This window comes from Streptomyces sp. NPDC000348, from assembly GCF_042898795.1.
Taxonomy (GTDB): Bacteria; Actinomycetota; Actinomycetes; order Streptomycetales; family Streptomycetaceae; genus Streptomyces.
Map to the genome: position 1 here is coordinate 56271 of NZ_JBIAZD010000003.1, position 55148 is coordinate 111418.

Here is a 55148-nt window from a genome sequence, read left to right on the forward strand (position 1 = left end):
GTCCGTTGCAGTTCGGTCCAGCAGCGGCGGGCCGTGTCGGCCAGGCGGACGCGGCGGGCGAAACGGTCCCAGGGGAGCGCCTCGGGGCCGAGGAACGAGGCCGAGGTGCCCTGCGCGCGGTGCCGTTCGACCTCGAGCTGCCAGGCCCGGTCGAGGGCGGTGACCCGGCCCTGGGCGTACGCGAGCCCGTTCGCGCTCTCCGCGCGCAGATGGGGGATGCCCCAGGGATCCCGGAAGATCTCACCGCCCACTGTGCCCTCATTTCCCATTAGGTTAGGCTCCCCTAAGTAAAACGTGGTGAAATCGTACGCGAAGGGTGAAGGCGCGACGGGACGGGGGCGGCGCTGCTCGAACGGGTCCGGGCCGACCTGCCCGAACTGCTGCGGTCCGCCCCCGACCCGTACGTGTGGATCGCCTGCGACACCGTGACCACCCGCGCGCTCTCGGGGTTCGCGCGCAAGGAACCGGGCGTGCCGAGGCAGCGGGTGCACGCGCTGGGGTACTGGCGCGCGAGCCGATCCGGGAGGCGGTCGCCGGGGCGCGGGCGTCACCCCTTCCCCCTTCACCCGGGTCCCGACGCCGGCGCGCCGCCGCACCCCGCCCGGCGCGGGCGATGACGATCCGGACCCGCACGAGAGCGCGGCGCACGACGACGGTGGCGCCGGGGCCGTCCGGCGGGGCGTCGCCGACCGCGGGGGCCCGGGGCCGCCGGCCGAGGTCCGGGCGCGCGCGGGAGGCGAGGGCCGCGAAGGATCACACGAAGCGGACGGAGGCGTTCTCAGGAGGGCGGGAGAGCGTCCGGGCGCCTCGGAAACGGCGGCCGACGGCCCGGCCCCATGATCGGTCATATCGGATCACCATTCCGTTTCGCCCCGCATTCGGGTGTCTTTTCCGGCGTCGCACTGCGTCGCCATGGCTGCGCCCGGAACGCGTTGGCCGGTAGGCTTTCCGTGTGATCTTCAAGCGCATCGGAAACGGCCGGCCGTACCCCGACCACGGCCGGGAAAGCACCCGGCAGTGGGCGGACGTCGCGCCGCGCCCGGTCCGCCTCGATCAGCTCGTGACGACCAAGCAGCAGCTCGACCTCGAGACCCTCCTCGCCGAGGACTCGACCTTCTACGGCGACCTCTTCGCGCACGTCGTGAAGTGGCAGGGCGATCTGTACCTGGAGGACGGGCTGCACCGCGCGGTGCGGGCCGCGCTCCAGCAGCGCCAGGTGCTGCACGCCCGCGTGCTCGAACTGGACTGACGCCCGTCCGGCGTCCTCCCGCACGGCCCGGTGTGGCCCTTTCGGGTGGGACTACGCCCAGTCGGATGATCATCTGGTATGCATTGCCGCCCGCGCGCACTACGCTGCGCCCATGAGCATGCTCACTCCACCCGGCATGGGCGGCCAGTACCGGATCACGGGTGACAAGTACCCGCGGATGCGCCGGCCCAGGCGGCGCGGCAGGCTCGTCGTCCTGACCGTTGCCTCCGCGGCCGTGCTCGGCGTGGGCGGCTGGGGCACGCTCCAGCTCATCGACGTGTTCACCGGCGGCGGCGACTCCGCTTCGGCGACCGGCACCAAGGCGGCCTGTGCCGACACGGCGAGCCGCACGGCCGCCCCGAAGCCGCTGCCCGAGCCCGGGACGATCACGGTCAACGTCCTCAACGCCACGACCCGCGGCGGACTCGCCCGGAAGGTCTCCGACGAGCTGAAGAACCGCGGCTTCAGGATCGGCGAGGTCGGCAACGCGACCAAGGAGTACGACAAGAAGGTCAAGGGCACCGGCGTGCTCCTCGGACCCGCCGCCGCCCTCGACACCTCGCTGCCGGTGCTCGGCACCCAGCTCGCCGGCGCCGAACGCCGCACCGACCCCGCCCGCAAGGGCGTCGAGGTCGACCTGATCATCGGCGACGGCTTCAAGGACCTGACCACGAAGGCGGACGCCGCCCGGGCCCTGACCGCACTGGCCGAGCCCGAGCCGACGCCCGCCCCGAAGAAGAACTGCTGAGCCGCGGGGGCTACTCCGCCGCCCCGTACATCCGGTCCCCCGCGTCGCCGAGGCCCGGCACGATGTAGCCGTGCTCGTTGAGCCGCTCGTCGACCGACGCCGTCACCACCGTCACCGGGGTACCGGCCAGCTCGCGCTCCATGACCTCGACGCCCTCGGGCGCGGCCAGCAGCACCACGGCGGTCACGTCGTCCGCGCCGCGCCTGATCAGCTCCTGGATCGCCGCGACCAGCGTGCCGCCGGTGGCGAGCATCGGGTCCAGGACGTAGACCTGGCGCCCGGAGAGGTCCTCCGGCATCCGGGTGGCGTACGTCGAGGCCTGCAGCGTCTCCTCGTTGCGGATCATGCCGAGGAAGCCCACCTCGGCGGTCGGCAGCAGCCGGACCATGCCGTCCAGCATGCCGAGACCGGCCCGCAGGATCGGCACCACCAGCGGGCGCGGATGGGAGAGCTTGACACCCGTGGTCCGCTCGACCGGCGTCTGGATGTCGACCTGTTCGGTGCGCACGTCGCGCGTGGCCTCGTAGGCGAGCAGGGTGACCAGCTCGTCGGCGAGACGGCGGAAGGTCGCGGAGTCGGTGCGCCGGTCGCGCAGCGTGGTGAGCTTGTGGGCGACCAGAGGGTGGTCGACGACGTGGAGACGCATGGCGTCAACATTAACCGGGCCCGGTGGGCCCGGCGTCCCCGCACGGGGCGAGCCCCTCCGCGGACGCCCTTCGCTCCCTCCCTGGCGTCAAACCGTCCGTCCGGGGGAAGGTGGGAGGGACGGACTGGGGTGGTGAACCGATGCCTGAGCAGGACAACCGAGATGATCCGTCGCCGCGCGGGGCGCCCGATCCGGCGGAGACGGAGGCCGAGCGGCGGCGGCGGCGCGCCCGGTTCCTGCGCGAACTCGCCGAGGCCCGGGCCCTGCGCGACCGGGTCCAGCCGCGCCGCGCCAAGGCCGCCCGGCTGCGCCACGCGATGCGCATGCGCACCTTCCGCTGGTAGGCGGCGGCGGAGAAAATCCCCCCCGGCCGCGGGAAGATCGCGGCACGCGCACGTGTTTGCCGAAGTGCCCGTGCGGGGAAGGCCCGTGAGTCCGCGTACGATCCGCACGTGGCGACAAGGAGTGCGCTGGTGAGTCCCTCGTGGGCGCACCCGGCGCACTGCGGTCAAAATGCCGGACACAGGGAGCCGAAGACGTCCCCTGACGGCCTTGTTTCTGCCACGATTCCGAGTGGGTGGGGCTCGAAGCACCGTCTCCCGCCCGCAACACCTCCGCCGGGGGGACCCCCAACCGGCACGCCTATGACCAGTGGGAGAGTCACGGTGTACTTCGCCGCACTGCTCGCGCGCACCGAAGACGGGTGGGAAGCGAGCGACACGGAACTCGACGATGTGGAGACCCTGTCGGATCTGGCCGACCTGGCCCGGGAGGCCTCTCCCGACGAGGACACGGTGCTCGTGCTGATCGAGCAGGAGGGCGGCTGGTTCGGCGTCGTCCGCGTGGACGGCGAGGAGGATCCCCGGGTCTACGTGTCCGACGCCGCCGCCGCCGCCCGCAGCAGCTACGGCGAGATCCTGCTCACCGACGAGCTGCTCGGCCGGGAGCCCGGGAACGACGGCACCGACCTGGACGCCCTCGACCTCGACGGCACGGAGGACGGTGAACCGGACGACGAGGACGCCGGCGCCGACGCCGGCGCCGCGTCCGCCGGGGGCACCGACGCCGTGCCGCACGGGCCGGTCGGTGACGCGCAGGTCCTGGAGGACCTGGGCGTGAGCGAGAAGGAGTTGCGGTCGATGACCGAGGACGCCGTCACCGAGATCGCCGACGCCCTGGGCGCCGCGGAGGTCCTGGAGACCGTCCGCTGACCGTGCGGAACACACCGGGGCCGCCGGACCCGGTGCGCGATCCCTGGCGGCCCGCGATGCGACTCGCCCTGGACGAGGCCGAACGGGCCGTCCGGGGCGGGGACGTCCCCGTCGGCGCCGTCGTGCTGGCCCCGGACGGCACCGCCGTGCTGGCCGCCGCCCACAACGAGCGCGAGGCCGCCGGCGACCCCACGGCCCACGCGGAGGTCCTCGCCGTCCGGCGGGCCGCCGCGCGGCTCGGGGAGTGGCGGCTGGCCGGCTGCACCCTGGTGGTGACGCTGGAGCCGTGCACGATGTGCGCGGGCGCGATCCAGCAGTCCCGGGTGGACCGGGTGGTCTACGGCGCCCGGGACGAGAAGGCGGGCGCGGTCGGCTCCCTGTGGGACCTGGTCCGCGACCGGCGGCTCAACCACCGCCCCGAGGTGATCGAGGGCGTGCTCGCCGACGAGTGCTCCCGGCTGCTCACGGAGTTCTTCCGGAACCGGTGAATACCGATTTCAAACCATGCCCCACCGTGCTGTAGGGTCTCCCTCGGTAGCGTGTCCGAGCGGCCGAAGGAGCTCGCCTCGAAAGCGAGTGTGGCGCAAGTCACCGAGGGTTCAAATCCCTCCGCTACCGCTGTGAAGGGCCCCGTCGTCAGACGGGGCCCTTCGTGCGATCATGGGCCCGCTCGATGCTCGTGTGACACCGGTGACAGGGGAGGGCCGCGATGGCGGTGAACGCGAAGAAGGCCGCCGTCTACGTCCTTGTGGTCTTCGTGCTGTATCTGATCATCACGGACCCGGAGACGGCGGCCGACTACGTCCAGATAGGGTTCGAGGGCATATCGGAGGCCGCGAAGGCCGTCGGCGACTTCATGACCTGGCTGGCCAACGGAGGAAAGTGATGATCCGCCATCTGGTGCTCTTCAGGCTGAACGAGGGCGTCGAGCGCGACGACCCGCGGGTGGTGGAGGGCGTGGAGGCCTTCCGTTCGCTGGACGGCAAGATCCCGGAGATCCGCTTCTGGGAGTGCGCCTGGAACATCAGCGACCGCCCCATCGCCTACGACTTCGCCATCAACTCGGCGTTCGAGGACGCGGAGGCGCTGCGCCGGTACGTGGAGCACCCCGAGCACCAGGCGGGTGTCGGACTGTGGCGCGAGTTCGCCACGTGGGTGATCGCCGACTACGACTTCTGACACCCCGCCCCCGGAGCCCCTCGCCATGACGGCGGGGGGTTTAGTTGTTCCGTACGCCCATACTTGGCCCTCAACACGGAATATGCGGTGCTTGCACACAGTGAGTCAGTCTTGTGATGCTATGACCGCTTTTGAGGGATGAGTCGGCGGACGATGTGAGCGATGAAGAGGTGGCGTTGACCGTGTCGGCCAGTACTGCGCCGCCCCAGGACGAGGTGTCCCCCGACGCGGTCCAGGCCCCGGCCTCCGCCCGCTCCTCCCCCGACCCCTCCGCCCCCGGCCCCTCCACGCCCGCCGAACCGCCGCCGAGCCCCGCCAAGCGGCGCGGCGCCGACACCCGGGCCCTGACCCAGCTGCTCTTCGGCCAGCTCAAGGAGCTGCAGCCGGGCACGCCGGAGCACACCCGCGTGCGCGCCGCGCTCATCGAGGCCAACCTGCCCCTGGTGCGCTACGCCGCCGCCCGCTTCCGCTCCCGCAACGAGCCGATGGAGGACGTCGTCCAGGTCGGCACCATCGGGCTGATCAACGCCATCGACCGCTTCGACCCGGACCGGGGCGTGCAGTTCCCGACGTTCGCGATGCCGACGGTGGTCGGCGAGATCAAGCGGTACTTCCGGGACAACGTCCGCACCGTCCACGTACCGCGCCGGCTGCACGAGCTGTGGGTGCAGGTCAACAGCGCGACCGAGGACCTGACGACCGCCCACGGGCGCTCCCCGTCGACCGCCGAGATCGCCCAGCGGCTGCGCATCACCGAGGAGGAGGTGCTGTCCTGCATCGAGGCCGGGCGGTCGTACCACGCCACCTCGCTGGAGGCCGCGCAGGAGGGCGACGGGATGCCCGGACTGCTGGACCGGCTGGGGTACGAGGATCCCGCCCTGGACGGCGTCGAGCACCGCGACCTCGTCCGGCACCTGCTCGTCCAGCTGCCCGAGCGGGAGCAGCGCATCCTGCTGCTGCGTTACTACAGCAATCTCACCCAGTCGCAGATCAGCGCGGAACTCGGCGTCTCGCAGATGCACGTGTCCCGGCTGCTGGCGCGCAGCTTCCAGCGGCTGCGGTCCGCAAACAAGATCGAGGCGTAACCGGAAAGAGCGAATCGCCCAGCGGTGCCGTTCTGTGCGTTTCTGGTCCGAAAGCCCGTCAGACCCCTTGTTTCCAGGGCTGATTCACATCTCAGATGTCGACATGTCACTACAGCGCGTTGCCGACATGTGACATTCTGCGGGAAGCGCGTTTGCCGGAGCCCCGGCGCCGGTATTCCAGGTGATGGCTGCGTTCCTCGATCGGGGAGCGTCCGCCGCGACCGTCCCGCGACCCAAAGGGGGTGGCATGTCCGCAGAACAGGGCAGCTCGAAGGTGCTCACGCTCGCGGAGAGCGAGACAGCTCCCCATGCTCTCGACGCACTCGGCCCCATCGACGAGGGCCCGGCCCTCCCGGCCACGCCCGCTCCGGAGCTCCCGGACACGGCGGCACTCGACACCCGCACCCTGTCCCGCTCCCTGTTCCTGCGGCTCGCCGCGCTGGACGAGGACAGCCCGGAACGCGCCTACGTCCGGGACACCCTGATCGAGCTCAACCTGCCGCTGGTGCGGTACGCGGCGGCGCGGTTCCGCTCGCGCAACGAGCCGATGGAGGACATCGTCCAGGTCGGCACCATCGGGCTGATCAAGGCGATCGACCGCTTCGACTGCGAACGGGGCGTGGAGTTCCCGACGTTCGCGATGCCGACGGTGGTCGGCGAGATCAAGCGGTTCTTCCGCGACACGTCGTGGTCGGTGCGGGTGCCGCGCCGGCTGCAGGAGCTGCGCCTGGCGCTGACGAAGGCCGGCGACGAGCTCTCCCAGAAGCTGGACCGCTCCCCGACGGTCACCGAACTCGCCGCCGTGCTGGGCGTGTCGGAGGAGGACGTCGTCGACGGCCTCGCGGTCGGCAACGCGTACACGGCGTCCTCGCTGGACTCCCCCGCCCCCGAGGACGACGGCGGCGAGGGCTCGCTCGCGGACCGCCTCGGCTACGAGGACACGGCGCTGGAGGGCGTGGAGTACCGGGAGTCGCTGAAGCCGCTGCTGGCCAAGCTGCCGCCCCGGGAGCGGCGGATCATCATGCTGCGCTTCTTCGCCAACATGACCCAGTCGCAGATCGGCGAGGAGGTCGGCATCTCCCAGATGCACGTCTCGCGGCTGCTCACCCGGACGCTCGCCCAGCTGCGGGAGGGCCTCATCTCGGACTGAGGCACCGCAGGGGGCGGAGCGTCCAAAGGACGCTCCGCGCGTGACATCGGTTCCGTGGCCGCCGGGGCGCCTCGTACGGGCGCAACGGCGGCCGCCGCGTTCCCGGCTACTTCAGCGCGAGCCAGGCCACCGCGGCGACGACCGCCACGGCGACGACGACGCCGACGATCAGACCGATCCGCGGCCCGCCGCCGGTCGCGGCGGCCTGTCGGCCCTGGGGTTCCTCGTCGACGAACGCGCGGAACATCTGGGTGCTGCCGGCGGGGTCGTGGTTGCCCTGCGGGCCCTGGGTGTTAGCCATGCCCCGAGACCCTAGCGAATGCCCGGCGGGGTGCCCAAGCGGGGGCGTCGCCAGGGCCGGGCGGGCGACGCCGGACGGGCGGACGGGCCCCGAGCTGCGGGTTTACTTTCGCGATTACTTGCCTTTGCCAAGTTTTTTGGCCGGAAACCCCGTTTTTGCTTGCCTGCAGCAACCATCGATTCTTATCGTTGCCCTAAGCAATCAAAGCGGGAGGTGTCATGGCCGGGCAGGCGCAGTACGAGGAACTGGTGCGACAGTTCAGCGCCTTCGGCGCCGTCAAGCGGGAGATGAACCGGATCATGCCGGCCGACTGTCCCAGCGGCTCCGCCGCCGTGCTGACGCTGCTCGGCCGCCACGGCGACATGCGCATGGGCAGGCTCGCCGAGCTGCTGTCCGTGGACATGTCGGTCACCAGCCGGCACGTCGCCCACCTGGCCGAGCGCGGCTGGCTCGAACGCTCCCCCGACCCCGCCGACAAGCGGTCCCGCATCCTCCACCTCACCCCCGCCGGCCGGACGCAGCTCGACGAGCTGTTCCGGCGGACCACCCAGCTCCTCGCGGAGCGCCTGGACGACTGGTCCGACGACGAGATCGGCCGGCTCACCCAGCTGATGACCCGGCTCAGGGCCAGCTTCGGCGACTGCCGGACGGCGCCCCGCCCGGCGTCTCCCGCTCCCGAACCCACCACCCGTACACCCGCAAGCGCATAAGAGAAGGAAGTCCATGGCAACGACCACACCAGCCGGTGTGCGGGCTCATGCCAAGCACGGGGGAGGCTCCTCCGCAGACGCTCCGATGACGCACCGGCAGATCATGGAGGCGCTCTCCGGGCTGCTGCTCGGCATGTTCGCCGCCATCCTGTCCTCGACCATCGTCACCAACGCCCTGCCCGAGATCGTGGGCGATCTCGGCGGCGGCCAGAGCGCCTACACCTGGGTCGTCACCGCCTCGCTGCTGGCGATGACCGCCTCCACCCCCCTGTGGGGCAAGCTCGCGGACCTGGTCAGCAAGAAGGCCCTGGTCCAGATAGGCCTGATCGTCTACGTCATCGGCTCCGTCGTCGCGGGCCTGGCGCAGAACCCGGCGATGCTGATCACCGCCCGCGCCATCCAGGGCCTGGGCGCCGGCGGTCTGTCCGCCCTGGCGCAGATCATCATGGCCGCGATGATCTCCCCGCGTGAGCGCGGGCGCTACTCCGGCTACCTGGGCGCGACCTTCGCCGTCGCGACCGTCGGCGGCCCGCTGCTCGGCGGCGTGATCACCGACACCAGTTGGCTCGGCTGGCGCTGGTGCCTCTACGTCGGCGTGCCCTTCGCGCTCGTCGCGCTGATCGTGCTGCAGAAGACGCTGCACCTGCCCGTGGTCAAGCGGAAGGTCAAGGTCGACTGGGCCGGCGCCTTCTTCGTCACCGCGGCCGTCTGCCTGCTGCTCGTCTGGGTCACCTTCGCCGACGACAAGTACGACTGGATGTCCTGGCAGACGGGCGTCATGGTCGGCGGCGCGATCGTGCTGACGCTGATCTTCCTCTTCGTCGAGACGAAGGCCGCCGAGCCGATCATCCCGCTGCGGCTGTTCCGCAACCGCACCATCACCCTGGCCTCGCTGGCCTCGCTGTTCGTCGGCATCGCGATGTTCGCGGGCACCGTCTACTTCAGCCAGTACTTCCAGCTGGCCCGGGACAAGTCCCCGACCATGTCGGGCGTCATGACCATCCCGATGATCGGCGGCCTGTTCGTGTCGTCCACGGTCTCCGGCCAGATCATCACCAGGACCGGCAGGTGGAAGGGCTGGCTGCTGGCCGGCGGCGTGCTGCTGACGGCGGGCCTCGGCCTCCTCGGCACCATGCGCTACGACACCCCGTACTGGCACCTCGCCCTCTACATGGCGCTGATGGGCCTCGGCGTCGGCATGATGATGCAGAACCTGGTGCTCTGCACGCAGAACCAGGTGGCCCCCGGCGACCTGGGCGCGGCCTCCTCCGTCGTGACCTTCTTCCGGTCCCTCGGCGGCGCGGTGGGCGTCTCCGTGCTCGGCTCGGTCATGTCGACCCGGATCAGCGGCTACGCCTCGGACACCATCGGCTCGCTGAGCCCGCAGGAGCAGGCGGCGGCCGCCAAGGCCTCCGGCAGCGGCGCCATCCCCGACATGGACCTGCTGCCCGAACACATCCGCACCTGGCTCGAGAGCGCCTACGGGCACGGCATCGCCGACATCTTCCTGTACGTCGCGCCGGTCGCCCTGCTCGCCTTCGTGGTGACGCTGTTCATCAAGGAGGTCCCGCTGCGGACCTCGGGCGCGCTGGCCCAGGCCGCCGAGGCCCCGGCCGGGACCGCGCCGACGGCGGCCGCGCCGGCCGTCCCGGTCACCCCGAACGCCTCGGTCACCCCGAACGCCTCGGTCACCCCGAACGCCTCGGCCGTCCCGAACGCCTCGGACGCCTCGGCCACCGACCCCGGTGCCGGTCCGGTGGCCGCGCAGCGGCTCGCCGCCGTCGCCACGGCGACCGGCTCCGGTGAGCCGGGGACGCCCGAGCCCGGCGGCATCGCGGTCCGCGGCTTCGTCCGCGGGGCCGAGTCCGTCCCGGTCCCGCAGGCCGCCGTCACGCTGATCTCGCTGGGAGGCCGGCAGCTGGGCCGGTCGGTCGCCCGGGCCGACGGCTCCTACGCCCTGAACGCGCCGGGCGCGGGGTCGTACGTCCTGATCGCCGCCGCCGACGGCCACCAGCCGCAGGCGTCCACGGTCGTGGTGGACGGCGAGCCGGTCGCCTACGACATCCTGCTCAGCGGCACCAGCGGCCTGAACGGGCTGGTCCGCGCGGCGGGCAGCGGACTGCCGGTGCCGGACGCGATGGTGATCGTCACCGATGTGCGCGGGGATCTGCTGGCCACCGGGAGCACCGGTGAGCAGGGCGAGTTCTCGTTCACCGAACTGGTGCCGGGCGCGGTGACGGTGGCGGTGAACGCCGCCGGGTACCGGCCGCGCGCGCTGCCCGTCGAGGTCGGCGGCACCGGGGTCACCCGGGTCGAGGTCGACCTGGAGACCGGTGCCCGGGTGCGGGGTGTGGTCCGCGCCCCGCACGGGCCGCTGGCCGACGCCCGGGTCACCCTGGTCGACGCGGCCGGCAACGTGGCCGGCACGGCGACGACCGGTCCGGACGGGGCGTACGCCTTCGCCGATCTGGACGGCGGCGAGTACACCGTCATCGCCACGGGCTACCCGCCGGTGGCCACGGCGCTGACCGTCTCCGGCGCCGGTGTCGACGACCACGACATCGAGCTCGCCCACCCGGGCGAGTAGCCAAACCCCGGCCCGTGGCGGGCGGACGCGTTCCGTGGCGGAGACGCGTCCCCGCCGCGGGCCGGCCTCATCCGACCATTTCGTACGTGTTCGCAGGGAGAAGAACGGGATGCCACTGACCGCGAGGATCCGCACCCGGGACGGATGGGCCGTGTCGCACGCGGTCGTCACGGTGACCGACGGGACCGGTACGCAGGTGCTGCGCGCCGGGGCGGACGCCGAGGGCGCCGTCCGGGACGCCACCGCGCTGGCGCCGGGGGCGTACACCGTCGTCGTCACCGCGGTCGGGTACGCGCCCGCCGCCGCGAGCGCGATCGTCACCGCGAGCGGTCGGGCCGAGGTCGGGACGGTGACGCTGGCCCGGCAGGGCGGCACCGAGCTGCCGCCGCCGGGGCCGTGGACCGTGGACCCGGCGCATTCGAGCGTGGCGGCCGTCGCCCGGCACCTGGGCATCTCCAGCGTGCGGGGCCGGTTCACCGAGTTCGCGGCCCTGGTGGAGGTCGCGCCGGACGACGTCGCCAAGTCCCGCGTGGAGGCGGTGATCCGGGCGGCGTCCATCGACACCGGCAACGGGACGCGCGACGCCCATCTGCGGTCCGCGGACTTCCTGGACGTCGAGCGGTACCCCGAGATCACCTACCGGTCCACCGGTCTGACCGAGGCGGGTTCCGACCGCTGGACGGTCCACGGCGAGCTGGCCATGCGGGGGGTCGTCCGGCCCGTCGACCTCGACCTGGCCTACCTCGGCACCGGGGCGGACCCCTGGGGCGGCACCCGGGCGGCCTTCCGCGCCACGGCCGAACTGCGGCGCGAGGACTTCGCGATGAACTACAACCAGGTCGTCCAGGCCGGCATCGCGGCCATCGGCACGACCCTCCGGGTGGAGCTGGACGTCCAGGCCGTCCAGGGGGAGTCGCTCCCGGCCGTGTGAGGCCCCGTCAGGGGGTGCTGTGCGGGTCGACGATGCGGCGGGCGAGGTCGCGCAGTTTGACGTTCTCCCGCTGCGAGGCCCGGACCAGGCTGTCGAAGGCGCCGGCCGCGTCGATGTCCAGGCGCTCCATGAGGATGCCGGTGGCCTGGCCGATCAGGTCCCGGGTGCGCATGGCCTCGGTGAGCTGCTCGCGCACGGTGGCGGAGTCGAGGGCGATGCCGACGTGCGCGGTGAACAGCCGGCCCACCCGCAGTGCGGTCTCGTCGAAGGCGCGCGGCTTGCGGGCGTAGGCGGTCAGCACGGTCAGCCGGCGGCGGTCGGCCCGCAGCCGCAGCGACAGCACGGAGCGCAGGCCGAGTCGGGACAGCGTGTCGTCGCCCTCGCCGTTCTCGCTGTCCTCGACCCCGGCCACCGGGGCGGCCCACAGACGGTGCCAGTACGGCTGGTGCCCCGCCCCGGCGGCGCCGCCCTCCTCGGCGGCGCGCACGACGTCGTCGGTCCAGGCGAGCGTGGAGCGCCGGTTGTCCCGCTCGATGACGGAGATGCCCGCGTGGTCGGCACCGGGCACGAGGTCGACGGCGAGGCGGACGGCGGTGTCCAGGGTGCTGTCCGGGGTGGACGTCTCATGCAGTCGCTGCGCTGCCGCCGTGAGTGCATCCGCCAGCTCCAACCCGGCCGGGAAACGGGGCAAATCAGAAAACTCGGACGTAGCCACCACGAACCTCTTCGGCATGCACGGCCTCACGGCCGTGCGCAGGAGAGCTCCGCAGCACATTCCCGACTGCGAGCACAGGACGCACAGAACTCTATCTGTTCGGTTGCGTCGGGGTGACGTCCGGACCTGCGGTATCGGCGCCCGGGCCGATCACCTCCCCGGCCCGCTTCCGCCGGTGCCCTCCGGCGTGGTGCAATGGACGGGCGGGTCAGGAAGTGGCCTCACCGGAATCCCGGACGACGCATGTCTGCCAGGTGAGCACCGTGACCTTCCTGCCGAACCCCTCCGAGCACGAGCTGCTCCGGTTCCCGCCGGAGATCGACTTCTCCAACGCCGGGGACCTCCTCGACGTCATCGTCTCCAGGACACGTCCCGGCGACGGCCCGCGGCCCCGGGTCCTGGTCCTCGATTTCACCGCGACCCTGTTCATGGACTCCCAGGGCGTCCGCCTCATCAACGAGGTGCGCCGGCTGCTGCGCCCCGGCACCCGCGTGCACGTGGTGGCCCGCCCGGACAGCGTGGCGAGCCGCGTGCTGGAGCTGACGGGCCTGCGCCGCGACGTCCCCGTGTACGACAACCTCCCGGAAGCCCTGGCCGCCTAGGCTGGCGCCATGGCACCCAACATCGCGACGAACACCCGCGTCTCCCTCGACGAGCTGCTGGACTTCGTACGGCCCCGGCACCGGGCGATCCTGCTGACCCGGCGGGCCGACGGCGGTCCCCAGGGATCGCCGCTGACCTGCGGGGTCGACGACTCGGGCCGGATCGTGGTCTCCACGTACCCCGAGCGCGCCAAGACCCGCAACGCCAAGCGGGACACCCGGGTGAGCCTGATCGTCCTCAGCGACGACTGGAACGGGCCGTGGGTCCAGATCGACGGCACCGCCGAGGTGGTGGACTCGCCCGAGTCCGTGGAGCCGCTGGTGGAGTACTACCGGAACATCGCCGGCGAGCACCCGGACTGGGACGAATACCGCGCCGCCATGGTCAAGCAGGGCAAGTCGATCATCCGGATCACTCCGGAGCGCTGGGGCCCGGTGGCGACCGGCGGTTTCCCGGCACGGCTGGCCGAGGGGGAGTGAGCAGGTGAGGGCGGTGACATGGGATGTCACCGCCCTCGTCCCTCATCGGGGGACCGTCAGCCGTCGGTCGTCTTCTGCGTGAGGTCGTAGAAGGTGGCCGAGCCGGCCGTCACCTCCTTGAAGTTCTCCTGCACCCAGGTGGAGATCTGCGAGGAGCTTCCGGAGTCTCCGCCCATTCCGCCACCCATGCCGCCGCCGGCGACGAAGTAGTGGATCTCTCCGTCCGCCACGTACTTCTTGAACTGGGCGAGCGTCGGGGACGGGTCGGTGCCGTTGAAGCCGCCGATCGCCATCACGGGTTCACCGGTGGAGAGCTGGTAGCTGGCGGCGTTCTGGGCGCCGATGGCCGCGGCGACCCAGGTGTAGTCGCCGGCGTCGGCCTCCAGCAGTTCCTTCGCCTCGGAATCGACGTCCGCGCCGCCGAGCAGGCCGCCCATGCCGCCGCCACCCATGCCGCCCTCGGCACTGTTGCCGGTGCCGTTCTGCGGGGCGCCCTGGCCGTTCTGGCCGCCCTGGCCGTTCTGGCCGCCCTGGCCGTTCTGGCCACCCTGGCCGTTCTGGCCCATGGGGCCGCCGCCGGGGAAGCCGCCGGTGCCGTTGCCGCCCGCGCCGGGCGGGGTCTGGCCCTGGCCGCCCTGCCGGCTCTGCCCGCCGGGCCCGCCCCCGCCGGGGAAGCCGCCGCCCCCGCCGGGACCGCCGCCCATGCTCGCCCCCGCCGGCCCGGCGGTGACGATCGAACCGGTGTGCCCCTCCTGCACGGTGCTCAGCGTGTACGCCGTCGGACCGGCCAGCGCGGTCACCAGGCCCAGCCCCGCCGCCGCGAGCGCCACCCGGCGCCCCACCCGGCCCGCGAAGAGCAGCCCGAGGGCGGCGACCAGCCCGCCGACCAGGACCAGCCACTTCAGCCACGGCAGGTAGTCGGACGTGCGGTTGAGCAGCACGTACCCCCAGGCGGCCGTGGCCGTGACGGCGGCCGCGAGGCCGAGCGACGCCCACGGCGCCCGCCGCTTCTCCCACAGGGCCGCCGCGCCCATGCCGGTCACGGCCGCGAGGTACGGCGCGAGGGCCACCGTGTAGTACTGGTGGAAGATGCCGGCCATGTAGCTGAAGACCACCATGGTCATCAGCAGCGAGCCGCCCCACACCAGGAACGAGGCGCGGGCCAGGTCGGTCCGCGCGGCCCTCCGGGTGAGGACCAGGCCGGCGACGAGCAGGATCAGCGCGGCGGGCAGCAGCCAGGAGATCTGGCCGCCGATCTCGGAGTTGAACATCCGGTCCCAGCCGGTCTCGCCCCACTGTCCGCCGCCGCCCATACCGCCACCGCCGCCGACGCTGCCGGTCTCCTCGCCGCTGAGCCGGCCGAGACCGTTGTAGCCGAAGGTCAGCTCCAGGAAGCTGTTGTTCTGCGAGCCGCCGACGTACGGGCGCGACGACGCCGGCCACAGCTCGACGACCGCGACCCACCAGCCGCCGGAGACGACCAGCGCGAGGGTCGCCAGGGCCAGTTGCCCCAGCCGCTTCCTCAGCCGCACCGGCGCGCAGACGCCGTAGACCAGCGCGAGGGCCGGGAGGATCAGGAAGGCCTGGAGGGTCTTGGCGAGGAAGGCGAAGCCGATCGCGGCCCCGGCCCACACCAGCCACTTCGTACGGCCGTCCTCCAGGGCGCGGACGACGAGGTAGCAGGCGAGGGACATCAGCAGCGCCAGCATCGCGTCCGGGTTGTTGAACCGGAACATCAGCGCCGCGACCGGGGTGAGCGCGAGGACCGCGCCCGCGATCAGACCGGCCGCCGGGCTGAAGCGGCGGCGCACGGCCGCGTACACGACGGCGACCGTGCCGACACCCATGAGCACCTCGGGCACCAGGATCGCCCAGGAGTTCAGGCCGAAGATCCTGACCGACAGCTCCATCGGCCACAGTGAGGCCGGGGGCTTGTCCACGGTGATGGCGTTCGCCGCGTCCAGCGAGCCGAAGAAGAACGCCTTCCAGGACTCGCTGCCCGCCTGGACGGCCGCCGAGTAGAAGGAGTTGGCGTATCCGGAGGCGCTCAGGTTGTACAGGTAGAGCAGCCCGGTCGCCAGCAGCAGGCCGAGGAGGGCGGGGCGCACCCAGCGGGGGTCCTCGGGCCGGCCGCGCCATGCTCTGCGGGCGAGGGGCCCGCGGGGTTCGCCCGTCCCGGGGGCGGCGGGGCCGTCGGCCACCGGGGACGGCGGTCCCCAGGTGGCGGGGTCCGCCGGGGGACTCGTCTGGTCGTACTGCGTGGTCATCGGAAGTCCCTCGGTTCGTGGTCGGAAGGCCGGGACGGACGGGTGGGGAGCGGCGAGCGGACCGGCTGGAGCGGCAGGGTCGCGTCCTGCCAGGCGGGGGCTGCGGGGGCGTGCTGCCAGTCGGGGACGACGGAGGGGGCGGCGGTCCCGGGGGACCGGCCGCGGTCCGGGAACACCCACGCGCGGAAGAGCAGGAACCGCAGCACGGTCGCCGCGAGGTTGGCCGCGACGAGCACCGCCAGCTCGGTGGAGTGGGCGGGGTCGCTGCTGGCGGCGTTCAGCGCGGCGAGCGAACCGCTGGTCAGGGCGAGACCGATGCCGAAGACGACCAGGCCCTGCGCCTGGTGCCGTACGGCCCCGCCGCGCCCCCGCACGCCGAAGGTGAGCCGCCGGTTGGCGGCGGTGTTGGCGACCGCCGAGACCAGCAGGGCCAGGCCGTTGGCGGTCTGGGAGCCGGTGAAGGTCCGGAAGCCGCTGTAGAGCAGCAGGTAGAAGAGGGTGGACAGGACGCCGACCACGCAGAAGCCGACCAGCTGGCGGGCCAGCCCCTGCGGTACGTCCTCGATGTCCCGGTCGCGCGGGTCGTCGCCGAAGGGCCGGGCGAGCCGGTCCAGCGGCAGCGAGCCGGTGGCCAGCGCCCTGCCGACCCGCCAGACGCCCTTGAGGTCGTCGGTCGCCGTCTTCACGATGTGCACGGTGGAGTCGGGGTCGTCGACCCAGTCGACCGGCACCTCGTGGATCCGCAGCCCCGCGCGCTCGGAGAGGACCAGCAGCTCGGTGTCGAAGAACCAGCCGCTGTCCTCCACCAGGGGCAGCAGCACCTGGGCCACGTCACGGCGGATCGCCTTGAACCCGCACTGCGCGTCGGAGAAGCGGGCCTGCAGCGAACCGCGCAGGATCAGGTTGTACGAGCGGCTGATGAACTCCCGCTTGGCTCCCCGCACCACGCGTGAACTGCGGCTCAGCCGGGAGCCGATGGCGAGGTCGGAGTGGCCGGAGATCAGCGGGGCGACCAGCGGCAGCAGCGCGTTGAGGTCGGTGGACAGGTCCACGTCCATGTAGGCGAGGACGGGGGCGTCCGAGGCGGACCAGACGGTCCGCAGCGCCCGGCCGCGTCCCTTCTGCTCCAGGCGCACGGACCGCACCTCCGGGAACCGTTCCGCCAGCCGGCCGGCCACGTGCGGGGTGCTGTCCGTGGAGGCGTTGTCGGCGATCGTGATGCGGAAGGCGTAGGGGAAGGTGCGGGTCAGGTGCTCGTGCAGTCTGCGGACGCACGGCTTGAGGTCCTTCTCCTCGTTGTAGACGGGGATCACTACGTCCAGGACCGGCGTGCCCGCTCCGGCGGCCGGGAGGTGCTCCCGCGCCGGCAGGGTGCCGGGAGAAGAATCGGTTCGCATGCCACCGACTCTGCTCAGACGCCCTGTCGTGCCCATGTGGCGAGGCTGTGCTGTGCCTGTGAGTACGGATCGGACGCCAACTTCGGTTCCACAGCGGGGAGATGGAGCGTGAACGCGGTGTGTCCGGGCACGCTGTCGACGGTCACGGCACCGCCGTGCGCGGTCGCCACGGCCTGCACGATGGCCAGGCCCAGACCGGTCGAACCGGTGACACGGGTGCGCGCCGAGTCGCCGCGCGCGAACCGTTCGAAGACGCGCGGGAGCAGCCCGGGCGGGATGCCCGGCCCGTTGTCGACCACGTCCACGCAGAGCCAGGGGCCGTTGCGGCGCACCCGGGCGGTGACGGTGGTGCCCGGCGGGGTGTGGTTGCGGGCGTTGCCCAGCAGGTTGACGAGGACCTGCTGGAGCCGGGCGGCGTCGGCGCACACCGGCGCGGGCTCGTCGGGCAGTTCGAGCCGCCAGACGTGGTCCTGGCCCGCGGCGCGGGCGTCGCTGACGGTGTCCACGACGAGCGGGACGAGGTCGGTCTCCTCGAACTGCAGGGGCCGGCCGGCGTCCAGCCGGGCGAGCAGCAGCAGGTCCTCGACGAGCAGGGTCATCCGGCTCGCCTCGGACTCGATCCGTCCGAGCGCGTGCCGGGTGTCGGGGCCGACCTGTTCCCGGCCGCGCCGGGTGAGTTCGGCGTAGCCCCGGATGGAGGCCAGCGGCGTGCGCAGCTCGTGGCTGGCGTCCGCGACGAACTGCCGCACCCGGGTCTCGCTCTCCTGCCGGGCGTGCAGCGCTCCGTGGATGTGGTCGAGCATCCGGTTCAGCGCGGCGCCGACCCGGCCGACCTCGCTGTGCGGATCGCACTCGGACTCGGGGACCCGCTCCTCGAGATTCACCTCACCGGTGTGCAGGGGCAGTTCGGAGACCCGGGTGGCGGTGGCGGCGACCTTGCGGAGGGGGCGGGTGGCGACGCCGACCAGGACGTACCCGGCGATCCCGGCGGCGACCAGTCCGGCGCCGGTGACGCTGATCTCGACCAGGATGAGGGTGTTGATCGTGTCGTTGGTGTCCTCGGTCGGCAGCGCGACGTAGAACGCGCCGTTCCGGCCGCTCTCGTACTGCACCCGGTACTCGCCCAGGCCCGGGATGTCCACGGTGTGCTGGTGCAGGTCGCGCGGGACGGTGGCGACGGCCGCGAGCTGGGCCGCGGAGAGCTGGGTCGCCTCGGACGTCGTGAAGCCGTTCTCCTTCTTGGGCTTGCTGACGATCCCGTCGGTCACCCGGCCGTCCTCGACGGTGACGCCGATGGTGCCGATGCCCTGCGGGCCCTTGGTGACGAAGTCGAGGGGGTCCTCGGCCCCCAGGAGCTGGGGAGGCGGCTCGCCCTTGTCCGGGCCGCCCGCCGCGCGCTTGGCGACCTCGCTCAGCTGCCCGTCGAGCTGCTCGTACAGATGGGACCGCAGCGCCAGCGTGGTCACCGTACCGATCACCGCGCACACCACCGCGATCAGCACCACGGACGCGACGACGAGCCGCGTCCGCAGGGTGCGCGGGGTGCGTGCCCGCCGCTGCGGACGCGGCCGCCGTCGTCCGCTCACGAGACCGCGGGCTTGATCATGTAGCCGGCGCCGCGCCGGGTGTGGATCATCGGCTCCCGGCCCGCGTCGATCTTCCTGCGCAGGTACGAGATGTACAGCTCGACGACGTTCGCCTGCCCGCCGAAGTCGTACGACCAGACCCGGTCGAGGATCTGGGCCTTGCTGAGCACGCGCCGCGGATTGCGCATGAGGAAGCGCAGCAGCTCGAACTCGGTGGCGGTGAGGTGGATGTTGTCGCCGCCGCGGGTGACCTCGTGGCTGTCCTCGTCGAGGGTGAGGTCGCCGACGACCAGCATCGACTCGGAGCGGCGGTCGGCCGCGCCGGAGCGGCGGATCAGCCCGCGCAGCCGGGCGACGACCTCCTCCAGGCTGAACGGCTTGGTGACGTAGTCGTCCCCGCCGGCGGTCAGTCCGGCGATACGGTCCTCGACGGCGTCCTTGGCGGTGAGGAACAGCACGGGCACGTCCGGCAGCTCGCGGCGCAGCCGGCCGAGGATGGCCAGCCCGTCCATGTCCGGGAGCATCATGTCCAGGACGACGGCGTCGGGCCGGAACTCGCGTGCGGTCCGGAGGGCCCCCTGGCCGTCCCCCGCGCTGCGGATCTGCCAGCCTTCGTACCGCAGGGCCATGGACAGCAGTTCGGTGATCGACTGCTCGTCGTCCACCACAAGCACGCGGACGGGGCTCCCGTCCGGCCTCAGCAGTTCGGTGCGCCCCTGGGGCGAGATCGTGGTCATACCGCACACGATGTCCGGGGCCTCTGAGAGCACCCTTTCGGCAACCTGTGTTTTACCTGAGAAACTCACAGGCGGCTCTCAGCCGGGGCGGCCCGAGCCCCTCCCCGAAGCGCCGTACGCCGTCGGCCTCGGTACGGATGGCGGGGTGAGCGGTCATGCCGCCCACGACCGCCCGCGACCGCGCCCCCGGGCCGGGAGGTGCCGGTCCCCGGGCCGGGAGGTGCCGGTCCCCGGGTCAGAACAGCCCGTCCTGCGCCGTCGCCCGGTCCTTGATCCCCCTCACCGGCAGCGTGGACTCCCGTCCCCGGACCGGGAGCAGTTCCCATCCGGTCAGCAGCCGGGTGTCCAGCACCACGACCCCCTTCCCCGTCGCCAGATGCAGATCGGGACCGGCGGCGGCCACCAGCTCCCCGCTCACCGCGCCCCCGGCGACCAGTTCGCTCACCTCCCCCACGGCGGCCGGCACCCCCGACAGCCCGAACACCCCGACGTGATCGACCGGGCGGAACGGCTCGGGGGCGAGCGATTCCGGCCACCCCGCCAGGGCGACCGCCCGCGCGTGCAACCCGGCGATCTCGGCCGCCCGGTCCCCTTCCCCGTCCGGGAGGGCCGCCCGCGCCGCCCGCTTGCCGGCGTAGGGGATGCGGTCGGGCACGCGGAGCGCGGCGCGCAGCAGCTCCTCGGTGCGCCGGGCCGCCATCAGCGGCCCGGTTCCCAGCCAGCTGAAGCAGACCGCCCCCTGCTCCAGCAGCCGGGCCGGCCCGCGCCGCACGGCGGTGATCCCGACCTTGGTCATCCCGGGCCCGAACCACGCCAGGTAGACGCGGTAGGGCCGCGAATCGTCCGCGAGGGTGTCGGCGGCCACCGAGTGTGCCCGGTCCAGCCGGGCGCACTCCTCGCAGCGCGCCCCCGTGCTCCGCCCCGGAACGGCCGCCCCGAGCGGACACGTGTGTCCCCGCGCCCCCACACATGTCCGCACTCCCCCTTCCCCGACCCCGAAGGCCACCCGTTTCCCCCGGGTCAGCACGGAGCGCCGGCCGCCCTCCCACGCCAGCACGGGACCGTCCGCCGACCACCGCAGCCCCGAGCACCTCCATGCCTGTGCCATCTTCGACGACACTAGGGGGCGCCACTGACAACGGCCCCGCGCCGGCGAGATCCACGCGTCCCCTCCGCCCGCACCACCGCATTCTTCGCCGGCCGCACCCCGGAGGGGACCTCCGTGCTCCCCGACGGGGACGGCGCACCCGCCGAGGTGCCGAGTGCGGACCGGGGTGCGAGCCTGGTGGAAGGCAGTGCTCGGGGACAACCGAAAGGTCGGACACATGGCGAGCAATGTCAGCGGCACGCGTCACCACCGGGCCGGGTGGGAGGCCGGGAGCCCTTGGGCGACGAGCTGGACGGCGGCAGCGGCGGTCCTGATGACCTTCGGCGGCATCATGGCGATCTTCCAGGGCATCGCCGCCATCGCCGAGGACGACGTCTTCGTCGCCACCCAGAACTTCACCTACGAGTTCAGCCTGACCGGCTGGGGCTGGATCCACCTGATCCTCGGCGCCCTGGTGACCGCCGCCGGTCTCGCCCTGTTCACCGGGGCCACCTGGGCCCGCGCGGTGGGCATCACGCTGGCCGGACTCAGCATGGTCGCCAACTTCGTGTGGCTGCCCCATGCACCGGTCTGGTCGATCGCCCTCATCGTCATCGACGGCTTCATCATCTGGGCCCTGTGCGCACCACGTCGCGAGTACCAGGCCTAGAACGCGCGTTCGCGACCTGGAGGACCTTCTGGCCAGGGCTGGCCGGGGTGGCGGGTGTGGTGGCGATGGTCGCCGCCTACTTCCTCCTCCCCGTGGACGACCTGGGCCCGCGCCGGCCGGCCCTGAGCTGGACCCTCTTCATCCTCGCCCTGGTGCTCGTGGCCGTCCTCCTGCTGAGGCAGGTGGTCCACGTCCTGCTCGGGATCCCGAACACACGTCCGGGGCTGGTCATCCCCCTGCTGACGAGCCTGTCCATCCTGGTCTTCGCGACCACCTACCTGGCCCTGGCCCAGCGCCCCGGCGAACTCGTCGGCCTCGACACCCGCCTCGACGCCCTGTACTTCACGCTGATCACCCTCGCCACCGTCGGCTACGGCGACATCACCCCGCGCGGCCAGACGGCCCGCCTGGTCACCATCCTGCAGATCCTCTACACCTTCGTCTTCCTCACGGCGGCGGCCACCGCCCTGACCCACTACCTCCGCACCACGCTCCTGCGCCGCGGAAACCACGGCCCCCCGGACTGACTTCCCCACATCGCACAGAGCTGTGACGTACATCACACTGGAGAAAGTGGGGATTCGATCCCCGGCCCCGGACGAACGTCGGCCGATCCGCCGGTTCCGTCCGCCGCGGCCATCCGTTTCCGCAATCTCTCCCAAGGGGTGTCCGCTCATGAGCGGCATGGACGCGACTGCTCTCGACAACTTCCGCGCGGCCCTGCGAGGACGGGTCGTCACACCGCAGGACGCGGATTACGACGAGGCCCGCAGCATCTACAACGCCATGATCGACCGGCGTCCGGCCGTCATCGCACGGTGCACGGGCACGGCGGACGTCCGGGCCACCATCGCCTTCGCCCAGGAGAGGGGGATCGACCTCGCGGTGCGCAGTGGCGGGCACAGCGGGCCGGGGCTGTGCCTGGTCGATGACGCGCTCACCCTCGACCTGTCCCCGATGCGCTGGGTGCGTGTCGACCCGGAGACCGAGACCGCGCAGGTGGGCGGGGGCAGCCAACTGGGAGACCTGGACCACGAGACCCACGCCTTCGGCCTCGGCGTGCCGAGCGGGATCAACTCGACCACGGGGGTCGGCGGTCTCACGCTGGGCGGCGGGCACGGCCACCTGACCCGCGCCTACGGGCTGACGGTCGACAGCCTGATCGCCGCGGACGTCGTCCTGGCCGACGGCAGCGTCGTCACCGCCTCCGAGAAGGAGCACCCGGACCTGCTGTGGGCGCTGCGGGGCGGCGGCGGCAACTTCGGCGTGGTCACGTCGTTCACCTACCGGCTGCACCCGGTGGACACGGTCGGGGTCGCGGCGACCGTGTGGCCGATCGAGCGCACGGCCGAGGTGCTGCGCTGGTACCGGGAGTTCCTGCCCGCCGCGCCGGAGGACCTCAACGGGTTCTTCGCGGTCATGACGGTCCCGCCCGGGCCGCCCTTCCCGGAACCGCTCCACGGCCAGAAGATGTGCGCCGTGATCTGGTGCTGCACCGGCGACCTGGCGGACGGCCGCCTGGAGGACGTGCTGTCCGTGGTCAACGACCCGGCCCCGCCCGCCTTCCACTTCGCCACACCGATGCCCTACCCCGCCCTGCAGACCATGTTCGACGAGCTGGTCCCCAAGGGGCTCCAGTGGTACTGGCGCGGCGACTTCTTCGACAGCGTCCCCGACGACGCCGTCGCGGTGCACGAGAGGTACGGCCGGGCCCTCCCCACCGGCCTGTCGACGATGCACCTGTACCCCGTGGACGGAGCGGCCCACCGGGTCGCCCCCGGCGAAACGGCCTGGGCGTACCGGGACGCGGTGTGGTCCGGCGTCATCGCGGGAATCGACCCCGACCCGGCCAACGCCGACCTGGTCCGGCAGTGGTGCGTCGACTACTGGACCGACCTGCACCCGCACTCCATGGGAGGCTCGTACGTCAACTTCATCGGCGAGTCGGAGGGCCCCGAGCGCGTCCGCTCCACCTACCGCGACCACTACGACCGGCTGACCGCGGTCAAACGCGCCTACGACCCGGACAACTTCTTCCGCGCCAACCAGAACATCCCGCCGTCCGCGGCCTGAGCCGGACGACGGCCGCGGGGCCGGCTCTTCGACCGCCACCGGTTGCCACTGACCGCCGGAAACGCCAGAGGCCCCGGATCTCTCCGGGGCCTCTGCTCTGTGTGCACTCGGCAGGATTCGAACCTGCAACCTTCTGATCCGTAGTCAGATGCTCTATCCGTTAAGCTACGAGTGCCTGTCTCTTCAGTTTTCTCGCCGCTCCCCGGTCCTTTCGGCCCGCTCGCGGCGACAGGAAGAACATTACATGACTGCCGCCCTCATGTGAAATCCGTTTGGCCCACCCCTTGTGACCTGCGCGAACACGGAATCGACGGGCGACAACGACGAAGCCCCGACCGCAATGGCCGGGGCTTCGTGATCGGTGCGGAGGCGGAGGGATTTGAACCCTCGATGGGCTTTAAGACCCAAACCGCATTAGCAGTGCGGCGCCATAGACCGGACTAGGCGACGCCTCCATGCACAGAACCTTCCGCGCGTGAGCGCGAGCGGATTCGGTGCGTGCCGATGATGACACACCCGCGTGGGGTGTCACCAATCGCCACCCACGGTACTAGGCGGAGAGCCCGCAGGGCAAAGCACTTCCGGCCGTCGCGCCGCCGCGGCGCAACGTCTCGCGCGGTGGCGCGTTGGTCAGGTCATGCTGAAGGTCATCCCCCGGGTTCCCGGCGCCGCTCGTCCCCGGCTGCGGCGGCTCGCCGTCGGCGCCGCCGCCTCCGTCGCGGTCCTCGCCCCGCTGTCCACCGCGCCCCCGGCGGCGTCCGCGCAGGACGCGCCCGCGCGCGGGGACCGCCTCACCGTCACCGTGCGCGACGCGGGCGGCGGGGCGGACGGGACGTACGAGGTGCGGTGCCGGCCCAGCGGCGGCAGCCATCCCGACCCCGCCGGGGCCTGCGCGGCCGCCGAGCGGAACACGCGGTGGGGGAGCGACGCCTTCGCCCCGGCGCCGCGGGACGCCGTCTGCACCCTGCAGTACGGCGGACCCGCCACCGCCCGCGTCACCGGCACCTGGGCCGGCCGTCCGGTCGACGCGACCTACGACCGTACGAACGGATGCGAGATCGCCCGCTGGGACCGGCTGGTGCCGCTGCTGCCCGAAGCGGGCGCCGCGGGGCGCGCGTGAGGGCGACCGGGAGCGGCCGAGGGCGCGCGGTGGCGAGTCGGGGCACAGGGGGCGTAAAGGTCCCGCGAAGGTTCGTGGCGCGTCGGCGCAGGCAGTCACGGGTTCCGGGCGCACCGGGCGTCACCCCGCCGTCACGTCCTGATGCGATGTCCGTCCCATCCGGCGTCGCGAGCGCAATCCCAGCCCTTAGACTCCCTCGCGTGACACGCTGCGGGCAGGTTGGCAAGATGGCCCGAGCGGTCGGCACGTCGCGGTAACAGGGAGGAAGCGTCTCGTGAGCAGCAGGCCATCCCGGGGCACTGCTCGCCTCGCAGCCATACTCGACGCGCTTCCGGACGCCCTGGTGCTGGTCAACGCCAACGGCACGGTCGTCAACGCCAACGCCATCGCCCTGGAGGCCTTCGAGACCCCGGGCACGGCGCTGGTGGGGCGGGGGCTGCTGGACCTGCTGCCGCAGTTCGACTCCAGGCTCATCCCCGGCTCCATGCGGCGGCCCGACCACATCGACCCCCGGGCGCGCACCAAGCCGACGCGGATGGTCGCCCGGCGGACCGACGGGACCGAGTTCCCGGTCGAGGTCACCAGTGCGAATCTGGAGAACGGCCAGCAGGCGTACGACAATTCCGGCTACACCGGCGACGAGCTGCTGATGCTCGTCGTCCGCGACCTCTCCGGCACCGTCGACACCGAGGCCGAGCTCGCGCGTTCGCAGCGGCAGACCGAGATGATCCTGCGCGCCGCCTCCGAGGGCGTCGTCGGGACCGACACCGACGGGCGGATCGTCCTCGTCAACCCGGCCGCCGCCCAGATACTGGGCTACCGGGCCGGCGAACTCGGCGGGCGCGAACTGCACACGCTGGTCCTCCACTCGCGCGCCGACGGCGCCCCCTTCCCGTACGACGAGTCCCCGCTCGCCGACACCCTGCGCTCCGGGCGCAAGCACCGGGTGCGCGGTCAGGTGCTGTACGCCAAGAACGGCGACAAGCTGCCGGTCGACCTGACGACCGCGCCGGTGCGCGACGGCGACCAGCTCGTCGGCGCCGTCATGACGTTCCTCGACCGCCGTCCCTACGACGCGCTCGTCGAGGAGAAGGAGAAGGCCGAGCGGGAGCACGCCGAGGAGCTGGAGCGGCTCGCCGAGGAACACGGCTCCGAACTCACCGCCCTGCGCCAGGGCCACGTCACCGAGCTGGAGGAGCTGCGCGAGCAGCACGCGGAGGAACTCGCCGCGAACGAGGAGCGGTACGCCGCGCTCGGCGAGCGGGAGAAGGACCGCTACGAGGCCCTCGCCGCGCGGCACGACCAGCTGCTCACCCTGCTCGGACGGTCCCTGCGGGGACCGCTGGACGAACTGCGCCGGGAGCTGTCCGCGCTGGCCGCCGACGACGCCGGGCAGCTGTGGCCCGAGGCCAACCAGGTGCTCCACCACCTGTCGGCCGGCTACGCCCGGATCACCACCCTCATCGACAACGTCCTCGGCTACCAGCGGCTCGACGCCGGCAGCGAGCAGGTCACCCGTACCAGGGCGATGCTCGACGCCGTCGTCGCCGCCGGAGTCGACGGTGCCGTGGAGCTCATCGGCCCCGGACGGGTGCAGTTCGCCGTGCACGCGCCGCCCATCGAGGCCGAGGTCGACCCGCGGCTGCTCGCGACCGCCCTCGCGCATCTCGTCGCGGACGTCGCGGGTGTCGACGCGACCGGCAACACGCCCGTGGCGGCGGGCGGCTACCTGGACAACACGGTCGTGGTCGCGGCGGCGCAGCGCGGCGAGGTCGTACGCATCGAGGTGCGCGGACCGTACGGCGGCGGCGACCCGGTGCACGAGCCGATCGTGCGCGGGATCGTCCGGGCGCACGGCGGTGTGCTGCAGACGCACGAGGTGCCCGGGATGAGCGGCAGCGCGTTCGTCCTCGAGGTGCCGATCGGGGACGGGGCGGGGTCCGTGGCGGCCGCCGGGACGGCGGTGCCGGCCGAGGAGACCGCTCCTGCCGAGCCGGCCTCCGGTGGCGGGCGGCGCCGGGCGCGGCGGGCGTCCACGGACGCCTTCCTGGAGAGCGAGCTGCCGGGCGCGGACGACGGCTCCGACACGGAGTCCACGCCCACCGGCCGGCGCAGGCGCCGGGCGGCGACCGCCGCAGCCGACGACGAGCCCGCGCCGACACAGCTTCCGGCGCAGCCGGCGTCCGGCGGCACCGGGCGCCGGCGCGGCCGGCCGGCCGAGGACGCGCCGACCGTGGTGGGTGCCGAGGTCGACGTCGTCGGGGCGGCCGGGGTGCCCGGGGTGTCCGAGGGGGCCGTCGTCACCGCCGCCGAGCACGCGGCGGGGGCCGCCGCGTCGAACACGGGGCTGGGCGGGACCGTACCGCCGCAGGGGGTGCCGACGCCTTCCGGGCAGCGCGCCCGGCACGAATCCGGCGAACAGCACGCGCTGCCGCCGGCGCTGCCCGCGCCGTCCGGCGGTGACGGGACGGCCGACGCGCCCCCGGCCGGGACAGCGGTGCACGTTCCGGCTCAGGCTTCGGGGGAGTCGCAGCCGACGGGGCGGCGTCGGCGGGCGCTGGCCGCCGCCACCGAGCGGGCGGCGGCGCAGGAGGCCGCGCCCCGTACGGTGTTCGCGCTGCCACCGGCCGAGGCGGACCAGGAGCAGCAGGCCGGTCGGACGGCACAGGCCGAGGCGATCGGGCAGACCGGGACGGCCGGGGTCGACGACGGCCGCCATGACGCCGTTCCGCACGACCAGGCCGACGACCACACCCCGCCGCAGCCGCATCCCACCACCGCGCCGACGGGCCGTCGGCGCCGGGCCGCCGCCCAGCAGGCGGAGCCCGCCGGCACACCCGCCGAGGCTCCCGCTCCGGCCGCGCAGGCGGCGGTCGCCCAGGCTCCGGCGGCTCCGGCGCAGTGGGGGACGGCACCGGCCCAGGGGGCGCCTGCCGCGCCGCAGGGCACTCCGGTTCCGCCGCAGGGGGCTCCCGTGCCCGCACAAGGTGCGCCTGTTCCCCCGCAGGGTGCTTCCGTGCCCGCACAGGGTGCGCCTGTTCCCCCGCAGGGTGCTTCCGTGCCCGCGCAGGGTGTTGCGGTCTCGCCGCAGGGCACTTCCCCTGCACCCCAGGTCGCTCCCGTACCCGCCCAGGGCGCGGCCGTTTCCCCGCAAGGGGTGGCCTCCGTCCCGGCACACGGCGCTCCCGTCCCGGCGCAGGGGGCTGCGGTTCCGGGCGCCCCCGTACCCGCGCAGGGGGCGGCCGCTCCTCCGCAGGGCGCTCCGGCAACCGTTCCCCCGCAAGGGGTGGCCCCCGTCCCGGCACACGGCGCTGCCATCCCGCCGCAAGCCGCCACGCCCCCGGCACACAGCACTCCCGTACCCGCGCAGGGTGCGGCGGTCCCGCCGCAGGGCGCTCCCGTACCCGCGCAGGGCGCGGCCGTTCCCCCGCAAGGAGCGGCCCCCGTCCCGGCACACGGCACTCCCGCGGTCGTTCCCCCGCAAGGGGCTCCCGTACCGGCACAGGGCGCCGTCATTCCGCCGCGAGCCGCCACGCCCCCGGCGCACGGGGCTCCCGTGGCCGCCCGGGGAGAGGCCGCGCAGCCGCTTCCCCTCGCGCAGCCGCTTCCCGCGGAAGCCGCGCCCGCGCCCGGCGCCGCGGCCGAGGGTGCCCCCGCCACGCAGCAGTGGCCCGTCGCCGGTGACGCCTCCGGTGCCGGCACGGCGGTCCCGGCGGCCGTGAGCCCGTCGCAGCCGACCCCCTCCGCCGGCACCCCGTTGCCGCCCGAGGGCGCGCCGGTTCAGCGGGCCGCCCAGCCGTTGCCCGCGGAGGCCGCGGCGCCGGTCGACCCGGACTCCACGCAGGGGCGGGCGATCAGCGTGCGGACGCTGGGGCAGGGCGTGCCGTTCAACCGGCAGGCCGCCCAGGTGCAGCAGCCGCTGCCGTCGGCCACGCCTCCCCCGCACCAGCCGGGCGGCTCCGGGCGCCGCCGCAAGCTCGGCACGCGCCCCGACGCGGACGCGGGCACCGAGCAGAACGCGCGCCCGCACCCGTCGGCCGAGCCCGTGCCCGCCCACGCGCCGGCGCAGTCCCGGCTCGCGCCGGCGACCGAGGGCACCGGACGGTCGTACGCCATAGGGGCGCCCGACGCGGACGCCGCCGAGGGGCCCGAGCCGCTGGACGGTCCGGGCGGGGCCGTCGAGGTGGCGGATCCGCCGCGTCCGCAGCCGATGGACGACGAGCTGCCGCCGGAGCCGCTGGACAACCCGCGCCGGCTGCTGGTGTGGCCCGCGCCGGACGTCACCACGCAGCAGGCGCTGAGCGACCGCGGCTACCGGCCGGTGATCGTGAACTCGCGCGAGGAGGTCGACGCGCAGATCGCGGCGTTCCCCGCCGCGCTGTTCGTGGACCCGCTGACCGGGCCGATCACCCGCACGGCCCTGCAGTCGCTGCGGCAGGCGGCGGTGGCCGCCGAGGTGCCGGTGCTCGTCACGGCCGGGCTGGGACAGGCCTCGCGCGACGCCGCGTACGGCGCCGACCCCGCCGTCCTGCTGAAGGCGCTCGCGCCGCGCGACAGCGATCAGCACCCCCCGCGCGTGCTGCTGATCGAGGAGCACGCGGAGATCGCGCTGGCGCTGACCGGGACGCTGGAGCGGCGCGGGATGCAGGTCGCGCGGGCCGCGAGCGACGCCGACGCGGTGGCGCTGGCGGGGCAGTTCCGGCCGAACCTGGTGGTGATGGACCTGATGCGGGTGCACCGGCGGCAGGCCGGTTCCGCCGGGATCGTCGACTGGCTGCGGGCGAACGGGCAGCTCAACCGCACCCCGCTCGTCGTCTACACGGCCGCCGTCGACCAGGCGGACCTGCCGCGACTGGCCTCCGGCGAGACGGTGCTCTTCCTGGCGGAGCGGTCCACCAGTGAAGAGGTGCAGGACCGGATCGTCGACCTGCTGTCGCGGATCGGGACCAACTGACGGCCGGCCGGCGAAGGCCCGTCAGCGGGCGACCAGGCGGCGGGCCGCCTCCTTCACGGACGCGCGCAGCCGGGCGCGGTCCCCGTCCTGTTCGCCGACCAGGATGCGCCGCATCTGCGGGACGACGGCCGTCCAGTTGGCCAGCGCGGTCAGCAGGAACAGCAGGTCGCCGGCCGGGATGGCGTCGGTGACGACTCCGCGCTCCTGGCCGTCCCGGAGCAGGGCGATCTTGCGGACGTAGTGCTCCTGGCGTTCGCCCTCGTGGGGCAGTTCGTCGGTGCCGTACTCCAGGCCCTCCCAGAAGAGCAGGCGCAGCAGTTCGGGATGGGCGGCGTGGTAGTCCATCAGCCGGTCGACCCAGCTCTCGATGTCGTCCGGGTCGACGGGGACGGACTCGGCGAGGTCCAGCATCTTCCGCTCGAGGACGATCGCGAACAGCTCCGCCTTGTTGCCGAAGTAGGCGTAGATGAGCTGCTTGTTGGCCTTCGCCTCGGCCGCGATGCGGTCGATGCGGGCACCGGCGATGCCGTGGCGGGCGAACTCGGTGACCGCCGCCTCGAAGATCCGGGCCTTGGTGGCCTCGGGGTCCCTGACTCCCATGGGGACAGGGTAGCGCGGCAAGTAACCAACCGTTTGGTTGACGGGGAATCCGGCGAGGGCGCAGACTGTTCCCCATCAGACAACCAACCAGTTAGTTGCTAGAGCAGGCTCGAAGGGGTATCCCGCTCATGTCCTCAGCGCCCAGCGCCACCAGCACCGGCCGGCCGGCCCGCAGGCCTCCGCTCGCCGCTCCCGGCCGGGGTCCGGGCCCGTCCCGCGGCTCCGGCGCGTTCCTCACGCTCATCGCCGTCTGCACCGCGGTCACGGCCGCCAACATCTATCTCGCCGCGCCCCTGCTCTCCCTGATCGCCCGCGACTTCGGTTCCACGCCGTCGGCCGTGGCCTGGATCGCCTCGGTCGCCCAGCTCGGATACGCCGTCGGGCTGCTCTTCTTCGCCCCGCTCGGCGACACCGCCGACCGGCGCCGGCTGGTCACCGTCCTCACCCTGGTCACCACCGGCGCACTGATCGCCAGTGCCGTCGCCCCGGGCACGGGCGCGCTGGCCGCCGCCGTGTTCGTCGCCTCGGCCGGGACCGTCGTACCGCAGCTGCTCGTCCCGCTGGTCGCCGAGCGCGCCCCCGCCGCACGCCGCGCCCGCCATGTCGCCGCCGTGATCGCCGGCCTGTTCACCGGCATCGTCGCGGCCCGGGTCCTCGGCGGGCTCGCCGGGCAGGCCTTCGGCTGGCGGTGGGTGTTCGCGGGCGCGGCCGTCCTCACTCTCGCCCTGGGCGTCGCCACCGCCCTCGTCCTGCCGTCCGGGCGGCGCCGCCGCGACGGCTCGCTGTTCGGCGGCCTCGCCGCGCTGCCCGGACTGCTGCGCCGCTCGCCCGACCTGTGGCGCGCCTCGGTGCGCCAGGCGGGGATGTTCGGCGCGTGGAGCGCGCTGTGGACCTCGCTCGCGCTGCTGCTGACCGGCCCGGCCTACGGCCTGTCCACCGCCACCGCCGGACTGTTCGGCCTCTTCGGGCTCGCGGCGAGCGCGGTGGCGCCGCTGGCGGGCGGGCTGGTCGACCGTTTCGGCGCCGCCCGGGTCGTACGGGGGGCGTATCTGCTGGCGGCCGTCTCCGTGCCGCTGTTCTGGCTGGGCGGGCAGGTCGTCTGGGCCCTGTTCGTCGCCGCGGTCGCGATCCACGCGGCCCTGGTCGCCTCCCACGTCGCCAACCAGACCCTCGCCCTGACCACCACCTCCAGCCCGGCCGTCGCCAACACCGCCTACGTCGTCTCCGGCTTCGCCGGCGGCGCCACCGCCTCGGCCCTCGCGGGCACCGCCTTCACCCACTTCGGCTGGGGCGGGGTGTCGGCGGTGGCGGCGGTCTGGCTGGCGCTGGGCTGGGGGAGCACGGCGGTACGGCGGTGAGCGGTGCCGCCGGGCGGTGGGACGCTCCCGAGGTCCCGGGCGGTGAGGTGACGCCCCACCGCCCGGCGCGTCCGGCGTACGCCGGTGTCAGAGCCGGGTGACGTCCAGCTCCCCCTCGGCGTACCGCCTGCGCAGCACCTTCTTGTCGAACTTGCCGACGCTGGTCTTCGGCACCGACTCGATCACCGTCCAGCGCTCCGGGAGCTGCCACTTGGCGATCCTGCCCTCCTCCTGGAGGAAGGCGCGCAGGGTGGTGAAGTCGGCGGTGGAACCCTCCTCGAGGACGACCGTGGCCAGCGGGCGCTCGCCCCACTTGTCGTCCGGGACGGCGACGACGGCGGCCTCGGCGACGTCCGGATGGGCCATCAGCGCGTTCTCCAGCTCGACCGAGGAGATCCACTCGCCGCCGGACTTGATGACGTCCTTGGCGCGGTCGGTGAGGGTGAGGAAGCCGTCGGGGGAGATCGTCCCGACGTCGCCCGTCTTCAGCCAGCCGTCCTCGCTGAACTTGTCGGCCGGGCGCAGGGGCTCGGCGTCGGGGCCGTTGTAGTAGGCGCCCGCGATCCACGTACCGCGCACCTCGAGCTCGCCCGCCGACTCGCCGTCCCAGGGGAGGCGTTCGCCGCCGGGGCCGGTGAGGCGGGCCTCGACGCCGGCCGGGAAGCGGCCCTGGGTCAGCCGGTAGGCGAACTCCTCCTCGGTGCCCACGGCGTGGGCCGGCGGGCGGGCGATGGTGCCGAGCGGGGAGGTCTCCGTCATGCCCCAGGCATGGCAGACCCGCATGCCCAGCCGGTCGAACGCCTCCATCAGGGAGGGCGGACAGGCGGAGCCGCCGATGGTCACCTGGGTGAGGGAGGAGACGTCCCGGGGCTTGGCGGTCAGCTCGGCGAGCAGGCCCTGCCAGATGGTGGGGACGGCGGCTGCGTGGGTCGGCCTCTCGCCCTCGATCATCTCGGCGAGCGGGGCGGGCTGCAGGAAGCGGTCCGGCATCAGCATGTTGACGCCGGTCATGAAGGTGGCGTGCGGCAGGCCCCAGGCGTTGACGTGGAACTGCGGGACCACGACCAGCGAGGTGTCCTGGTCGGTCAGGCCCATCGACTGCGCCATGTTGACCTGCATGGAGTGCAGGTAGATCGAACGGTGGCTGTAGACCACGCCCTTGGGGTCGCCGGTGGTGCCGGAGGTGTAGCACATGGCGGCGGCGGCACGCTCGTCCAGCTCCGGCCAGTCGTAGGCGACGGGCCGGCCGGCGAGCAGGTCCTCGTACTCGTGCACCCGCGCGGTGGCGTCCGCCAGCGCGGAACGGTCGCCGGGACCGGAGACGACCACGTGCTCGACCGTCTTCAGGTGCGGCAGCAGCGGGGCGAGCAGGGGGATCAGCGAACCGTTGACGAGGATCACCCGGTCGGCGGCGTGGTTGACGATCCACGCGAGCTGCTCGGCCGGGAGGCGGAGGTTCAGGGTGTGCAGGACGGCGCCCATGGAGGGGATCGCGAAGTACGCCTCGACGTGCTCGGCGTTGTTCCACATGAGGGTGGCGACCCGGTCGTCGCCGGTGACCCCGAGGTCGTCGCGCAGGGCGTGGGCCAGCTGGGCCGCCCGGGCGCCGATCTCCGCGTAGGAACGGCGGTGCGGTTCGCCCTCGCCGGTCCAGGTGGTCACCTGTGAGGTGCCGTGGATCGTCGACCCGTGGGTCAGGATCCTCGAGATCAGCAGCGGTACGTCCTGCATGGTGCTCAGCACGGCGTCCTCCTGGGCGACATTGCCTGCGCGGCGGTACGGGTTGCGCTGATTCTGCGCACATACCGCGCGGTATGTCACTAGGGGAGCGAATGATCGATCACGCCGCGCCGGAGGGCCGGTGCGCCTCAGCCGCGGACGAGCCCCAGTTCGGCGTCCTCGCGGAGCTTGCCGAGCGCCCTCGACACGGCCGACTTCACCGTGCCCACCGAGACGCCGAGCACGTCGGCCGTCTGGACCTCGCTGAGGTCCTCGTAGTACCGCAGCACGACCATCGCCCGCTGCCGCGCGGGCAGCCGCATGACCGCCCGCCACATCGCGTCGCGCAGCGCCTGGTGTTCGGCCGGGTCGTCGCCGCCGGGCACCGGGTCGGGCTCGGGCAGCTCGTCGCAGGCGAACTCGTCGACCTTGCGCTTGCGCCACTGCGAGGTGCGCGTGTTCAGCAGCGCCCTGCGTACATAGCCGTCGAGCGCCCGGTGGTCCTCTATGCGCTCCCAGGCGACGTACGTCTTGGTGAGCGCGGTCTGCAGCAGGTCCTCCGCGTCGCTCGGGTTCCCGGTCAGCGACCGGGCGGTACGCAGGAGCACCGGCTGGCGAGCCCTCATGTACGACGAGAACGACGGGTACGGGAGGGTCTGCGCCGCTGTCGCTGGAGTGGCGGCCTTCGAAGCGCTGGTGCAGACGGGTGTGGTCATGGCTCAACGCTAGGAGCGGGGGCGGTCCGCCGGATCGCCCGCAGGTCCCGAAGGCACGTCCCCCTCAGGTTGTAGGGGTGGGGCCCGCTCCACCTCCTGGAGGTGGACGAGCGGATGAGGGGTACTGCGGGTCGGCCCCCAGAGGGACCCGGAGCGCCCGGGCCGCCGACGGTCGCCCCTCCCTCCGGGGACGCCTCCGGGCGGCCGTGCCGAAGCCCCGCCACCCGGACGCCTTGCCCCCCCCACGAAGCACACCCGCACGGTCAGGGCGCCGGCCTCACCACAGCGGGCTGAAGCCGACGGCCGTGTTGTCGTCGCCCTGGTTGACGACCGTGAGGGCGGAACCGGTGACCTGGGCGGTGTTGTTCCGGTTCGTGGCGCCGGAGCCGGTGGCCTGCTGCTGCGAGGTGGCCGAATTACCGAAGTTGTCGCCGCCCACGCCGCTGCCGAGGGCGTCGGCCTCGGAGCTCGTGGCCGTCGCGTTCGATCCGTCGTCCGCCAGGGCGCCGTCGTCCGCCGTCGCGACGCCGGTGAAGAGGGCGACCGCGAGCGGAAGGGCGGAGACCGCGGCGATGACGCGGGCGGTACGGATGTTCGCCATGCTGTGTTCCCTCCAGAACAAGGACGCACCGGCTCATGGCCCCGTGCGCGTGAAGTACGGCTGTCACCAGGGAAGTCGTCCCCCCGCCCCGGTGCTGTGCACGACGTCGCGAGACCAGGGTCGCCCAGGGAACGCCCGGCGAACCACCCCGGACGCGATCATTCGCACGCAAGCGTGACGACACGGTGGTAAACCCCGGCACGCCCCTCGGATCCCGCGCCCTTCCGAGGGGCACCCCGCCCCGCTCCCCGCAAGGGACGAAGCGTTCCGCCACTTCCCCCGCCCACGCCCACGCCCCCACCCCGGCGCGCCGCGCCTCCGCCCCCTTCCCTTCTTCGAACGCGTGTACGACCATGGAGGTATGGCCACCACCGACCGGCAGGCCACGACACTGGCCCTCGCGCACGCCCTGTCAGCCGCCGAACGCGGTCTGGCCGTCATCCCCCTGTCCCGGACGAAACTCCCGGCCCTGCGCTCACCGCACCGCGACACCCCGGAGCCGGCGGGCCCGCCCTGCCACGGCGAGTGCGGCCGTTTCGGCCACGGCGTCCACGACGCCTCCACCGACCCCGCCCGCATCCGCGAACTGTTCGCCGCCGCACCCCGCGCCACCGGTTACGGCATCGCCTGCGGACTGCCCCCGCACCACCTCATCGGCGTCGACCTGGACACCAAGAGCGGTACGGACCCGTTCGCCGCCCTGCGCGAGCTGGCCCGGCGCCACCTGTTCACGATCCCCGCCACGGTGATCGTCCTGACCCCGAGCGGCGGCCGCCACCTGTGGCTGAGCGGCCCGCCGGACGTCGTCGTGCCCAACTCCGCGGGCCGCCTGGCCCCCGGCATCGACATCCGGGGCGCCGGCGGCTATCTCGTCGGGCCCGGTTCCCGCACCGACCGCGGCCCGTACACCACCGCCGAGGGCACCGCACACCTGGTCCCGGCGCCCTGCCCGCCCACCCTCCTGCGCCTGCTCCTCCCGCCGCCCCGCGCGCACCACCCGACGCCCCCGTCGGCCGGCGGGCACGGTCAGGGACTCGTCCAGTTCGTGCTCGCGGCGCACGAGGGCCAGCGCAACACCCGCCTGTTCTGGGCGGCCTGCCGCGCCTACGAGGACGGCATCGGCCCGGCGCTGGTGGACCCCCTGGTCGGCGCGGCCCTCCACACCGGCCTGTCCGAACGAGAGGCCCGCGCGACGATCGCTTCGGCCGCGCGGATGACGGGACACCGCCCCTGACCCTCCCCGGTCCCTCACCCGTCGTCCGCGCCACCCTCTCCGTCCCCCCACGAAAACCGAAAGACCCCGATGCACCGCCGCCCCACAGTGCCGACCGTGTCACTCGCCCGCGTCCTCCTCGACTCCGGCCGCTCGGTCGACCTCTCCGAGCTGCGGCTGTCGTCGACGTACGGCGGGCTGCTCGAGGGCTACCCGTGCAAGCCCCTCGACGACCGGAGGATCGACCGGCTGCTCCGGTCCGCCGGGCGCGCCTTTACCGGCGCCCCGGTCCACCTGGTCCCGCCTCCGCGCGAGTACCCCGACCAGTACGCGGGCGCCTTCGGTCCCGTGGAGCTGCTGCCCGCCGTGACGTGCGTCGGCAGCTTCCGGTCCGAGGCGCTCGCCCCGGCCCCCGACCACTCCCTGTACCACTCCCGCCTCACCGTCGTCTGGTTCCAGCCCTCCCCGCGCGTACCGTCCGGCTGCGACGCGGAACCCGCGCTGCGGGACCTGTCCTGGGAACGGCCGGCCGAGGACGAGGAGCTCTGAGGGCGGCCGTCCGGATCACTCCGGGTGCGCGAGGTGACGCTCCCGCGGGGGTGATGCACACGTACGGAGGGGCGGCAGCCTGAACGTCACCACACGTACGGGTGAGTGTCGGGTCCCGTCGCCGGGGTACGAAGCCGCTGCCCCGGGCACCGCGGAGAGCGGGGCAGGTCACAGCTCCGGATGCGAAAACTCCTGGTGACAGGGGGCGCGCGAAAGAAAACGGTGCCACGGAAGGCCTTTTCGATCATCTGCTGTCAGCAACGTGCGCGTGTCTACAGCGCCCCAAACGTCCTGATTGTTCAGAATGTTGCCCACTGCCCCAGTTGAAACTATGAAGTTTCATTGCCGAGGAGCATGACATGCAGGTTCGCAGGTGGCTCCCAGACCAGCCCACTCGTATCGGCCGCCATGACTGGCCGGACGAGGGGGACAACGGAACGCACATGCGGCTGCGGGCCGGCTCCATCGTGGTACTGGACCGGCAGGGGTGGCGAATCCTGGAGATCAACAGCTACCCGAACGACTGGTGGCCGGAATCCTACGAGAAGGCGTGGCGCGACCACGTGGAACTGTGGTGGCACGCCAACGAACTGCGGCGGGCCAACAACCAGGCGGTCAAGCCGGCCCCCGAGCGGGCCGAGTTCTACAAGCGCCCGGTGGTGCTGGTGCTGCGTAACGAGAACCTGCCCCGTTCCACGCCCAAGCACTGGTGCGCTCCCGCCAGCCACGACTGGCGGGTCCTCCCCGAGCACTACGCCGTCTGCCGCGCCTGCGGCGAGCTGCCGCCCTGCCACCACGGGGAGTACCGCTGGGAGGGCGGCCCCCGCTGGCCGGAGCAGGACGGCGGCATCCCGCTCATGGTGCCGGAGGGCTGCTGCATGGGGTGCGCCGAGCCGATCAGGCCGCGGGTGCGGACCGTGCGCTTCCCGGGACCGAACCTCTGGTACCCGGACCTGGGGGAGGACACGGCCGTCTTCCACTCCCGCACCGCCTGCGCCGACCAGGTCGACCGCTACCGCATGCAGTGGCAGGCCGAGTACAGCCCGCGCTCCTCCCCGCACCCCGCCACACCCTCGTTCCCGGGCTTCGAGCACTTCGTGCTCCCCCGGACGCGTCACGCGCCGGACGTGCCCCCGCACGACCGGCGGGCCTCCCAGGACCCGCATCCCGCGCCGGACGTGCCGTCACGCCCGGGAGAGGAGGAGTGCGTCTCCGTGACCGGTGACTTCGGCGCCTTCCCCGCCCCGTTCGACGGACGCCGGGGAGCCCCGGGGACCGGCACGCCGCCGGCGAGCCCGCCGGCACCGCCGACCGTGCCCGAGCCGACGCCCGCGCCCGCGGTCTCCGGTGCGCCCGCGGCGGACCCGACGCCGCCGGGGCCTCCTCCCACGGCCGGTACGGGCGTGCCCGCCGCCGCGACGGAGACGTCCGCACCCGCCTCCCCTTCCGCCGACGCCCTCGAGCCGGCCCTCCGGTCCGCACAGGAACTGGACCTGGCACTGGCGGGGGGCCCGTCCTTCCACAACGCCGAGCAGGCGGCCCGGGTGATCGAGGAACTCACCGCCGCGGTCCGGAACATCGCGCTCTGCCTGAACAACCCGGCCGCACGCGAACGCTCCTGACCCGCGAACGGACCGCGGCGGCAGGCCGCGTCACACCCGCCACGGACCGACCGGACCCACCCGCGGAGAACAGCGAAAGGGGCGCCCCTCCACGAGGAGCGCCCCTTCTGCCCTGCAACGTCTACGACCTGCGCGGAGGCGGTGGGATTTGAACCCACGGTGACATCGCTGCCACGACGGTTTTCAAGACCTTTCGCCGACCACGGCCGTTGACCGCTGCGCCGCAGGTCAGACGCGCGCAGGCACGCCCGCAGAGCCGTCGCCGTCGTCGTCGTGCCCCCTACGTGCCCTATCAGCGCCGTCGTGCCCGCTGAACCACGCGTCGGAGGCTTCGGCCACCTGGTCGTCGCGGCCGGCGACCGGGCGAGCGTAGTGCCGGGTCGTCACGCTCGCGTTCGAGTGCCCGAGCCGGTGTGCGGCGGTCATGACTCCGTACCGGTCCGCCACCCACGTTCCGTGGGAGGCCCGGAGGTCGTGGGGAGTCACGTCGGTGAGGCCGGCCGCCGAGGCGGCAGGGTCGAAGTACGCCTTGCGCCACTGGTTGTAGCGCAGCGGCTTGCCCGCGGGCGTGGTGAACAACAGCGCGTCTTCCCCGCCGGGCAGCTCCTCGAGGTAGGCCCCGAGCCGCTTCGCCAGGGAGGGCGCCAGTCGCAAGAGCCGCTTTTGATGAGACTTCGGGGTGTCGAAGACGAGGGTGCCGTTCGCCTCGGCAAGGTTCTCGTCGACCAGGAGGAAGCCGCGGGCGACGTCCACGTCCGAGCGCCGAAGCGCGAACGCCTCCCCCACCCGCAGACCGGCGAAGGCAAGCAGCGCGATCAGCAGGTCGTGCGGTTTCTCGGCAGCGCTGACGATGCCCGAAGCCTCCAGCGGCGTGACGATGTGCGGTTCGGTCTGCGGCATGCGCGGAAGCCGGACGCCACGGCACGGAGTCTGCGGGATCAGGTCGTTGTCCACGGCCGACGCCATGATCTGCGACAGCACCCGGTACGCCTGGCGGATGCGCGAAGCGCTCAGACCCTCGGTACGCATCGCGGCCACCCACTCAGTGACCGTGATCGGCCGCAGGCTCGACAACTCCCGGTCGCCGAGCGCCGGATTGATCCGTGAGTTGATCAGCGACCGGTACGTCGCTTGTGTCTTGTGCTTCAGCTGCGGAGCGACGGCGGACAGCCAGCGAGCGGACCAGTCCCGCACGGTCGTACGCCCCTCGGCGGGGTCGAGCCAGCGGCCCTCTTCAATCTCGATGCGCTTCCGCATGAGCCACCGGTCGGCATCTGTCGACGTCGCGAACGTCCGATCCGCAGGCCGCAACACTCCGTCCGGTCCTGGGTAGCGAGCCTGGAAGCGGCCGGACGGGAGCTTACGGACACGGCCGAACGGCCGGCGGGATCTGCGCTTCGATGCCATCAGGCAGCACCCCGCAGGGTGACCGGCTGCACGGTGTGGGCAGCCACGAAGGCGTTCACCGCGCTCTCGGGGATACGGACGTGTCGGCCGACCTTGACGAAGGTGATCCGCCGCTCCTCGATGAGCCGACGGGGGAACCGCACACCCGTGCCGAGGCGTTCGGCGACTTCCTGCACGGTGAGCAGTCGGTCCCTGGTCACCAGCCCTCCCCTTCCGAGCGCATGTCTGTGAGCGCTTCACGTGCGAGTTCGCGGTTTGCTTGCAGGTCCCGGCGGATGTTCGCGGCGAGCCAGGATTCACCGGGGGTGTGACCGTGGCCGGCGTAGGTCCAGTGGGCGAGGGTCAGGGTGGTTGCCTCCTCATCGTCGGGGTCGGGCAGACCGAGGGCGGCGCGTTGCTGGGCTGCGCGGTAGTCGGCGCGGACCTGGCGGAGGGCGCCGAGAGTGGTGGAGTAGCGGCGGGACTTGGTGGAGAAGTGGCCGCGGAAGCCGAGCATGTGGGCCCAGTCGCGCAGCTTGCGGTCCGGGTAGAGCGCGTGCAGGTCGAGGCAGGCGGCGATGAGCCGGGCCGGGTGGTCGGGGACGCCGAGCAGGGCGAGGGCTTCCTTGTTGCCGATGCGGCGGTCGACGGTGCCGGTCGTCTCGGCCGCTTTCGTGGCGTACTTGGCGACGTAGGAGGCGACTGCCTGTTCGCTGATCTCTTCACCGCCGCCGAAGGCGCGGATCGGTCGTACGTCGAGCTGGGTGCCCCACCGCAGCATGCGGGCCGGCTGGTCCCCGGCGGCGGGGACGTCGACTGTCACGCGGGCGGCGGCAGCGTGGATCGCGTCGGTGAGCAGGTCGAGGGTGGCCCACGCGGGCGGGGGATCGTCGGGCCCGTCAGGTCCGTCGAAGCGGATCACGGCATGGAAGTGCACAGCTCCGCGTTTTTGGTACTCGGCGACCTTGCCGAAGGCGATGCGCGACTGCTCGCGGGCGTCCTTCTGTGTGAGCCCGGCCCGCTTGGCGATCTCCCGGCGCAGGTAGATCGTGAAGTAGCGCCACAGCTCGGAGGCGTGGTTGTTCCACAGCACCGCGCCCGCGTAGTCGTACGACTCCGGATCGAGCGGGGTGCCCAGCTCGGGAGCGTCCTCGCCGTGGCGGACGCCGCAGCGGCAGGGCCGGTCACCGGTCCGGTTGTGGACCGGGCCGAACGAGGGCGCGGTGAGAGTGGCGAACACCCGCGGGTGGTCCCGGATCGTCTCCGGCGTGCCCTTGGCGGGATCGCCGACGAGGCCCGCGCGGATCAGGTGGTAGGTGTCGCCCGCGTACGTCCAGGCGCAGGCCGGGCATCGGGAGGCGCGGCGGTTGCCGCAGGCTACGCGAAGCCGACCGCCCGGTTCGGTGTCGGTCGAGTACGCGTGCAGCACGTGCCCGGTCGCAGCGTCGCGGGTGACGGTCGAGCCCTGGAGATGGATCGGGTCGGAGCAGCCGCCGGTACGGCGGATCTGGTCCTGAATGCGGTCGAAGCCGGTGGACCCGGCCAGCCTCAGCACATCGGCGAGGGTGGCCGGGTCCAGGCCCGCCATGGTGGCGGCATCGGTCACGCGACCACGCCCTTGGTGAGGGCGGTGCGGCGGGTGTGGCCGGTGCCCTGGCAGACGTGGCAGACGACGGGCAGCACGAGGCGGGAGCCGTCGTGACGGCGCTCTCCGGTGGTGACATAGACGACGGGGAAGCCGTCGCAGTGGTGGCAGACCGGACGGTTCGGGACGCGGGCAGGCATGATGAGTGAGCCCTTTCGGATCGTTGGGTCTGGAAGTGGTGCAGGCCGTCCGGGGCGGCGGATCTTTGGCGAGAGAGCCGCCCCGGAGGGCGTCATTTGCTGCGCGTGCGTGGTGTTTTCCTGCGCTTCGAGGCGCGGCTGATCGTGTAGCTGATGCCGCAGGTGGCCGACAGGACCGAGACGATCGACGCGGCGACGATCTGGGTGACGAAGGCGATCACCAGCAGCACCGCGACGGATCCGGCGGTGATGACGAGGGCCAGCACGATCGGGCCGGTGTAGGACCGCGGAGCTTCCTGGACGATCACGATGCGCCGCGGGTCGGTGCCGGGCGGGATCCGCCGGTAGAGGTCGGCGGGGATGTGCCCGGCGCGAAGCTGCTCGTCAGGCAGACGCATGGGATCACTCCTCAGGGGTTGCAGCGGTGGGTGCGGGCGGCGAGTTCGGCGGCCGAGCGGTCGCGGTGCTCGGTGGAGAAGCCGCAGCTCGGGGCGGTGCAGGCGGCGGTGTGCCGGGTCTGGCCACGGCCGTTGTGGAACGTGCCGACCCTCACGGGGCCGATGCGGATCACGTCGTAGAAGCGGTTCGGGCGCACGGGTGTACCTCCTTGTCAGGCGAGCTGGGCGACGATCGCACCGGCGAGGTCCTCCGGGATGCCGAGGCGAGCGCGCAGGGTGGCGGTGTCCATGTCGGCGCCGGTACGAGTGCGGTGGTCGGCGGCGAGCTTCCGGGCGTGGTCGATCAGCGCCGGGGGTACCGCCGGTGTGGTGGCAGGCATGCCGACTTCCGGCAGGGCTGGGGCAGGCTCCGGTGTGGTGATCTGCGGTACCGGCTCCGGGATAGGAGCGGATTCCTCGGGCTGGTCGACCACCGGCGCGGGCCGGAGCTCAGGCTCCGAGGCCGGCGCGGACGGGCGTTTGGCGGGTTGGTGGGCGAGCAGGGTGCCGCCGAGGAAGGCGAGCGCGGGCCAACCGGCGACGACGATGCGCAGCCAGGCCGGGACGTGCTCCAGGTCGAGGAGTCCGGCGGTGGCGACGTTGGCACCGAGCGAGGCAACCAGGGCGACCAGGAACCAGAACCAGGCCAGCCCGGACCGCTCGGTGCGCAGCCGCCGCCACACGGCGACCAACAGCAGGTCGACGGAGACGGGGTAGGCCCATGCCTTCCAGCCGGTCTGCCCGGCGGCTTCGGCAAGGTCGTGCAGGTGAGCGAAGGACAGTGCACCGGCGATCACGGCTTGAACCAGGACTGCGTCGACGCGGAACGGTCGGGACACGGGTCTTCACCTCCCTTCGCAGGGGTCGGGCGCGAAGTGGTCGCGCGTCAGGGCTGCCCGACGACGGGCTGTGCCGGGACCAGCGGCGGAACGCTCGGCACGGGCGGTACGGCGTACTGCTCGACCGGGCGGAACGGGGCGAGGAACGGCAGCTCGGGGGTGAGATGGGCGAACTCGCGACAGACGGCGGAGGCTTCAGCCGGGGTGGTCTCAGGGGTACGGATGCGGGACCAGTAGCCGGAGGCGTCACCGGCCACCGCGACACCGGGACGGTCCGCCCGGATCCCGGTCACCGACAGCACCGCGTCCGGGGCGATGTCGCCCAGGCCCATCTCCGCCGTCTGCTTGTCGTTCACCCGGTGCACCACCCGGCCGGTGAGCTGAGCCCGCAGGGCGGTGGCACCCTTGCCCAGGTCGGAGCCGAAGCGCTGCCCGCACGCCTCCAGGTAGATGCCGATCGCACGGGCCATCTGACCCAGCCGGACCAGCTGCATGACCGTGTGGTCCCGCGCGGGCTCATCCTTCTTGGAGGTCACGAAGAACAGCTCCGCCACCTCGTCGATCAGCACGACCAGGGGAACCGGCCGCACCTTCTCCGGCAGCTCCCACAGGTCCGAGGCTCCGTACAGGGCGAGCAGTTCGAAGCGGTCCTCCATCTCCCCGACCAGGGCGTCGATCAGACGGCCGGCGCTCTCCCGGTCCGTGGCCAGCGCCGACAGACGAGGCGCGTAGCGGCTCTGTTCCACCCCGCGCTTGCAGTCGACGCCGACCAGGCCCACGGGAAGCCGTGCCAGCCCTTTGATCAGGTTGCGCTGGTACATCGACTTGCCGGACTGGTTCGCGCCCAGGGTCAGGGCGTGCGGGACCTTGCGGTAGTCCCGCTCGAAGACCGTGCCGTCCTCCCGCAGTGCCACCGGGACGACCAGCCCATGGGCGACGGCCCGGCGCGGCATCTTGACCCTGGCCAGCACGTCGTAGCCCGTCATGCGCAGCTCGACGTGGCCCGGCTTGGTCTCCACCACGGTCACCGAGTGCACACCCCAGGCGTGCCGGAGACGTTCGGAGGAGGCGGCGACGTCGGCGGGCTCCAGGCCGGCGGGGAGGCGGAGGGAGACCCGCAGACCGGTCGAGGTCGGGCGGACCCGGCGCACCCGAGGCGGTACCGGCCGCACCTCGCGACGGGCCACGTTGCGGGTCACGAACGCCCGCAGCCGGGACGGCTGCACCGTCAGGCCGCACACGTCCATGGTCGAGCCGTAGGTCCACGTGAACCGGCCCCAGGTGACGGGGAGGCCGACCAGCGACCAGTACGCGCGCGGGGCGCCCTCCTTGGCGACGTACAGCCCACCGGCACCGGTGACTACGCCGCCCACCTCCAGCCAGGTGACCAGATTCGTCATGGTCAGGCCCCCAGCGGCGTGACCGCGACCGCGCGGAACGAGATCCCGTGCCGCTTCTCGCCGTTGAAGGTGTTCTCCCAGTCGCGGGCCTTGAGGCCGACCACCCGCACCGGCATGCCCGGCGTCAGGCCCTCCGGGTAGCCCGTCTCCGGAACGGTCACCTGGTAGAGGTTGCCCTCACCCTCGTCCGAGACCAGCAGGCCCACGGTCGACAAGCTCGCGCCGGTCTCCCGGTCCAGGGCCCGCTCCCCGGTCTTCTTGTTCGCCATCTTCGGTTCCGGCGCGGTCGCCACGAACACCACGGCAGTCGAAAGGTCGATCTTGAAGGACGGCATCAGTACTCCCACCGTTGATGTCGGAGCAGCCCAAACAGGGCCGCATGATGCCCGCTGTCCTAGGACTGCGAGCCGCTGAGAGAGATAGTGCATCGCAGTCCCAGGACTGTCAACAGTCCTGGGACTATGTTTCACTAGTTCTCGTCGAGAGGGGTTCTAGATGGCGCCCAAGTGGCGAGAGCTGGCGGACAAGCTGGCCGAGCAGATCAGAAGGGGTGAATACGCCCCTGGCCAGCAGCTTCCGCACATCAGAACGCTTGTCGAGGCAGGCGAAGGCTCCAAGTCCACCGTGCATGCCGCCTACAAGGCACTGGAAGCCGAAGGTCTGGTCACCTCGTCGCGCGGCCACGGCACCGTCGTGCGTCAGCAAGTTCCCCTCAAGCGCTTGGGTATCGCCCGCTACGACAAGGCCAAGTGGCGGGACGGCAACGAGGTCGCCTTCATCGCGGACCGTGTGGCTTCCGGGCGGGCGTATCGCCGGAACGAGCAGACCCAGACGGTCAGCCGCGTCGTAGCGCCACCGGAGGTGGCAGCCGCACACGGACTCCCCGAAGGCGCCGAGGTCTACGCCCGCGCGCGGCTGGTGAAGGAAGGCGATCAGCCGACGCACACGCTGACCAGCTACTACCGGCCCGAGCACGTGGAAGGCACGCGACTGGTGGACCCCACGCCGGGGCCCGCCGGCCGAGGCGGCGGATTTCGCGTGCTGTACGACGCGGGTTACGAGATCGATCACATGAGGGAGCGACTGTTCGCCCGTGCCGCCACCCCGGACGAGGTGAAGCAGCTTCAGCTACCGCCGGGCGAACCGGTCGTCGAGCTGCACCGGACGACCTACACCGCCGACGGGACTGTCGTGGAGTTCGCCATCGGGGTACACGCGGCATCGCGCTTCGCGTGGGAGTACGACTTCAAGGTGCCCGACTCGGCGAAGGACGGGGAAGGACAGCAGTGATCTCGACACAGGATTGGGCAGATGCCCGGCGCGTATGGGACTACCACCAGATGGGCCACTCACCCCGGCCGTGCTCGGTTGCCATCGGACTCGGCAGCCACGACCTGGGCGTGGCCGACACCGCAGTGGACCTGTACAAGCGCGGCATGGCCCCCCTGCTCCTGTTCACCGGCGCCACCAGCCCCACGACACGGGAACGCATGCCCCGCGGTGAAGCGGTCCACTACCAGGAACGGGCGTTGGAGCTCGGTGTCCCCAGCACGGCCGTTCTCGTGGAGCCGCGCGCCCGCAACACGGGCGAGAACATCCGCTTCTCACGAGAGCTGTTGAAGGAGAGGGGGATGGAGGTGTCCTCGGTGCTCCTGATCAGCAAGCCGTACGAGGAGCGGCGGGCGTACGCCACCGCACGCAAGCTCTGGCCCGAAGTCGAGATCGTCAGCGCTTCCACTCCGATGACGCTCGATGAGTACGTCGACTCCATCGGCGACGCCCGCCTAGTGATCGACATGCTGGTCGGCGCGCTCCAACGACTGATGATCTACCCCGAGCAGGGATTCATGATCAGCCAACCGGTACCCGCCGACGTGCTCGAGGCGTACGAGCGCCTGCGCCAAGCCGGATTCACGAGCCGACTCCTGACCACTGACGTGCCTTCGGCTTGACCCGGGTAAGAGCGAGAGCTGTTACAGGTTTCTCTACCTCATCAAGGGCCCGCGCGAGGCGCGGGCTGGCCCCTTGGGCTCGGCCCCTCTGCGCCTTCGGCGCCGGGGCCGGCCCATGGGGCCGCAGCGAAGCAACGGCCCGAGAGTAGAACCCGCATAGCGCGGTGACGGTCAAGGCAATGCCTCCGGCGGGGGATCGGCCGGCACCGGGATGGAGGGGGCGCCGTCGCCGACCGCGGGCCCGTAGTGGCGTGCGCGGGGAGCTCCCATCCCGTCCACCGTCGACCCAGGCAGAGCCGAGCAGACGCGGCCCCTGGCGTCCAGGTCGTTCGTACAGTGGCGCGCTCCACCTGGACGCCAGGAACCACGCCCGCTCCACGGTGTGTGGGTCGACGGCGGACGGGATGGGAGCTGGGGTGAGTGGTGGGCGAAGAAAGCCATCCGCGTGCAGGCTGGTGTACCTAGCCTGATTCGATGAATGAGATCGATTGGGGGGACGCCCCAACGTGGGTAGGAGCGATCTTCGCCGCACTTGCGGCTGGTGCAGCTACCTGGACGCTCAAGAGCCAGCGAGACCAGATCCGAGAACAGCGCGAGTTCATCGCGCAGCAAGCTGAGGTCCTCACCGTGGAGCGAGACGTGCTGCTCCTGGAGCGGAAGGAGCGCACAGAGCGTCAGGCTCGCGGAGTCCGACTCAGCGGCCATCGCTTCGAAGGAATCATCTCAGCTGATGATCAAGCCGCATCCGTGCTTGTACACAATGAGAGCGAAGCCGAAATCCAGGAAATAGAGACCGACTTCGGTCACCTCGGCCCAGCGGTTAGAGCCTGTGAGTGGGGAGAGCTAGGGTCCGGCGAGGAGCTACCTCTCACGGTTCCCGTGCTGAGCCGTGGCTCTTCGTGCTACTTCCAGGCCCGTGAGTGGAAGGAAGACGACCACCCGAGGAACTACGTGCCTCGTGTTTCCTTCACCGACTCGCATGGTCGTCGCTGGTGCCTCACTGGGGACAACCTCACTTTGGTGCAGTAACGCCTACGCGTGCCCCTGCCGTGCCCGATGGAGCGGGAAACACCGGGGAACGGCAGTCATTCGCGGATAGTACGCAGCACGATGGCCCCTAACCATTCTACCTGGTCAGGGGCCGTTCTCACTGCTCATCGCGCGGAGGCGGTGGGATTTGAACCCACGGTGACATCGCTGCCACGACGGTTTTCAAGACCGTTCCCTTCGGCCGCTCGGGCACGCCTCCCCGCGCCTGCCGGTGATCGGCGGCGCGGGGACAAGGGTAACGGGTTCGGGGTACGGGGGTGAGGTCAGCTGTCGCCCGTGCGGGAGCCCAGGGTGAGTTCCGTGGTGCGTTCCTTGCCGTCGCGCTCGTAGGTGATCGTGACCTTGTCGCCCGGCTTGTGGGTCCAGATCTCGCCGATCAGGGTGGGGCCGGAGTCGATGACCCGGTCGTCGAGCTTGGTGATGACGTCACCGGGCTGCAGGCCGGCCTTGTCGGCGGGGCCACCGGGGTCGACGGGCTCGGAGCCGCCCGCGCCCTGCTCGGTGATCTTCGCGCCGCCCGCGGCGTCCTCCAGGGAGACCGACGCGCCGATCTTGGCGTACACCGGCTTGCCCGTCTTGATCAGTTCCTGGGCGACGTACTTGGCCTGGTTGATCGGGATGGCGAAGCCCAGGCCGATCGAGCCGGCCTGGCCCGTGCCGAAGCCGCCGTTGCTGGTGGACTGGATCGCGGAGTTGATGCCGATCACGTTGCCCTGTGCGTCGAGCAGCGGACCGCCGGAGTTGCCCGGGTTGATGGACGCGTCGGTCTGCAGGGCGCTCATGTACGACGCCTGGCTGCCGGCGCCGTCGCTGGAGGCGACCGGGCGGTTCTTCGCGCTGATGATGCCCGTCGTCACCGTGTTGGACAGGCCGAAGGGCGCGCCGATCGCGATCGTCGAGTCGCCGACGGCCACCTCGTCGGAGTTGCCCAGGGGAAGCGGCTTCAGGTCCGAGGGGGCGTTGTTCAGCTTGATGACCGCGACGTCGTAGCCCTGTGCGTGACCGACCACCTCGGCATCGTACTTCTTGCCGTTCGGGAAGGTCGCCGTGACCTTGCCGCCGTCGACGGCGTCCGCCACCACGTGGTTGTTGGTGACGATGTGGCCCTGGGTGTCGAAGACGAAGCCGGTGCCGGTGCCGCCCTCGCCGCTGCTGCTCTCGGCCTCGATGGTGACCGTGCTCGGCAGCGCCTTGGCGGCCACGGCGGCGACCGTGCCCGGGTCGCGCTTCACGTTGCCGCCGCTGGTGGACGCCGAGACGGTCGTCGAGTCGTTGCTGTCGTTCTCCTTGGCCAGCGTGTAGCCGAGGCCGCCGCCCGCGCCGCCCGCGACCAGCGCGGCCACCAGGACCGCGGCGAGCATACGGCCGCGCCCGCCGCCCTTCTTCGGCGCCGGCTGCTGGTAGGAGGAGCCCCAGCCGTCCGAACCGTGCCCGGCACCGCCGTCACCGTACGACGGGGTGGACGGCGGCGGGGGCGGGGGCCAGGAGGCGTCGGGGGTGGAGGAGGAAGGGGCGGGGTCCTGGCCTCCGTGGACGGGGTCCTGGCCTCCGTGGGCGCCGTGCGGGCCCCAGCCGGCCCCGCCCACCGGGCCCTGGGGACCGGAACCGTATGCCTGGTCCGCGCCCTGTGCGGGCGCCGGCGGCGGTGCGGCCCGCCCCGGGTCCGCTCCCGGGGCCGGGGGTCCCTGGTGCGCCGAGGCAGCGGGAGCATCCACCGGCGGGGGCGGCGGTGCGGACGGGGCCGGGGGTACCGCGGTGCCCTCGTTCTCGGTGCTCACAGCTTCTCTCCTCGATCCACGGCTGTCGTTGTCGGTCGCACTCGGTCACGCTCGTTCACGCCCGTCCACGAGTCCGGCGCGATACAGCTGTGCATGTCTCTTTGTATGACGTCAGCTTTTCCCACGGGCCGTCAGGGCACCATAAGCCGTTCCTGTGGGTCCGGGACCATTCTTTATATAGGGCATTACTCACGTAAGGCGCGCCACCCGATGCCTCCGACCGGACGGCGACACCGTTCACGCCACTCCGAGCACCCGTCTACCCGTGGACGGTGGCACCATGACGCGGTGACCCACGCACGGCAGCACCTGACCCAAGTCGTCGCGCACCGCGGGGCCTCCGAGGACGCTCCCGAGCACACCCTGGCGGCATACCGCAAAGCGATCGAGGACGGTGCGGATGCGCTCGAATGCGATGTACGGCTGACCTCCGACGGTCATCTCGTGTGCGTTCACGACCGTCGCGTCAACCGTACGTCCAACGGTCGCGGCGCGGTGTCGACGCTCGAGCTCTCCGATCTGGCCGCCCTGGACTTCGGCTCCTGGAAGAGCCGCGACGCCTCCGGGGAGCCCCGCGTCGAGGAGCCCGACTGGGAGCACCGCCCGGAGGACCGGGAGGCCACCTCCGTGCTCACCCTGGAGCGGCTACTGGAGCTGGTCTCCGACGCCGGGCGCCGGGTCGAGCTGGCGATCGAGACCAAGCATCCCACGCGGTGGGCGGGACAGGTGGAGGAGCGGCTGCTGCTCCTGCTCAAGCGGTTCGGTCTCGACGCGCCCGCCGCCGCGGAGGACTCCCGGGTGCGCGTGATGAGTTTCTCCGCGCGGTCGCTGCACCGGGTGCGCGCCGCCTCACCGACGCTGCCCACGGTCTACCTGATGCAGTTCGTCTCGCCGCGGTTGCGCGACGGGAGGCTGCCCACCGGCGTACGGATCGCGGGGCCCTCGATCCGCATCGTGCGCAGCCACCCCGCGTACGTCGAGCGCCTGAAGCAGTCCGGCCGCCAGGTGCACGTGTGGACCGTGAACGAGCCGGAGGACGTGGACCTCTGCGTGCGTCTCGGCGTGGACGCCATCATCACCAACCGTCCCCGCGCGGTGCTCGACCGGCTCGGCCGCTGACCGCGCGGCGAACCACCCGCCCCACCGGCCCCAGAAGCAGCCCGCACGAGTCTTGACCCCGTGCCCGCCCCGGGCTCATCCTCACATCTCGGCCACAGCGACGAAATCCAGCCACGCGGCTACGGGGAGTGCTCCGGCGCGTTCGGTGCGTGTGCGGTCGCTCGGAGTGCCCCCTCGCTCACGGACCGGCCGGTTTCCGGTTCGGGCCCATGGGGCATCCACACCGTGGCGTGGGGCGAAGGAGGTCTCGGGGGTGGCGTTGGTGGTGGCACAGGAGGTGCCCACGTCGTCGAGCATGGCCGTGCCCCACGGCCCTGCGGGCGTGGGGGAGGCGAGGCGCCGCATGCGTGCGCAGCTGCGCGACGGCGGCGTGGCGGACTCGGTCGTCGACGATGCCGTACTGATCCTTTCCGAGCTGCTGAGCAATGCGTGCAAACACGGCCGGCCGCTCGGCGACGCCCTGGCCGGGGACGGGGACGTACGCGCCGCCTGGCGGGTGGACCCGTGCGGACGCCTCGTCGTGGAGGTCACGGACGGCGGCGGTCCGACCCGTCCGGCTCCGGCCACCCCGTCGGTCACGGCGCACGGCGGCCGGGGGCTGAACATCATCACCGCGCTGGCCGACGACTGGGGCGTACGCGACGAGGTGCCGGGCGAGGTCACGGTGTGGGTCGTCGTCCACGACGACGTGTACGACCCGGACGCCGGGGCCCGGTACCGGCGCGAGGACTTCGCCGCACGGGTGACGGCGCCCGCGGTCTCCCGCCTGCCCGGACTGGACTTCGCGGACGTCTTCGACGACCTGGACTGAGGGCGGCCCCGGCCGAAGGCGGTCTCGGCCGGGGGCCCGGCCGAGGACCACGGAAGCGGCCGAGGACCACGGAAGCGGCCGAGGACCACGGAAGCGGCCGAGGGCGGCGGGAGCGGCACCGCTGCGGTCCCGTGTCCGCCCGCGGTGCCCACGGGACGGCACGTTGTCCACAGGTTCCCGTCGGCCGTGGCGTGAACGGCTAGGCTCGCGCCCGTACGAGACGAGCCGTAACCGGGAGACACCCACGATGGCCAAGAAGCGACCCCAGACGAAGGCCAAGCGCCCGCAGCTCACGGACGGGCAGATCCCGGTCGTCGGCGCCCGCGAGCCCTGCCCCTGCGGCAGCGGCCGCCGTTACAAGGCCTGCCACGGCCGCGCCGCCGCGCACGCGGTGACCGAGCTGGTGCACCGCCCGTTCGAGGGCCTGCCGGGCGAGTGCGACTGGGTGGCGCTGCGTGAGCTGGTGCCGGCCGCCACCGTCGCCTTGACGCTCAAGGGCGGCCTGCCCGAGGGCGTCCCGTCGGTCACGCTGGCCACGGTGCTGCCGATGGCCTGGCCCGCCCTGCGCCGCGACGACGGCTCGGTCCTGCTCGGCCTGCAGAACGACACCTCCTCCGGCGACATCAGCCGCGACCTCGCCGACACCCTGCAGCGCGCGCTCGCCGCCGACCCGGGCACGCCGGTGCAGTCCCGGCGCGCCCCCGCCGACGGTCCCCGGCTGCAGGACCTGCTCGACCCCGAGGGCGCTTTCGAGCCGGTCGTGCACAGCGGGTTCGAGTTCTGGGTCCCGGACCCGGAGAACGCCACGCCGGACGTCACGGCCTCCCTGGAGCGGGCCAACGCCGCGGCCATCCCGACCGTCAAGCTGTCGGGCGTGGACGCCGCGTACTGGTGCGAGACGCCCGAGAAGAACCATCTGCGGTGGGTCATGCCGCATCCCGAGGAGCAGCTTCTGGACGCTCTCGCGCGGCTGCACGCGGCGGGGGGCTCCTCCCTCGGTGAGGGCACCCGCCTCGTGGGCTCCTTCCGCGCTCACGGGCTCACCGTGCCGGTCTGGGACCTGCCCAGCGGGGTCGGCGCCGAGGACGTGGAGAAGCCGGCGGCCGAGTTCGCCGAGCGGCTCGCCGCCGCGCTGGCCACGGACGCGCCGCTGACCGCCGACGAGCGCCGCGCGCGCGGCGGTCTGACGAACCGCCAGGTCACACTGAGCTGAGGCAGGTCCGTACGCCCGGTTCCGCCGGCCGCCCGGTCGGCGGAACCGTCCTGTCACGCCCCACCGGCCTCCTGCGCAACTCCCGGCGCGGACAAGCCAATCGGTGACCGGAAAGCCGAGGCCGAATTTGCGAACCGCCGATCTCTTGTTACCGTTCCAGTAGCCCGGTTGCTGGTGCATCCCCCGTCGCCAGCAACCGGGTCTTTGCGTGCGGGCCACCGCTCACGGAACGCGGTCACCCGTCAACTGCCGGTTTCCACTGGGGAGTTGCTCTCGGAGCGCAGCGGCTGCGGTTCCCTCGCGGCACCGGCCGCGCGGGTCCGGCGTCGCACGCGGTACCGGCCCGCCCCCGCGTGGTGCGTCCGCCGCCGGGCCCCGTGCGGGCGAGCGCGGCGGCCGGGCATCACCGGTGGCGCCGCGACATGTGGGTCCGCGCCCGGACGCCCTTCTCCCGCACCGACGCGCAGGTCCGCGCCTCGATGCCGTCGGGAGAGGAGAGCGCGGGTCCGCGCCGCACGGCGGCACCATGCCGTCGCCTCGCGCGGCGGGCCGTACGGAGCCGACGAGGCCCTGGGACCCGGAGGCGTGACCCCGTCGACGGCGCCGGCGCGCCGAGCGGGGGCACCTCGATGCCGCCGTGAGCGGCCGCACCGCACCGGCCGGGCCCGCAGGTGGGCCCCGCCCGCGGCCGCGCGGACCGCCACCGCGCCCGCGGGACAAACGGCTCACCACCGCGCCCGCGGGACAAACGGACACCCCGGTCCGGGAGGGAGGGGCCGTGCCCCGGCCGGAGTGCCGTGCGCGCACCCGCTACATCTCGGGCGCGCTCACACCCCTACGGGTCAGGGCGTCGACCACGGCGTCCACCACCGCCTCGACATCGGGCACCCACGGCGAGGACGAGCCGGGCAGCGGCGCGCGCTCCCAGCGGATCCCGCCCCGCGCGGTCTCGGACGGGGGCAGCGCGAGGTAGCCGCCCTCGCCGTGGAAACGGAGGGAGCCGGGGACGAAGTCCTTGGCGTACAGCAGCTCGCCCAGCTGCTCCATGGAGTACGGCTTCACCAGGATCGACCAGCGGGCCGGCGAGGCGACGACCGGGCCGAGCCGCATGCCGCGGCGGTCGAGCGCGGCGAGGGCGCGGGCGGCCGGCAGGGCGGGCAGGGACACCGCGCAGGGGGCCTTGCCGCCGGTGGCGAGGACGACCGGCGCCGTCGGCCGGTTCCCCCACCACCAGCGCACCATGCGCGCGTCCGTGGTGGCGGCGAGGAGGCCGGGGTCGAACGGGTGGGCACCCGGCACCGTGCACTCGGGGTCGGGGCAGGCGCAGCGGGACCGGTCCTGCGGGTCCGTCGCCACGCCCGGGAGTACGGGCCACTGCCAGTCCGCCGCGAAGGTCAGGGCCGCGCCGATCAGATCGGGCCCTCCGTCGCCGCGCCGGGACAGAAGCCTGCGTCGCCTTCCGAGGATCTCGCGCATGAGCGCTCGTTCCTTTCCGTTGCACGCCTGGCAACACCGTGGTCCAGATCACGTCATGTGTCGATCACTTCACTGTGCGTACCTATGGGCGCATCACACCCCCGCGCCGGGCAGGGGGAACCCCTATGGGTCGAGCACGGGCTGCCTCCGCGGCCGTTCCACCCGTACCGCGTCTATCAGAAGTACGGGTGTGGCGTGGGGTGGCGAAGTCTGGCGTTTTCCGTCGCGCGTGTTTCTCTCCGCCTCCGCCACGGGAGGATGGGGCACGGTCGTCAGTGGTTAAGACGCCCGGGTCCGTCGCCGGGTTCCCGAGCGGTCCCCACCGCCCCCGGCCTTCACCGAGTACGTACCCATCACGACCGTTGTGACGCTCCGTCGAGCAAGGCCAGTCGACCGCAATAGGCCTCCCCCTAAGGCAGTTTCAAGCCAACTTCATAGTACGGCAAGGGGTCTGCGAGGAGTTCCCTTCAGTCTCACGGACACCAGCAATCCCAGCAGGACAATGCTGGACATCTCCTCACGAGTACGTGTACATGTGGAGACACTGCCGGCGGCGCAGAATGACATGGGGGTTTGCGATGCTTTTGAGCAGTACGTACCGGTCGGAAAGCCGGACACCATGAACGCTCCGCACCCTCCGAAAGTGGCCGGAATCGATTCAACGGTTCCCTCACCCGCACACACTGTCGCGTCGGTCACCGCGAGTACCTCCCCGGCTCCCCGGGCAAACCCTCAGAACGCGCCGGGCGCGCTGCTCCAGGACCGGCTCGCCGGCTGGGTCTCCGACCTCACGACCCTCCACGAACTCACCGAGCGCCTGGCCCGCGCGAGCACGCTCGACGAGGCGCTCCAGGAACTGCTGCGCGCGGGAGCCGCCCTGGTGGGCGCGCGGCGCGGTCTCGTCGCCCTGGAACCCGCCGACGACCTGGGCCCGGCCACCACCCTCGGCCTGGGACTGGCCCGCGCGGATCTCGGCCACATGGAGACGGTGCCGCGCGGCTCACTGCCGTACGGCAGGATCCTGGACGGACTGTCCGACGCCGACGACGGCATCGCCGAACCCGACCTGTTCGCCGAGAAGGGGCTCGACCCCCGGCACCGCGAGGTCGCCGCCCGCCTCGGCTACGCCGCCAGCTTCGCCCTCCCCCTCGCCACCGCGGCCGCAGGACGCCTGGGCGCCGCGGTGTGGCTCTACGACGAGCCGGCCGAGCCGTCGGAGCGGCAGCGCCACCTCGTGGGCCTGTACGTCCGCCACGCCGCCGAACACCTGGCCCGGCTCCTGGAACTCGAGCGCACGCGCGCGTGCATGGCCACGATGGCCGAGGAACTGCTGCCCTCCCGCCTCCCCCGGATCGCCGGCGTCCAGCTCGCCGCGCGGCACCGCACCTCCCCGCGCGGGGGCGGCGACTGGTACGACGCGCTGCCGCTGCCGGACGCGGCCCTCGGTCTCGCCGTCGGTTCCGTCACCGGGTCGGGGCCCGGCGCGGTCGCGGCGATGGGCCGGCTGCGGGCGTCGCTGCGCGCGTACGCCGTGATGGAGGGCGAGGACCCGGTCGCCGTCCTGTCCGACCTGGAGCTGCTGCTCCGGCTCACCGAACCGGCCCGGTCGGCCACCGCCCTGTTCGGCTACTGCGAACCCGCGCTGCGCCGGATCACGCTGGCCGGCGCCGGGCACAGTCCGCCGCTGCTGCTCGGCGAGCGCCGCACCGAGTTCGTCGAGACGTCGGTCTCCGCCCCCCTGGGCATGCTCGCCTGCTGGGAGGCGCCGAGCGTGGAGGTCCAGGCGGAGCCGGGGGAGACCGTTCTGCTCTACACCGACGGGCTGCTGCACCGCACCGGCGACCCGACCGACCGCGCCTTCGCACGGCTGCACGCTGCGGCGGCCGGGGTGCCGAGGGCCCTGCGCCGCGACCCCGGCGCCGTCGCCGACCACGTCCTGCGGGCGGTGCTGCCGGAGGGCGCGGACACGGCGGAGTCCGGGGAGGACGTGGTGCTCCTGGCGGCGCGGTTCGAGTAGCCTCCCCGTCCCCCTCCGTCAC

54 protein-coding genes, 4 tRNA genes and 1 pseudogene (1 of these 59 only partly in view) are annotated in these 55148 nt (G+C 72.6%); 32 read left to right on the forward strand and 27 right to left on the reverse strand.

The features are described from left to right. A protein-coding gene (locus ACFY3N_RS07100) for a penicillin acylase family protein (protein WP_390815619.1) crosses the window boundary here: on the reverse strand, nt 1–269 show its 5' portion. It extends 2179 nt beyond the left edge of the window; only the first 269 of its 2448 coding nucleotides appear in the window; its start codon is at nt 267–269; its stop codon lies beyond the left edge, outside the window. Nucleotides 270–320: 51 nt separating this feature from the next. Between ACFY3N_RS07100 and ACFY3N_RS07105 the strand changes: the two are divergent. The 3 genes and pseudogenes from ACFY3N_RS07105 to ACFY3N_RS07115 form a co-directional block, all read left to right on the forward strand. Next, nucleotides 321–515, forward strand: a pseudogene (locus ACFY3N_RS07105) (SIP domain-containing protein); the annotation flags it as partial. Nucleotides 516–952: 437 nt separating this feature from the next. After that, entirely contained in the window at nt 953–1249 is a 297-nt protein-coding gene (locus ACFY3N_RS07110; RefSeq protein ID WP_004943146.1) for a type II toxin-antitoxin system VapB family antitoxin, read from the forward strand. Nucleotides 1250–1385: 136 nt separating this feature from the next. Beyond that, the gene (locus ACFY3N_RS07115) at nt 1386–1997 is read left to right on the forward strand and encodes a LytR C-terminal domain-containing protein (protein ID WP_390816047.1); all 612 of its coding nucleotides are present in this window, start codon (nt 1386–1388) and stop codon (nt 1995–1997) included. Nucleotides 1998–2007: 10 nt separating this feature from the next. On the opposite strand, the gene upp is transcribed toward ACFY3N_RS07115, so the two are convergent. Continuing rightward, nucleotides 2008–2643 (reverse strand): uracil phosphoribosyltransferase, encoded by a 636-nt coding sequence (gene upp / locus ACFY3N_RS07120; RefSeq protein WP_366813663.1) that lies wholly within the window; start codon nt 2641–2643, stop codon nt 2008–2010. A gap of 140 nt (nt 2644–2783) precedes the next feature. On the opposite strand from upp, the gene ACFY3N_RS07125 reads away from it, so the two are divergent. The 8 genes from ACFY3N_RS07125 (at nt 2784) to ACFY3N_RS07160 (ending at nt 7268) form a co-directional block, all read left to right on the forward strand. Next, nucleotides 2784–2987, forward strand: coding sequence for a hypothetical protein (locus tag ACFY3N_RS07125; RefSeq protein ID WP_390815620.1), 204 nt, complete (start codon nt 2784–2786; stop codon nt 2985–2987). Between the two features lie 321 nt (nt 2988–3308). Beyond that, nucleotides 3309–3854, forward strand: coding sequence for a hypothetical protein (locus tag ACFY3N_RS07130; protein WP_390816048.1), 546 nt, complete (start codon nt 3309–3311; stop codon nt 3852–3854). 56 nt (nt 3855–3910) lie between these two features. Further along, a complete protein-coding gene (gene tadA, locus ACFY3N_RS07135) occupies nt 3911–4342 on the forward strand; it encodes a tRNA adenosine(34) deaminase TadA (protein WP_390816049.1) in 432 nt (143 codons plus the stop codon). 45 nt (nt 4343–4387) lie between these two features. Continuing rightward, nucleotides 4388–4472 (forward strand) — tRNA-Ser (locus ACFY3N_RS07140). 91 nt (nt 4473–4563) lie between these two features. After that, nucleotides 4564–4740, forward strand: a complete 177-nt coding sequence (locus tag ACFY3N_RS07145; protein WP_390815621.1) for a hypothetical protein — start codon at nt 4564–4566, stop codon at nt 4738–4740. Further along, nucleotides 4740–5033, forward strand: coding sequence for a Dabb family protein (locus ACFY3N_RS07150; protein WP_390815622.1), 294 nt, complete (start codon nt 4740–4742; stop codon nt 5031–5033). The genes ACFY3N_RS07145 and ACFY3N_RS07150 overlap by 1 nt, the downstream gene beginning before the upstream one ends. A 176-nt stretch (nt 5034–5209) precedes the next feature. Next, on the forward strand, nt 5210–6118 hold the full coding sequence (locus ACFY3N_RS07155) for a SigB/SigF/SigG family RNA polymerase sigma factor (RefSeq protein WP_390816050.1): 909 nt from the start codon (nt 5210–5212) through the stop codon (nt 6116–6118). Between the two features lie 247 nt (nt 6119–6365). Beyond that, on the forward strand, nt 6366–7268 hold the full coding sequence (locus tag ACFY3N_RS07160) for an RNA polymerase sigma factor SigF (RefSeq protein WP_390815623.1): 903 nt from the start codon (nt 6366–6368) through the stop codon (nt 7266–7268). 106 nt (nt 7269–7374) lie between these two features. Here the strand turns inward: ACFY3N_RS07160 and ACFY3N_RS07165 are convergent, their stop codons facing one another. After that, nucleotides 7375–7569 carry a hypothetical protein gene (locus ACFY3N_RS07165; RefSeq protein WP_361746773.1) on the reverse strand — a complete coding sequence of 65 codons (195 nt, stop codon included), beginning with the start codon at nt 7567–7569 and terminating at the stop codon, nt 7375–7377. A 218-nt stretch (nt 7570–7787) separates the two neighbouring features. Here ACFY3N_RS07165 and ACFY3N_RS07170 point away from each other — a divergent pair, with 218 nt between their 5' ends. The 3 genes from ACFY3N_RS07170 (at nt 7788) to ACFY3N_RS07180 (ending at nt 11797) form a co-directional block, all read left to right on the forward strand. Further along, nucleotides 7788–8279 carry a MarR family winged helix-turn-helix transcriptional regulator gene (locus tag ACFY3N_RS07170; RefSeq protein WP_390815624.1) on the forward strand — a complete coding sequence of 164 codons (492 nt, stop codon included), beginning with the start codon at nt 7788–7790 and terminating at the stop codon, nt 8277–8279. A gap of 13 nt (nt 8280–8292) precedes the next feature. After that, nucleotides 8293–10866 carry an MFS transporter gene (locus ACFY3N_RS07175; protein ID WP_390815625.1) on the forward strand — a complete coding sequence of 858 codons (2574 nt, stop codon included), beginning with the start codon at nt 8293–8295 and terminating at the stop codon, nt 10864–10866. Between the two features lie 109 nt (nt 10867–10975). Continuing rightward, on the forward strand, nt 10976–11797 hold the full coding sequence (locus tag ACFY3N_RS07180; protein WP_390815626.1) for a YceI family protein: 822 nt from the start codon (nt 10976–10978) through the stop codon (nt 11795–11797). A 7-nt stretch (nt 11798–11804) separates the two neighbouring features. Here ACFY3N_RS07180 and ACFY3N_RS07185 read toward each other — a convergent pair whose 3' ends face one another. Then, entirely contained in the window at nt 11805–12530 is a 726-nt protein-coding gene (locus tag ACFY3N_RS07185) for an ANTAR domain-containing protein (RefSeq protein WP_390815627.1), read from the reverse strand. Between the two features lie 236 nt (nt 12531–12766). Here ACFY3N_RS07185 and ACFY3N_RS07190 point away from each other — a divergent pair, with 236 nt between their 5' ends. Further along, the gene (locus ACFY3N_RS07190; protein WP_390815628.1) at nt 12767–13114 is read left to right on the forward strand and encodes an STAS domain-containing protein; all 348 of its coding nucleotides are present in this window, start codon (nt 12767–12769) and stop codon (nt 13112–13114) included. Nucleotides 13115–13123: 9 nt separating this feature from the next. Then, nucleotides 13124–13594, forward strand: coding sequence for a PPOX class F420-dependent oxidoreductase (locus ACFY3N_RS07195; RefSeq protein ID WP_390815629.1), 471 nt, complete (start codon nt 13124–13126; stop codon nt 13592–13594). A gap of 56 nt (nt 13595–13650) precedes the next feature. Here the strand turns inward: ACFY3N_RS07195 and ACFY3N_RS07200 are convergent, their stop codons facing one another. The 5 genes from ACFY3N_RS07200 to ACFY3N_RS07220 all read right to left on the reverse strand — a co-directional run bounded on the left by ACFY3N_RS07200 (nt 13651) and on the right by ACFY3N_RS07220 (nt 20689). Continuing rightward, the gene (locus ACFY3N_RS07200; RefSeq protein WP_390815630.1) at nt 13651–15861 is read right to left on the reverse strand and encodes an ArnT family glycosyltransferase; all 2211 of its coding nucleotides are present in this window, start codon (nt 15859–15861) and stop codon (nt 13651–13653) included. Then, nucleotides 15858–17258, reverse strand: coding sequence for a glycosyltransferase (locus ACFY3N_RS07205; protein ID WP_390815631.1), 1401 nt, complete (start codon nt 17256–17258; stop codon nt 15858–15860). The genes ACFY3N_RS07200 and ACFY3N_RS07205 overlap by 4 nt, the downstream gene beginning before the upstream one ends. 14 nt (nt 17259–17272) lie before the next feature. Beyond that, entirely contained in the window at nt 17273–18844 is a 1572-nt protein-coding gene (locus tag ACFY3N_RS07210) for a sensor histidine kinase (RefSeq protein WP_390815632.1), read from the reverse strand. Next, entirely contained in the window at nt 18841–19581 is a 741-nt protein-coding gene (locus ACFY3N_RS07215; protein WP_201263030.1) for a response regulator transcription factor, read from the reverse strand. Before ACFY3N_RS07215 ends, ACFY3N_RS07210 begins: the two co-directional genes overlap by 4 nt. A gap of 235 nt (nt 19582–19816) precedes the next feature. Then, complete coding sequence (locus tag ACFY3N_RS07220; RefSeq protein WP_390815633.1) at nt 19817–20689, reverse strand: DUF2797 domain-containing protein; 873 nt, start codon at nt 20687–20689, stop codon at nt 19817–19819. Between the two features lie 217 nt (nt 20690–20906). Here ACFY3N_RS07220 and ACFY3N_RS07225 point away from each other — a divergent pair, with 217 nt between their 5' ends. The 3 genes from ACFY3N_RS07225 to ACFY3N_RS07235 all read left to right on the forward strand — a co-directional run bounded on the left by ACFY3N_RS07225 (nt 20907) and on the right by ACFY3N_RS07235 (nt 23411). Further along, entirely contained in the window at nt 20907–21338 is a 432-nt protein-coding gene (locus ACFY3N_RS07225) for a hypothetical protein (RefSeq protein ID WP_390815634.1), read from the forward strand. Nucleotides 21339–21403: 65 nt separating this feature from the next. Next, the gene (locus ACFY3N_RS07230) at nt 21404–21865 is read left to right on the forward strand and encodes a potassium channel family protein (protein ID WP_390816051.1); all 462 of its coding nucleotides are present in this window, start codon (nt 21404–21406) and stop codon (nt 21863–21865) included. Nucleotides 21866–22022: 157 nt separating this feature from the next. Continuing rightward, a complete protein-coding gene (locus ACFY3N_RS07235) occupies nt 22023–23411 on the forward strand; it encodes an FAD-binding oxidoreductase (protein ID WP_390816052.1) in 1389 nt (462 codons plus the stop codon). 102 nt (nt 23412–23513) lie between these two features. Here ACFY3N_RS07235 and ACFY3N_RS07240 read toward each other — a convergent pair. Beyond that, nucleotides 23514–23586, reverse strand: a tRNA-Arg gene (locus ACFY3N_RS07240). Between the two features lie 189 nt (nt 23587–23775). Next, nucleotides 23776–23866 (reverse strand) — tRNA-Ser (locus tag ACFY3N_RS07245). Nucleotides 23867–24048: 182 nt separating this feature from the next. Between ACFY3N_RS07245 and ACFY3N_RS07250 the strand changes: the two genes are divergently transcribed. Both ACFY3N_RS07250 and ACFY3N_RS07255 read left to right on the forward strand, forming a co-directional pair. Next, complete coding sequence (locus ACFY3N_RS07250; protein WP_390815635.1) at nt 24049–24531, forward strand: SSI family serine proteinase inhibitor; 483 nt, start codon at nt 24049–24051, stop codon at nt 24529–24531. Nucleotides 24532–24805: 274 nt separating this feature from the next. Then, nucleotides 24806–29485, forward strand: coding sequence for a PAS domain-containing protein (locus ACFY3N_RS07255; RefSeq protein ID WP_390815636.1), 4680 nt, complete (start codon nt 24806–24808; stop codon nt 29483–29485). A 21-nt stretch (nt 29486–29506) separates the two neighbouring features. Here the strand turns inward: ACFY3N_RS07255 and ACFY3N_RS07260 are convergent, their stop codons facing one another. Next, on the reverse strand, nt 29507–30085 hold the full coding sequence (locus ACFY3N_RS07260; RefSeq protein ID WP_390815637.1) for a TetR family transcriptional regulator: 579 nt from the start codon (nt 30083–30085) through the stop codon (nt 29507–29509). 128 nt (nt 30086–30213) lie between these two features. Here ACFY3N_RS07260 and ACFY3N_RS07265 point away from each other — a divergent pair, with 128 nt between their 5' ends. Next, nucleotides 30214–31443: an MFS transporter gene (locus tag ACFY3N_RS07265; RefSeq protein WP_390815638.1), complete on the forward strand. Its 1230-nt coding sequence runs from the start codon at nt 30214–30216 to the stop codon at nt 31441–31443. Nucleotides 31444–31530: 87 nt separating this feature from the next. Here ACFY3N_RS07265 and ACFY3N_RS07270 read toward each other — a convergent pair whose 3' ends face one another. From ACFY3N_RS07270 to ACFY3N_RS07280, 3 genes are all read right to left on the reverse strand, one after another. Further along, a complete protein-coding gene (locus tag ACFY3N_RS07270; protein ID WP_390815639.1) occupies nt 31531–33186 on the reverse strand; it encodes a long-chain fatty acid--CoA ligase in 1656 nt (551 codons plus the stop codon). 125 nt (nt 33187–33311) lie between these two features. Beyond that, nucleotides 33312–33878 carry a SigE family RNA polymerase sigma factor gene (locus ACFY3N_RS07275; protein ID WP_390815640.1) on the reverse strand — a complete coding sequence of 189 codons (567 nt, stop codon included), beginning with the start codon at nt 33876–33878 and terminating at the stop codon, nt 33312–33314. A gap of 277 nt (nt 33879–34155) precedes the next feature. Next, complete coding sequence (locus ACFY3N_RS07280) at nt 34156–34479, reverse strand: hypothetical protein (RefSeq protein WP_390815641.1); 324 nt, start codon at nt 34477–34479, stop codon at nt 34156–34158. A 361-nt stretch (nt 34480–34840) separates the two neighbouring features. Here ACFY3N_RS07280 and ACFY3N_RS07285 point away from each other — a divergent pair, with 361 nt between their 5' ends. The 3 genes from ACFY3N_RS07285 to ACFY3N_RS07295 all read left to right on the forward strand — a co-directional run bounded on the left by ACFY3N_RS07285 (nt 34841) and on the right by ACFY3N_RS07295 (nt 37863). Continuing rightward, on the forward strand, nt 34841–35713 hold the full coding sequence (locus ACFY3N_RS07285) for a bifunctional DNA primase/polymerase (protein ID WP_390815642.1): 873 nt from the start codon (nt 34841–34843) through the stop codon (nt 35711–35713). Between the two features lie 69 nt (nt 35714–35782). Further along, a complete protein-coding gene (locus tag ACFY3N_RS07290; protein ID WP_390815643.1) occupies nt 35783–36241 on the forward strand; it encodes a hypothetical protein in 459 nt (152 codons plus the stop codon). A 359-nt stretch (nt 36242–36600) separates the two neighbouring features. Then, nucleotides 36601–37863: a hypothetical protein gene (locus ACFY3N_RS07295; protein WP_390815644.1), complete on the forward strand. Its 1263-nt coding sequence runs from the start codon at nt 36601–36603 to the stop codon at nt 37861–37863. 228 nt (nt 37864–38091) lie between these two features. On the opposite strand, the gene ACFY3N_RS07300 is transcribed toward ACFY3N_RS07295, so the two are convergent. The 9 genes from ACFY3N_RS07300 to ACFY3N_RS07340 form a co-directional block, all read right to left on the reverse strand. Next, nucleotides 38092–39270 carry a tyrosine-type recombinase/integrase gene (locus tag ACFY3N_RS07300; RefSeq protein WP_390815645.1) on the reverse strand — a complete coding sequence of 393 codons (1179 nt, stop codon included), beginning with the start codon at nt 39268–39270 and terminating at the stop codon, nt 38092–38094. Continuing rightward, nucleotides 39270–39473, reverse strand: a complete 204-nt coding sequence (locus ACFY3N_RS07305; RefSeq protein ID WP_390816053.1) for a helix-turn-helix domain-containing protein — start codon at nt 39471–39473, stop codon at nt 39270–39272. The genes ACFY3N_RS07300 and ACFY3N_RS07305 overlap by 1 nt, the downstream gene beginning before the upstream one ends. Continuing rightward, complete coding sequence (gene repSA, locus ACFY3N_RS07310) at nt 39467–40855, reverse strand: replication initiator protein RepSA (RefSeq protein ID WP_390815646.1); 1389 nt, start codon at nt 40853–40855, stop codon at nt 39467–39469. The genes ACFY3N_RS07305 and repSA overlap by 7 nt, the downstream gene beginning before the upstream one ends. Then, on the reverse strand, nt 40852–41034 hold the full coding sequence (locus tag ACFY3N_RS07315; protein WP_390815647.1) for a hypothetical protein: 183 nt from the start codon (nt 41032–41034) through the stop codon (nt 40852–40854). Before ACFY3N_RS07315 ends, repSA begins: the two co-directional genes overlap by 4 nt. A 92-nt stretch (nt 41035–41126) precedes the next feature. After that, nucleotides 41127–41432, reverse strand: coding sequence for a hypothetical protein (locus tag ACFY3N_RS07320; protein WP_390815648.1), 306 nt, complete (start codon nt 41430–41432; stop codon nt 41127–41129). Nucleotides 41433–41443: 11 nt separating this feature from the next. Further along, nucleotides 41444–41629 carry a mobile element transfer protein gene (locus ACFY3N_RS07325; RefSeq protein WP_390815649.1) on the reverse strand — a complete coding sequence of 62 codons (186 nt, stop codon included), beginning with the start codon at nt 41627–41629 and terminating at the stop codon, nt 41444–41446. Between the two features lie 15 nt (nt 41630–41644). Beyond that, nucleotides 41645–42310, reverse strand: coding sequence for a DUF2637 domain-containing protein (locus ACFY3N_RS07330; protein ID WP_390815650.1), 666 nt, complete (start codon nt 42308–42310; stop codon nt 41645–41647). Nucleotides 42311–42357: 47 nt separating this feature from the next. Then, a complete protein-coding gene (locus tag ACFY3N_RS07335; protein WP_390815651.1) occupies nt 42358–43710 on the reverse strand; it encodes an FtsK/SpoIIIE domain-containing protein in 1353 nt (450 codons plus the stop codon). A gap of 2 nt (nt 43711–43712) precedes the next feature. After that, complete coding sequence (locus tag ACFY3N_RS07340) at nt 43713–44045, reverse strand: hypothetical protein (RefSeq protein ID WP_390815652.1); 333 nt, start codon at nt 44043–44045, stop codon at nt 43713–43715. Between the two features lie 160 nt (nt 44046–44205). On the opposite strand from ACFY3N_RS07340, the gene ACFY3N_RS07345 reads away from it, so the two are divergent. The 3 genes from ACFY3N_RS07345 (at nt 44206) to ACFY3N_RS07355 (ending at nt 46691) form a co-directional block, all read left to right on the forward strand. Next, nucleotides 44206–45000 (forward strand): GntR family transcriptional regulator, encoded by a 795-nt coding sequence (locus ACFY3N_RS07345; protein WP_390815653.1) that lies wholly within the window; start codon nt 44206–44208, stop codon nt 44998–45000. Further along, entirely contained in the window at nt 44997–45662 is a 666-nt protein-coding gene (locus ACFY3N_RS07350) for a YdcF family protein (protein ID WP_390815654.1), read from the forward strand. The genes ACFY3N_RS07345 and ACFY3N_RS07350 overlap by 4 nt, the downstream gene beginning before the upstream one ends. Before the next feature lie 474 nt (nt 45663–46136). Then, complete coding sequence (locus ACFY3N_RS07355; protein WP_390815655.1) at nt 46137–46691, forward strand: hypothetical protein; 555 nt, start codon at nt 46137–46139, stop codon at nt 46689–46691. 133 nt (nt 46692–46824) lie between these two features. On the opposite strand, the gene ACFY3N_RS07360 is transcribed toward ACFY3N_RS07355, so the two are convergent. Further along, a tRNA-Ser gene (locus ACFY3N_RS07360) sits at nt 46825–46911 on the reverse strand. Between the two features lie 64 nt (nt 46912–46975). Further along, nucleotides 46976–48490 (reverse strand): S1C family serine protease, encoded by a 1515-nt coding sequence (locus tag ACFY3N_RS07365; protein ID WP_390815656.1) that lies wholly within the window; start codon nt 48488–48490, stop codon nt 46976–46978. A 288-nt stretch (nt 48491–48778) separates the two neighbouring features. Here ACFY3N_RS07365 and ACFY3N_RS07370 point away from each other — a divergent pair, with 288 nt between their 5' ends. From ACFY3N_RS07370 to ACFY3N_RS07380, 3 genes are all read left to right on the forward strand, one after another. Beyond that, on the forward strand, nt 48779–49609 hold the full coding sequence (locus ACFY3N_RS07370) for a glycerophosphodiester phosphodiesterase (RefSeq protein WP_390815657.1): 831 nt from the start codon (nt 48779–48781) through the stop codon (nt 49607–49609). A gap of 253 nt (nt 49610–49862) precedes the next feature. Then, on the forward strand, nt 49863–50420 hold the full coding sequence (locus ACFY3N_RS07375) for an ATP-binding protein (protein WP_390815658.1): 558 nt from the start codon (nt 49863–49865) through the stop codon (nt 50418–50420). Between the two features lie 247 nt (nt 50421–50667). Next, nucleotides 50668–51633, forward strand: coding sequence for a DUF5926 family protein (locus ACFY3N_RS07380; protein WP_390815659.1), 966 nt, complete (start codon nt 50668–50670; stop codon nt 51631–51633). An 810-nt stretch (nt 51634–52443) separates the two neighbouring features. On the opposite strand, the gene ACFY3N_RS07385 is transcribed toward ACFY3N_RS07380, so the two are convergent. Further along, nucleotides 52444–53109, reverse strand: coding sequence for a bifunctional DNA primase/polymerase (locus ACFY3N_RS07385; protein WP_390815660.1), 666 nt, complete (start codon nt 53107–53109; stop codon nt 52444–52446). A 502-nt stretch (nt 53110–53611) separates the two neighbouring features. Here ACFY3N_RS07385 and ACFY3N_RS07390 point away from each other — a divergent pair. Continuing rightward, the gene (locus ACFY3N_RS07390) at nt 53612–55126 is read left to right on the forward strand and encodes a PP2C family protein-serine/threonine phosphatase (protein WP_390815661.1); all 1515 of its coding nucleotides are present in this window, start codon (nt 53612–53614) and stop codon (nt 55124–55126) included. Nucleotides 55127–55148 lie beyond the last annotated feature (22 nt).

Excerpts from the sequence above, each read along its gene's own strand:
- ACFY3N_RS07205 (WP_390815631.1), bottom strand. The coding sequence starts at position 17,258 with ATGCGAACCGATTCTTCTCCCGGCACCCTGCCGGCGCGGGAGCACCTC.
- ACFY3N_RS07175 (WP_390815625.1), top strand. The coding sequence starts at position 8,293 with ATGGCAACGACCACACCAGCCGGTGTGCGGGCTCATGCCAAGCACGGG.
- ACFY3N_RS07185 (WP_390815627.1), bottom strand. The coding sequence starts at position 12,530 with ATGCCGAAGAGGTTCGTGGTGGCTACGTCCGAGTTTTCTGATTTGCCC.
- ACFY3N_RS07215 (WP_201263030.1), bottom strand. The coding sequence starts at position 19,581 with ATGACCACGATCTCGCCCCAGGGGCGCACCGAACTGCTGAGGCCGGAC.
- ACFY3N_RS07195 (WP_390815629.1), top strand. The coding sequence starts at position 13,124 with ATGGCACCCAACATCGCGACGAACACCCGCGTCTCCCTCGACGAGCTG.
- ACFY3N_RS07115 (WP_390816047.1), top strand. The coding sequence starts at position 1,386 with ATGGGCGGCCAGTACCGGATCACGGGTGACAAGTACCCGCGGATGCGC.
- ACFY3N_RS07275 (WP_390815640.1), bottom strand. The coding sequence starts at position 33,878 with ATGACCACACCCGTCTGCACCAGCGCTTCGAAGGCCGCCACTCCAGCG.
- ACFY3N_RS07165 (WP_361746773.1), bottom strand. The coding sequence starts at position 7,569 with ATGGCTAACACCCAGGGCCCGCAGGGCAACCACGACCCCGCCGGCAGC.
- ACFY3N_RS07250 (WP_390815635.1), top strand. The coding sequence starts at position 24,049 with ATGCTGAAGGTCATCCCCCGGGTTCCCGGCGCCGCTCGTCCCCGGCTG.
- ACFY3N_RS07170 (WP_390815624.1), top strand. The coding sequence starts at position 7,788 with ATGGCCGGGCAGGCGCAGTACGAGGAACTGGTGCGACAGTTCAGCGCC.
- ACFY3N_RS07260 (WP_390815637.1), bottom strand. The coding sequence starts at position 30,085 with ATGGGAGTCAGGGACCCCGAGGCCACCAAGGCCCGGATCTTCGAGGCG.
- upp (WP_366813663.1), bottom strand. The coding sequence starts at position 2,643 with ATGCGTCTCCACGTCGTCGACCACCCTCTGGTCGCCCACAAGCTCACC.
- tadA (WP_390816049.1), top strand. The coding sequence starts at position 3,911 with ATGCGACTCGCCCTGGACGAGGCCGAACGGGCCGTCCGGGGCGGGGAC.
- ACFY3N_RS07200 (WP_390815630.1), bottom strand. The coding sequence starts at position 15,861 with ATGACCACGCAGTACGACCAGACGAGTCCCCCGGCGGACCCCGCCACC.
- ACFY3N_RS07285 (WP_390815642.1), top strand. The coding sequence starts at position 34,841 with ATGGCCACCACCGACCGGCAGGCCACGACACTGGCCCTCGCGCACGCC.
- ACFY3N_RS07180 (WP_390815626.1), top strand. The coding sequence starts at position 10,976 with ATGCCACTGACCGCGAGGATCCGCACCCGGGACGGATGGGCCGTGTCG.
- ACFY3N_RS07125 (WP_390815620.1), top strand. The coding sequence starts at position 2,784 with ATGCCTGAGCAGGACAACCGAGATGATCCGTCGCCGCGCGGGGCGCCC.
- ACFY3N_RS07225 (WP_390815634.1), top strand. The coding sequence starts at position 20,907 with ATGGCGAGCAATGTCAGCGGCACGCGTCACCACCGGGCCGGGTGGGAG.
- ACFY3N_RS07340 (WP_390815652.1), bottom strand. The coding sequence starts at position 44,045 with ATGCCGTCCTTCAAGATCGACCTTTCGACTGCCGTGGTGTTCGTGGCG.
- ACFY3N_RS07355 (WP_390815655.1), top strand. The coding sequence starts at position 46,137 with ATGAATGAGATCGATTGGGGGGACGCCCCAACGTGGGTAGGAGCGATC.
- ACFY3N_RS07300 (WP_390815645.1), bottom strand. The coding sequence starts at position 39,270 with ATGGCATCGAAGCGCAGATCCCGCCGGCCGTTCGGCCGTGTCCGTAAG.
- ACFY3N_RS07160 (WP_390815623.1), top strand. The coding sequence starts at position 6,366 with ATGTCCGCAGAACAGGGCAGCTCGAAGGTGCTCACGCTCGCGGAGAGC.
- ACFY3N_RS07230 (WP_390816051.1), top strand. The coding sequence starts at position 21,404 with ATGGTCGCCGCCTACTTCCTCCTCCCCGTGGACGACCTGGGCCCGCGC.
- ACFY3N_RS07220 (WP_390815633.1), bottom strand. The coding sequence starts at position 20,689 with ATGGCACAGGCATGGAGGTGCTCGGGGCTGCGGTGGTCGGCGGACGGT.
- ACFY3N_RS07385 (WP_390815660.1), bottom strand. The coding sequence starts at position 53,109 with ATGCGCGAGATCCTCGGAAGGCGACGCAGGCTTCTGTCCCGGCGCGGC.
- ACFY3N_RS07280 (WP_390815641.1), bottom strand. The coding sequence starts at position 34,479 with ATGGCGAACATCCGTACCGCCCGCGTCATCGCCGCGGTCTCCGCCCTT.
- ACFY3N_RS07295 (WP_390815644.1), top strand. The coding sequence starts at position 36,601 with ATGCAGGTTCGCAGGTGGCTCCCAGACCAGCCCACTCGTATCGGCCGC.
- ACFY3N_RS07150 (WP_390815622.1), top strand. The coding sequence starts at position 4,740 with ATGATCCGCCATCTGGTGCTCTTCAGGCTGAACGAGGGCGTCGAGCGC.
- ACFY3N_RS07235 (WP_390816052.1), top strand. The coding sequence starts at position 22,023 with ATGGACGCGACTGCTCTCGACAACTTCCGCGCGGCCCTGCGAGGACGG.
- ACFY3N_RS07290 (WP_390815643.1), top strand. The coding sequence starts at position 35,783 with ATGCACCGCCGCCCCACAGTGCCGACCGTGTCACTCGCCCGCGTCCTC.
- ACFY3N_RS07345 (WP_390815653.1), top strand. The coding sequence starts at position 44,206 with ATGGCGCCCAAGTGGCGAGAGCTGGCGGACAAGCTGGCCGAGCAGATC.
- ACFY3N_RS07145 (WP_390815621.1), top strand. The coding sequence starts at position 4,564 with ATGGCGGTGAACGCGAAGAAGGCCGCCGTCTACGTCCTTGTGGTCTTC.
- ACFY3N_RS07315 (WP_390815647.1), bottom strand. The coding sequence starts at position 41,034 with ATGCCTGCCCGCGTCCCGAACCGTCCGGTCTGCCACCACTGCGACGGC.
- ACFY3N_RS07335 (WP_390815651.1), bottom strand. The coding sequence starts at position 43,710 with ATGACGAATCTGGTCACCTGGCTGGAGGTGGGCGGCGTAGTCACCGGT.
- ACFY3N_RS07380 (WP_390815659.1), top strand. The coding sequence starts at position 50,668 with ATGGCCAAGAAGCGACCCCAGACGAAGGCCAAGCGCCCGCAGCTCACG.
- ACFY3N_RS07320 (WP_390815648.1), bottom strand. The coding sequence starts at position 41,432 with ATGCGTCTGCCTGACGAGCAGCTTCGCGCCGGGCACATCCCCGCCGAC.
- ACFY3N_RS07390 (WP_390815661.1), top strand. The coding sequence starts at position 53,612 with ATGCTGGACATCTCCTCACGAGTACGTGTACATGTGGAGACACTGCCG.
- ACFY3N_RS07265 (WP_390815638.1), top strand. The coding sequence starts at position 30,214 with ATGTCCTCAGCGCCCAGCGCCACCAGCACCGGCCGGCCGGCCCGCAGG.